The organism is Moraxella caprae DSM 19149, from assembly GCF_000426885.1.
GTDB lineage: Bacteria > Pseudomonadota > Gammaproteobacteria > Pseudomonadales > Moraxellaceae > Moraxella > Moraxella caprae.
This window is the reverse complement of record NZ_AUGF01000005.1, coordinates 57,672-104,299: the sequence shown is the minus strand read 5'-3', so window position 1 is coordinate 104,299 and position 46,628 is coordinate 57,672. Positions and strand designations below refer to the sequence as shown.

The window sequence follows — 46,628 nt, the reverse complement described above, 5'->3', positions numbered from 1 at the left end:
AATGGACTTTTCAATCTTAGCTAAGCGTTTAATGCCATACTTGGCTTGTTTAAAGCGATTGTTGGTACTGGTTTGGGGTTTAAGCAGTTTAACACGAGCAAGTTTTAAGACCTTGTAAATGGTAGGTCTTGATACTTTGTACTCGAGTGCCAGTGAAGTCAATGATTGCTTGTTTTTGTGATAAGCAGTCCAAATGGCTTCCCTATGGTGGGGAAGCAGTCTTGTGTTTTTGTGTATGTTCATTTGCAGTATTTTACCTTAATACTGTAAATAACGCGACTGTTTCTAACAAGTAAGTCGCTAATGCCCTTATTGCCAAAAGCTGAGCTTTGTAGATTGGTTCTGATGACGATGGTTTCATGTGCTAATTCTACAGTTGGCACGCCATCGTCGTCTTCTGGTGACGTGATTGTTTCATCAGCCATTGCTGTCTGACTTAAAATCAAGAAAATGGTTAAAGATAGGTTTTTGTAATTAAACATAATAAATCTCCTATATGATAGGATATATTATAACATAATAATAAATAATGTTGCAGTATGTATCTAAATATTTTTAGAAATTCTTAAGATTTAAATGTATACGAACATTGTGGTATAGGAGTTGTTTTTTTGATGCAAAATCTAAAATATGGTTAATTAAACTCAAGGATAGTAGTCCAAAAAGTATGCCAAACTAGGTTTTCCGTTCGCCCTGAGCCTGCCTGCGAGCAGGAAAACCGTTAGGCTTCCCAAGCTTACCACGAACGGTTTTGGTGGTTTTTGAAGTTAAATAGCTATATTTATCATTTGCAAATAGTGCCATAAAGTCTCAGCACGCCCTAATGATTTGGAGTTTGTCATGAGACCCATTTGTTTGAACTTGGTCTTAAACTTGCCAAAAAGTGGATTTTGTCATGATTTAATGAATTTGCTATGAACGAAAATTGCATCGCTCAATGGTGTGTTTTGTTGTAATTGGTAATTAAAAAGACCTATCATAAGATAGGTCTATAACAAAGGTTGGGCTTATTAGAACTCATAGGTTAGCGATAATGCGTAGTTACGACCGGGGGCATAAAACCGCTCTAAGCCTTGACCTTGTCTGTCCACCGAATTGCTTGCCCCTGCCTTGCCTTGGTCAAGTGAGTTAATGCCACGCAAGCTGTCCCAAGTGTGGTATTTTTTATCAAAGACGTTGTAAATCCCTGCACGCAAAGTAACATTATCTTTGATGTTGTAATAACCAAACACGTCAAACGTTACCGCAGATTTATTAAGCCATTTGTAGTTTTCAACTGTGGTGTCAGGTACTTCTGTCAAACACGTTGATGTGTCTTGACCGTACCAGTCTTTTTTGTATTCTAAACAATTGGATATGGCACGCACATATTGAGCATCTTTGGCTTTTTTGCCACCCATGTAGGTTGTGCGAGTAAACACGCCCCATTTGTCCGTTGGGCTTTCATAGTCAAGTCCTAAAACCGCTTTCATGGGTTGGATAGAGAGTAAACTGGCGTTTTGCAACCCTGATAATTTGCCACGGCTATAACCGACATTCAAAGACCCTTTAAATCCTGTGGGCAGGGGCGTTACTTTGTCTAGTGCCAACTCACCTTTAAATTCAATGCCAGAAATATGGGCTTTGTCTGCATTCACCATTTGTTGATAATAGGTTGGATAAGCTTTTCGACACGCATCACCACCCCAATAATCACAAAAAATTTCATCGTAGTTTTTGTTGGGTTCGTACTTGATTGTCTCTGTTTCAAACAAAAAGTCTTTGTAATTGCTGTGATAAATGCCCACGTCTAGCTTGCCATAATCGCCGTTGCCTTGCAAAAATAGCGTGTGATTTAGGCTTTTTTCGGCTTTTAGGGTGGGGTTTGCTGACCAGTTGCCAAAGCCACTTTGGAATGTAAAAAACATCTCGGACGATGTGGGATTGCGATAGCCTGTACTGGCAAGATAGCCCGCTCGCCATGTGTCATTTAGGCGTTTGTCCACACCAAACTGTCCTGTCCAGTTTTTAAAGGTTGCTCCATTCATATCTACATTCTCGCACAATACCCCAAAGCCGTACTTTTTGCCACAAGTAACATCAAGGGGTTGTGGTTTGATTTTTTCGTGGTCGTAGCGTAGCCCTGCATTGACCGACCAAGCATTACCAAAGCGGATATTATCCTGCAAGGTAAAGCCGTATTGACGGGTATTCATGGGGTGCTGAATGGTGTAAATCTCACGGTCAGTCATCACGCCTGCACTGTTATAAATGTCATCGATGTTGATGTTTTTAAAATCTCGTTCGGCAACAAACACTTTGGCACTCATGCGATGTTCGGTGTTTTTAATGCCAAAAGTCGGCGATTCTACCCCAATGCTTAGACGTTTGTATTTGTTGTTAAATAATCGGTCGTCCAGATTGACAAGGTGTGTGCGACTGTTATCGCGCCAGTTTTTATTGCCCTTATAATTGATAGAACGGTTATCGACTTTTTGATAATCAATGTCGGTGCGGATTTTGCTTAAAAAGTTGGTATTTAGTAGCCATTCATGATAAAGATTAGTGTTGGTAATGTCTTGCTTATCGGTAGCATCACGCCAGTACGATGTTAGCGAATATGAATGCTCGGTGGTATCCGATGAATTTTTCGCTCCATTGACTGATAAGCCGACTCTGTGGTCGTCATTGATTTGCCAGCCCAATTTTGCCAAATAGCTCTGATTTTTGTGCTTTTCGGGGTCGGGTGTCATGCGTGAAGCCCCATAGGTGGCGTACTCTTGACAAGCGGATTCGCTATAACAGCTGTACCAAGGCGTAACATCACCGCCACGACTTTCAGTCTCACGCCCACGTCTTTGGGAATATACAAGTGCCATGTCTATGATGCCGTTATCATAACCCATGCTAAGCGTGTGAAACCATTCGTTATTTTTGGTGGCGTATCCTGTGCGATATACTCCGCCAAAATCCCCACTTTGAATCAAATCGCTCGCTTGCAAGGTGCGATAGTTCACACCCCCACCCAAACTGCCCCCACCCATGTTAAAAGAGTCAGCACCTTTGACCATGTCAATACCACGAACCAGCTCAGAGTCCAACGTAACCCGAGAGCTGTTAAAGTTACCATAACGCTCATACAATGAGTTTTCTTCTGAATCAGGAATACTCACCCCATCAATGGCGACTGCCACTCGGTTGCCTTCCACCCCACGCATGGCAAAACCTTTTAAACGGCGACCGCTATCAGCAATGCCGACATCAGGGCTATAACGCACCAAATCTTTGGTGTTTTGGATAAGTTCTTGGTTTAGCTCTTGCCTAGTAATGATTTCTTTGCCGACCTGCTCTTGGGGTGTGCGACTAATGGTAATCGTCTCATGTCCAAGATGAACTTCGGGTTCTGGGCTGTCATCAGCATGAGCCTGTATGGCGTGGCACATCATGGTGGGGATGAGTAGGGCGAGCAATGATTTTTTGGGAAAGTTGTATTGACGCATAGAGCCATGCCTATAAAAATAAAACAAAAGTCCTGTGGGTATTATCAAGCTGTAAGAATACATACAAAATGACAACAAACAAGGCATTTTACCTTAAAAAATTATCTTTGTAAATAATAACAGTTATTATCTTTATATTTATTTGTAAAAATCTAGCAAATGCTTTTATTTGATGTTTGGGTGTTTATCGTTTAAAAAATAAGCGTATGATGATGGATAAAAGGGAAATACAGCTTGGCAGTTTACTTGAAATTTACCGACATAACCGCCATAATATAAAGATGGTTTTTAATGATATAAAAGTACGCTAAGAGTGGGCAATCTTATGGCAAAGCAATCCGACAAGCAGGCAGAGCAGGGCGTAATGACAGATGATGTGTCTGTCTCTGCCCAAACGCACTCGCAAGACAAACCCAAACGCACCCGCAAGAAAAAAGACCCAGCAGATGTCGCCCTTGATGTACAAGTAGGCGATGTGCCAGCGGTGAGCGACACCGCAGGTCAGCCAAAAAGCACAAAAGCAAAAGCTAAGGCAAACCAAAACAAGCCAAAACAAACCAGAGCCAGTCAAGCCAAAAACACCAAAGATACTGACAATCAAGCCAAAAGCCAAACCGATAATCAAACTGCCAAGCCAAAACGCACCTGCAAAAAAGCGGTCAAGGCAGACATCAGCGAAGAAGTTTATGCACAGCAGGGCGATGAGTCAGCCATAGATGAGCGGGGCAGACCACGTTTTGGTGCCAAAGAAGCCATTTTGGAATTTGTTGAAGTGGAGAGTGGCTCGCTCGTCCTGCGAGAAGTGGGGACGGATGAAGCATTGGTAAGTATTGCCTTTGCTGATAAGGTCAAGGACATGGTTGGAGCGGAGCATATCCAAAGTATCGGACAGCACATGATTTCGGCGGCGATAGCCACGGTCATGGAGCGCCAAATGCGACAATACCATGCCCATGTCTATGACGAAGCTCCCAAGCGATTTAGTTGATTGGTTGATTAAATAAAGTGGGGCGGTTGTCCCATTTTGTTTTTATTCCTTGCTTTTTTTCTTTATAATATCAGATTGTCCAAGAGATAATTTACCCAAATTAGGAACATCATGTCCAAGATTCATATCACGCACCCCAAACCCACCCAAAAACCCAAAAAAGCACTCATTTGGATTGACTTAGAAATGACAGGGCTTGACACTCAAAAAGATGAGATTATTGAGATTGCGACCATTGTTACCGATGATAATCTTAATATTCTTGCCGAAGGTCCTGTGTTTGCCATAAAAGTACCCGATACGGTGCTAAACGGCATGGACGAATGGTGTACTCGCCAGCACCGAGAATCAGGTCTTACCGACCGTGTCCGCCGTAGTACGGTAGCATTGGCAGATGCCGAGCAGGCGACCATTGAATTTTTGTCAAAGTGGGTGGATAAAGGGGTGTCACCCATGTGTGGCAACTCCATTTGTCAAGACAGACGCTTTTTGGCAAGACAAATGCCCACGCTTGAAGCGTTTTTTCATTATCGTAACTTAGATGTGTCTAGTGTCAAAGAGCTGTGCTATCGCTGGCGACCTGATGTCGCTCGTGGCTACCAAAAGGGCGGAACGCATTTGGCGTTAGATGATATTCGGGATTCTATTCGTGAGTTACGCCATTATCGTGAGCATTTTTTTAAATTACTAGATTAATTTGACGTTAGTCATTCTCTGATTTGAATAAATAAATGACGTTGTTAAAAATCATTCGGCTGATGATATTGGCAAGCGTGGTGTTGGTGCTTGGGTTTTTCTCCTATCAGACCCACACCGAGCCACAGGTTCGCTATAATAGTTTGATTCATCGGCTGACTTATCCAACCGATTTGCGAGTGCGGTATCGTATTGGCGATGTGGACGAGCGTTTTGGATTAAGCCATGATGAAGTCAAACGCCTTGCCCATGAAGCGGTGATGATATGGCATGACGGCACAGGTCGGCAGTGGTTCGTCTATGATGACAGTGCAAAAGTGAGTATCAACCTCATCTATGATGAGCGACAAATGGAAACCACAGCACGCCAACAAATCAAACAGGAGCTTGATACCCTACAACAAAATCACAGACGAGACTCGGACAATCTGGCACGCCAAAGACAGGCGTTGCATGATGAGTTTAACCGTTTGCAAACCGAGCTGACCGCTTGGCAAGAGCAATATAACCACACCATTCATCTTATTAATCACACCCACGACCCAAACGAACGCCAACGCTTGCTAGGCATAGAAAAGCAGTTGCGAGCCAATCAGCAAGCCCTAAATGCCAAAATTGACGCTTATCAGCTCTCCCAAGACGCCTTTAACCAAGCGGTAGATGACATCAATCACAAGGCAGGGCATATCAATCACGCCATTGACCATGCCAATGCTCGCCTAACACCCCGAGAGTTTCACAAGGGGCAGTTTGACGGGCATAAGATTGATGTCTATGAATTTGAAAATATCGATGATTTGCGGTTGGTGTTGGCTCATGAGCTGGGTCATGCCCTTAGTATCGGGCATAATGATGACCCTACTGCTCTTATGTACCCCTATGCCAGTGAGCAGGATTTGCATAATTTTGAGCTAAAACAGGCGGACATTGATTTGTTAAATGAGCGGACGTTGTATCGGTAGTTTATTGTTATAAAAGAACTTTTGTTTAATATAGGGTGTGCCTGCCTTTGGTATTTGCAATGAAAAATGAGAAAAATCGCACGTTTTTCAAGGAAAAAGTGAAGTTTGATAGTCGTTCTATCAAACAAGCTTTTATTATGAAAAACAAGATTTAGCCATTTTTCATTGCAAAAATTGGTTGAAATTGTCAAATTCTCATCTTATTTTATAAAAATGTTATCAATGGTAGGTGCGCCCTAATTCACTTTTGGCAAATTCACATCATGACTGTCATGATATGCTTGCATAGTGTGTATGATGTCGCCTACGATATGATTTGCTTGCTCACCCATGCCAAATAGATTGCTTGCATAACCAATCGTGCTTTTGTGCTTTTTGTAATAAAGACCGTCATCGCTAAATTCCGTTTGGGTGCGTTGTTTTAGCTCGGCATGATAAATCCTATCAAAACCGATGACCGTTTTTTCACGGTCGGTATAATGCTTGACAAAAGCAATATACTCTTTATCAATCTCAATCATCGTATTATGATGTCGCCACATAAAAATATGAGCGTACAACAAAAACAAGGCAAATCTGGCAAGCAATAAATAAATCACCGTAAAGGGCAGGGCGTTCCAAAACGACTGATTGCCCATAAAGATATTGAGCCACACATTGCCAAGGCTGATTGCCAGTACACCAAATATCAACAACGTTGGTAAATGCTGTGACAATACCATGCTGTCATCAAAATCATGATAAATCGGGTAATCTCTGGGGTGGTTTGGGTAAAACTCATACATGACCGAAAAGCCGTCTTTGGCGATGTCGGCGGTTTTACCGTCCATGTGGGTGGGGATTGGCATGGTTAGATTAGGCGGTCTATGCTAGGTAGTTCAAAAGGCGGGTGGGCGGACATGTCCACGATGACAATCTCATCATCAAAACGCTGATAATGCAAAATGTATTCACTGGTCATGTCGCCAAATTCGCCTGCATAATCAGGTATGCCGATATGGTAATGCCACAGGCGATAGGCTTGGGCATATTTGACTTTTTGTAGCCAATTGGGTCATCGGTGGGGACGTTGTCTGATGATTTGTTGCGTCCTTGCAAGTTGTTAAGTCCAAACTGTTTGACGTGTTCTACGAACAAACCGATTTTAATTTGGTCGGCTTTTGGATAATTTTTTAGCCATAATTTAAATTGTGGGGTAAAAATAACTTTCATGAATTTACCCATGCCAAAAATTCATCCATATCATCAAAATCAGGCACATCAATACGTCCGCTTTTAATAGATTGGTCTATGCGTGCCAAATCAAAATTAAAATCGCCATTGGCATAACTTGGATTGACCGCCTGCTCTAAGGTTTTGACGGCAAAGGCGTGTGATGATATGCCTTGTTGTTTGGCACGGTACTCTATCATCACTTGTAATTCTTGGGGGATTTCTACAATCATGACATCTCCATGATAATAATATATCGCCCATTATACCAATATTTTTCACCAATAAAAACCCACTGCATGACAGTGGGCGTTGGTGGGGTAGGACGTATCACGCAAATAACTGCTTAATATCATCTTTATCAAAACGGTATTCCCTACCACAAAAACCACAATCGAGCGTGAGTGTACCGCCATGAGTGTCCACGACTTCTAGGGCTTCATCATGTCCTAGTTGCAAAATCGCCCCTTCGCTTTTTTCGGGCGAGCAAGTACAAGCAAAGCCAAGCGGGGTGGGTTCGGGCAGTACCACATCTTCTTCGTGATACAGGCGATATAGGATTTCATCGGCAGGCAATTCGGTCAGCTCGTCCGCCTTGATGGTGCCAGTGAGTACGCTTAATCTGTCCCATAGGTCAGGGTCGTTCTCTTTGTCGGTGTCCGATTGAGGCAACAGTTGCACGAGCAGTCCGCCTGCTGTGGTCTCATCGGTGGCAAGTTTGATAATGGTGGGGATTTGGGCGGATTGTTTTTGGTAGTGGGCTAGGCACTCGCCTAAGTTGTCGCTCACACGCTCGACAATGCCTTGATAGCTCTCGCCAAAGTTGGGGTGAATGCTGATAAATAGCACGCCTGTTTTGATGACGGCAAAAGCATCATCACTGGTGCCAAGCGACTGCCAAAACGCCTGCTTATCATCGCTGTTGTCAAAACTTGCCAACGCACGCACCTCCCCCAGCTCTTGTCCTAATGAGTGGTCACACTCTGCCATGGCAAAACGCAGGGGTGAGCTGTCGTCTGATGATTGCAGTTGAATGGATAATTTGCCGTCAATTTTGAGCGTGCCGATGAGCAGGCTTGCCGACACCAACATCTCACCCAATAAGGCTTTGATGGCAGGGGGATAATCTTTTTGGCTAATCACGGTGGTAAAACTGTCGGACAGTCGCACCACATCGCCACGCACGGGCGAATGCTCAATAAAAAAGCGTTGGCGATAATCTTTATTTAACATAATGTTCTCTGTTTTGTTGAATTAAAAATAACACTTGCCATTAATGGGGGTGTGTTTTAAAATTTAAAGCGGTCTGAATGATGGGTTGTTGGTGGGGGTAGATTTTTGTTTTATGAAATTGATTTAAAATATTATCAATGGTAGGAATGCTCCAAGATGTTTTTTTAAAATGATAAATGGGAAAATAAATTTACCCAAACTCACTGATTGATCATAAAATTGTTCAGTTGAAAGATACACTCTACAAAATGAAAAAGTGCTACGGTTTTTGTTCGTGGTGAGCCTGTCGAACCATGACGGAAAATAGCTTAGGGCGAACAGTTTCCGTGGTAAAATTCAATTTTGTTAGCTGTATATTGTAAAATTTGCCCCCTACAAAACCACCCATAGGTATATTGAATTAACAATGCCAATCATAATTTATCACACCTTATTTTTTATTTTTTAAATTTTTAAATTAACCTTTTTATTTATGATAAACATTCACCAAATCCACGCCTTAGCCGATGATTGCCATTATGATTTTAGACAAGGGGTGCAAACCTTATCTGATGACCAAGAGTGTTTGGGCGTGGGGGCGGATTTGTCGGTGGCAACGCTGTTGCACGCTTACCGCTCTGGGGTGTTTCCGTGGTTTCATGACGAGCCGATAGCATGGTGGTCACCCAATCCCAGATGTGTGCTAACGCCCAGCGACTTTATCCCTAAAAAATCGCTCATTCGTAAGGCTCGCCAGTCCACATGGACGCTGACGACCAATCACGCCTTTGCCGATGTGATACAGGCGTGTAGTGAGCCACGAGCCTATGCCGATGAGACGTGGATAGGGCATGAGATGATACAGGCGTACACTGCACTGCACGAGCTTGGTGTGGCGGTGAGCGTGGAGATATGGCAAGGTGAGCCACAAGCTAGTGCGTTGATAGGCGGGCTGTATGGGCTAAATATCGGGGCGATGTTCTGTGGTGAGAGTATGTTTCATCGGGCAACGGACAGCTCAAAGGTGGCATTTTGGGGGCTCATGCAGTTATGCCAACGGCAGGGCGTGGCACTCGTGGATTGCCAACTGGAAAATTCGCATTTGATGAGTTTGGGGGCGAGCCTGATGGGTAGAGATGAGTTTTTGGGTCGGGCGGACACACTCATGCGTACGGACGTGGCAGGACTGGGCGGACGGCGATTTGTCATGGCGGTGCGTGAGCTGTGTTGATGGGTTGGTGTTTTTGTATTGCTATTTTTGTGTCCTGCTGTTTTATCAATTTTATACCACAAAATTTATTTGATAAATTTATTTTAATATGACAAAAATCATTCCGTCAATTAACTTTCACTTTCACTTTCACTTTTTAGCATTTTATCACCATGACCTTAATACAACTCTTTAAAATCGCCCCGACAACCTTACTGCTTATCATCAGCTTTGTGGCGGTGATGGGCGTACAAGTCATGAATGGGATAAACATTGATGAGCAGACAGGGCAGGAACTGATTCGCTATGGGGCGAATTTTTTGCCATTGACACTCATTGATGAGCCGTGGCGACTGGTGACGGCAGGGTTTTTGCATATTGGGGTGATTCATCTGCTATTTAACAGTTTTGCCATGTATTATTTTGGCATGGTCAGCGAGCAGATATTGGGATGGTGGCGGTTTTTGGTGGTGTTTTTGCTGTCGGTGGTGGCGGGCAATCTGTTAAACCTATACATGACCCTAAGACGGATAGAAGAAGAGGGCGTGCAAGGGGTGGGGCTGTCGGCAGGGGCGTCGGGCGGTATCATGGGGCTGGGCATGTTGCTTTTGACTTTATCAATGTTTGGCTCGGCAAAGAAGTGGCGACTAAACACCAAGAGCTTGGCACTCATTATGGGCATTAACTTTGTCATGACCTTTGCCATACCTGATATCGATGTGGCAGGACATCTTGGGGGTATGATGATGGGGGTGGTGCTAGGGCTGTGCCATGCGATGAGTCAGGAGTTAGGTCGCACCAGTCAGGGCGTGTTTGCCCTGTGTGCGGTGGTCAGTGCCATTGCCATGATGGGGGTGTGGCAGATGATGAATGGTGTGGTAATGGGGTGGTAAAACCGCCAAAATCACGCACTATTTATAAATGCACGTTATTTATACCATTTTAAAAAATCCGCCCGCTTACCCCTTTGTCAAATTTGCCTATTTGCCCATCAATATTTTTGGCGATATTTTCATAATACACCGCAAAATCATCACCTGCCATGACAGACGGCTCGCCCTTATCCATTTGGGTGCGAATATCGGTGGCAAGTGGCAGTTGCCCCAAAAGTGGCACTTGGTATCTCTCTGCCAGCTTTGCCCCACCGTCCGCCCCAAAAATGGCGTCCACATGACCGCAGTTAGTACAGGTATGCAACGCCATATTCTCAACTACGCCGATGACGGGAATATCAGTTTTAAAAAACATTTCCATGCCTTTTTGGGCGTCTAGTAGGGCGATGTGTTGGGGTGTGGTAACGATGACCGCCCCTGTTACGGGGATACGCTGGGCGAGCGTGAGCTGAATGTCGCCTGTGCCGGGGGGCATATCGATGATGAGATAGTCAAGCGTGGGCCAGTTGGTTTGACTGTACAGTTGCATTAACGCCCCTGTCGCCTTGACCCCACGCCACGCCACAGGGGTGTTATCGCTCTCAATCAAATTGCCAATGGAGAGCATGGCAATGCCGTGTGCGTCTATCGGTACGAATTGGTCGTTTTCAACGGCAGGCTTGACCCCTGCCATGCCCAGCATGTCAGGTACGGACGGACCATAAATGTCCGCATCTAGGATGCCGACTTTTTTGCCGAGTTTTTGTAGGGCAAGGGCGATATTGACCGTGGTGGTGGATTTGCCGACACCGCCTTTACCGCTGGCGACTACGATGATGTGGCGAATGCGGGGGTGGGGGGCGATGTCCGACTGTTTGGGGGCGGATTTGGTGGGGGTGTCGTCTGTGGCGTGGTTTGGGATTTGATTTGATGACTGGGGCGTGTGGGTTTGCACGGCACTGGCGGTTGTGGTGGGGGTGACTTTGTCGGATAAGACGACATTTAAATTCACTTCTGCCACGCCAATGAGATGTAATCTGGCACTCAGGTCGTGATACACACGTTCAAGCTCGGCTTGGTCGGCGTCCTTATGCACTCTTAGGGCGATGTCTAGCGTGTCATCATGTAGGGATTTATCATCAATAAAAATCGGCAGGGCTTGACCATACAGGCGAAAATCCTGCAACACCTTGTCAATGTCGCTCATATTAATGTGGATTTTCTTTTTAAAAGGGTTAAACATAATCGTCTCATTGCTCATATTTTCATTATTTTATCATGTTTTAAAATCCTTGCCTATCAGCCAAACAGTCCATCAGTGCGTGGTTTTGCCAAAATTCCCACATACGACACGCAAAACAGCCCAAAGGATAACACCCACGCCACTTGCGAGATGAGTACCCACGTCATATAATCACCGCCAAACATCGGCATGACCACACGGCATAGGGCAGAGATTATCATCAGGATAAACATCGCACTCACGGTTTTTGGGGGCTGATGAATGTTTCTCCCCGTATGTCCAAGCGACACCCGAGCCATCATGGCAACAGTCATTAGTCCCACGCCAAACAGGGCAAGCCCATGCAAGCCGAGCGAATGCACATTGACACTCGTATCAACAAAAGGCAATACGACAAAGAACGCCAAACTTGCGGTCATGCCCCCAAAGGCGATGATAAGCGACCACAGTAGGGGCTTTTGCCAAATGGCAGGGTGATACCAGTTTTTAAGACGGCAAATGTTGGCAATCACACAAACCAGAGCAAAGGCACTGGCAAGCATGGGCGATTTGACAAATAAATCAAACACGATAAAACCAAAAAATCCGACTAGGTTCATTCTGTCTAATAGTACCGAATTTTTTTGTTCTATATTTAAGCCGTTGGGTTTGCCGTTGTTATCCACGCTAATGCCCTTGACGATAAAAAACGGCAACACCCGTCTGGCAATGGTAAATACCACGCCGATGACGAGATATAACGCCCCATACAGGGCGATTTGTTGTGTGGTGGTGCTGTCCAAAAACACCCCTGTATAAAAGGCGATGTTGGCAAGCATGAGCAGGGTAAGTTTGGCAACGATACCGATTTGGCGTTTTTGGCGAGCGACCCACACCGCCTTGATGACCGAGTAGGCGGTCATGCCCCAAAATAACAAGTCAAACAGAAATGCCACACTAAGCATGGTAACACTAGGCGTGGCGTGTAATCCAAGCCAGAGCAGGCGAGAGACCGCCCACGCCCCAAATATCGCCCCCAAATGCCAACCGTAGGGCATGGGTTGGCTTGTCCAAGTCTTGACGGCGGTCAATAAAAATCCAGCAATCACCGCCAACGCATAACCAAAAATCATCTCATGGGCGTGCCAATAAAAGGGGTTAAACGTGCCTTTAAATGGGGCAAAACCCTGCAAAATCGCAAGCCACAGCAACATGGCAAGTATGGCAAAGACCGCCGACCCCACAAAAAATATGCGAAAACCTAAGTTTAAAATGGGGTGGGGCGATTTGGGGCGTGGGGCGGTGTTTTGGATATTCATCAGCATGGTAAAACATTCATTAAAAATAATGGTTATATGATACGCTTTTTTTGCCGACTTTGCAATTTAGCCAAAAGGCTTAACTTAGGCATGAAAAATGCAAATCTGAAAACATGAGAAATGCAAGCAAATCGCTAGGCTTTTTGATAAAATAAGCCATTTTTATTGTAACACAGCCACATCATGAACACACCCCTACTCACCGCCGATTTTGATTACCATTTGCCCGACGAACTCATCGCTCGTTATCCGCTTGCCGTACGGTCTAGCTCTCGCTTGCTACACGTGCAAGGCGACACGCTTGCCGACCTAAATTTTAGCGATTTGCCTGATTTATTAAACAAAGGCGATTTGCTTGTTTTGAACGACACCAAAGTCATGAAAGCCCGTCTATTTGGGGTCAAGGACACAGGCGGAGCGGTGGAAGTGTTGATAGAACGCATTACCGACCACGACAATCACATCGCCCATTGCCATGTACGCTCTAGCCGTGCGTTAAAGGTGGGGCAAACGGTGAGTCTGGCAGACGGGGGTATGACGGCGACCATGTGCGGACGGGCGGAGAATTTGTTTATCCTGCAATTTGATGCACCGATTTTGGCGGATTTGGAGCGTTATGGACAAATGCCGATTCCGCCTTATTTTGAACGCACGGCAGACGATACGGACGACACCCGCTATCAGACGGTGTTTCATGACCCTACCAAGCAGGCAAGTGTTGCCGCCCCGACCGCCAGTTTGCATTTTGATGATGAAACTTTGCAAAAGCTTGCCGATAAAGGGGTAGAAATTGCCTTTGTCACCTTGCACGTGGGGGCAGGTACGTTCGCCCCTGTCAAGGCGGACGATTTGACTGACCACATCATGCACGCCGAATACGCCCACCTGCCACAGGCGACTGCTGACAAAATCAACACCACAAAAGCACAAGGCGGACAAGTCATCGCCGTGGGGACGACCGTAACTCGCACGCTTGAAACTGCCCATTTGCACCGTGTGGACGGACAGCTTGCCGAGTTCGCTGGCGATACGCAGATTTTTATTTATCCGCCTTATGATTTTGGTGTGGTGGATAGGCTGATTACCAATTTTCATTTGCCAAAATCCACCCTGCTCATGCTCGTATCCGCCTTTGCAGGGGCGGATAACATCAAAAACGCTTATGCTCATGCCATTGATAAGAAATACCGCTTTTTTAGTTATGGCGATGCGATGATTTTAGATAAAGGTTAATTTTGACATTTTACAAATTTTCCAATGTAGGGGCGAGTTGCGATTTGCCCTATTTCTCATTCATAAATAAGGTTTTTTATGAGCGACAATAAAGACACCCAAAACGATGATGTTGAATTTAGTCAAGACGAACTTGAAGAACTCAAAAAACAAGGCATTGATGACGATGAGCTTGATGAGCTTGTCAAAACAGTCAATGATGAATTGTCCGATAATGCCAATGCCAAAGACGATGACAAAGAAAAAGAAACCGATAAATCAGAAAATAAAAAAATTGATATAAAAAATGATGAAGATAAAATTACAAACGCTGATAAAATCAAAACTAATTTAAAATCAAATGATGAAATCAAAAACATCACTTTAAATAACCAATCCAATAAAAAAGAAAATAACAAAATAGATGATTTAAAAGACAATAGCCAAAAAACCGATAAAGAATCCGACAAAAAAGAATTAGACAAAATCGAACAACAGCAAGCCGATATTGTTCGTACGCTTATCGCCAAAAAGCATGGCGAAAAAACCATCAATCACAAAAACGTGCGAATCAGCATAGAAGCAGGGGCATTACCGACCAAAATGTTCTTTATTATGAATGGCTTATCGGCGGTGATTGCAGGCTATGGACTGCTTGCCAACTCGCCTGCGGTGGTCATCGGGGCGATGCTTGTGGCGATGATGCTCTCGCCCATTACCAGTATGGCGTTGGCGGTGATTGATGCACGGCTATCCTTGCTCAAAACTTCGCTCCAAACCTTAATTGGTGGGATTTTGCTGATTTTTGTCATTGGCATGGTGCTGGGCTTTTTGTACCCTGACCATGTGATGACGGGCGAGATTTTGGCACGCACATCGCCCACGACCATGGATTTGGTGGTGGCATTGGCAGGCGGTACAGCAGGGGCATATGCCATGGTCTCGCCCAATCTATCGGTGGCGGTGGTAGGCGTGGCGGTGGCGACAGCCCTTGTTCCGCCTTTGACGGCAAGTGGGATTTTGCTGTCGGCAGGACATTTTTCGTTGGCAATGGGGGCGTTGTTGCTTGCCATTACCAACATGCTTGCCATTCAATTTACCAATGCGTTGGTATTGTGGCTGTTTGGTTTTCGCAGAACGCTCAATGATGATGAGGTGGGCAAATTGGGGCAACTTGGGCAGTTTTTAAAAAGAAATTTTGCCGTGTTAATGGCGTTGGTGGTGATTGGTGGGTATTTGTCATTTAATTTTAGCCATACTTTAAATGAACAAAATTTTGAACGCCAAAGCAATGCTTTAATTGAAAAAAGCATAGAGCACCAAGCCAATTATTTGGTATTATCAAGCATTAACAAAGAACAAAAAGTGCATGTCTTGCGAGCGGTCATTCAAGGTACCGAGCCACCAAGCCAAGCTCAAGTTTATGAATTAGAAAAAGCCATTCAAAAAATCGCTGATGATACCTTTAAAAATCGCACGATTAAATTACAAATTCGCTTTGTTCCTGAAACGGTTATTGAATCCACGCCAAGTAGTGAAAGCGAATTAAAACTAAGCCCCAATGATATTAAAAATTTGTAATGAATGCCAAATAATTAGGGCGTGCTTGCTATTGATGATATTTTTATAAAACATGATGAAATTTAACATCTTAACCCATTTTCATAAAAAACTGGAAAAATACGGCAAAATACCGTACAATAGCCGTATATTCATGACAGGAGAACATCATGACCGCCCAAACCCAACTCACACAAACCGCCCGTTTTGAAGCCCGTGTCCCCAAGCACGTTCACGACACCATTAAGCTTGCCAGTCAGATGACAGGGCGGACGATGAGTGATTTTGTGATGAGTATTGCTTATGAACACGCTCAAAACGCCCTTAAACGCCATGATGAAACCATGGAGATTTTGCGATTGTCAAAAGAAGACAGTAGGCAAGTTGCCCAAAATCTCATCAATCCGCCACCAATGAATGAAGCGATGAGACGAGCAAAAGCGGAATATGAAGCATTCGTTCAGGAAAGCAAATCATGACGTTGCCTTTTCAAATTGTACCATTTAGTCGTGAATATGACCGCACCAGTTTTTGTAGTTCATCGGTGCAATTAAATCAATATCTACAAAAACAAGTGTCGCAAGACATTAAACGTAAATTAGCTTCTTGTTATTTAATGGTTACGCCTGATAAGCAAATTGTTGGTTTTTATACTTTATCATCTTATGTAGTTGAGTTTTGCGAGCTTTCGGCAAAACATCAAAAGAATTTGCAGTTAGTTTGATGATTCAAGGGTCAAAAAATTGGAAAGCTTTTATTACTTGACGCCTTAAACCGTGCCAATCAATCACAAATTGCCAGTGCCATGCTTGGTAGAAGCCAAAGACGGCAACGCCATTGCCTTTTATCGGCATTTTGGCTTTTTAAGTTTTGGGAGTGTGTCAGACAAATTGTATTATCCTTTAACATAAAAACCCACACTTACCATTGTGGGTTTTGCCATTTCAAGTTAGTCTTTATTAACGCCTTTATCGAGTCCATTTGTCAGCCCGTTAATGTCCGCTCCATTTAGCCCAATCTCTTTTAGTAGATTGTCCACAAGCGGGGCTTGGCTACGATACCGCAGGGCAGAATTGACCATTTGGTCGGCAAGGCTGGCGTTTCCTGTGGTATCAACCGTCTCACCACTCATCCCAAAACCGCCCAAACCACCCACTTGCAAAATCTTAATGTCATCAATGTTCTCCATGGGTTTGACACTTTCACGGATAATCTCGGGCAAGTGTTTGAGCAGGGCAAGGCGAATTTGCATTTCAATCTGCTCACTTGACAGCACGTTGGACGCTTCATTGACCGCTTTTGTTCCGTCAGCATCCACCTGATATTGACGCTCTTTGGCTTCGGCAAGCAGAATTTGAGCCTCCGCCTCCCCTTTGGCTTGCAGGCGTAATTTCTCCGCTTCGGCTTCGGCACTGATACGCACCGCTTCGGCTTGGTCTAGGGACGCTTGTTTTTGAGCTTCGGCGGCAACCGTAATGGCAATCGCATCTTTTTGGGCAAGCTCGGTCGCTGAGATAAGCTCCACCGCCTTGGCTCGCTCGGCTCGCTCGGTCTCACGCACGGTAATCACGCTTTCTTCTTCTTTGACTGCTGCTGCTCGTGCCTTGTCGGCTTGGGCTTTGGCTTCACTCTCGGCACGGGATTTTTCGGCAACGGCAATGGCACGGTCTTGCTCGGCAAGCTCAATCGCCTTTTTACGTTCTACTTCGGCTTGCTCAATGCGTTGTTCTTTTTGGATTTTTTCGTTTTCAATGTCTCGCTCGGCTAGGATTTTTTTCAAATCCACTTCACGCTTGGCGGCAATTTGAGCTTCTTCGGCTTCACGCTGTTTGCTCGCCTCTTGACTGGCAGTCTCAGCCGTCTGCTCGGCACGGCGAACGGCAATCTCACGCTCTTGCTCGGCTTTACGAATCTCAATCTCACGCTCTTGTTCTAGCTTGGCGTATTCTTCTTCACGTAAGATTTGTAGGCGAGTACGTTCAGCTTCTAAGTTTTTGGTTTTAATCGCCAAATCGGTGTCTTGCTCAATGTCGTTTCGCTTTTTACGGCGAATCTCAATGGTCTCGGTCAAGCGTGTCAAACCCTCCGCATCAAAGGCGTTTTGGGGATTAAAATACTCAAATCCCGTCTGGTCAAGCCCTGTCAAGGACACTGTTTCAAGCTCCAAGCCGTTTTTAAATAAATCTTCTGACACGACCTGCTGAACTTTTTGCACAAAATCCACCCGCTTTTCATGTAGCTCTTCCATTGCCATTTCAGCGGCAACGGCACGCAGACTATCCACAAATTTACCCTCCACCAAGTCCTTTAAATCCTGTGGCGACATGGTTTTCATACCCAGCGTTTGGGCAGCTGTGGCAATGGATTCGGCGGTTGGTTTGACACGCACATAAAACTCGGCGGTTACGTCCACACGCATTCTATCCTTTGTGATGAGTGCTTGCTCACTGGCACGGCGTACTTCAAGGCGAAGGGTGTTCATATTGACAGGAATCACCTCGTGCAAGACGGGCAGGACAATCGCACCGCCGTTTACAATCACTTTTTCGCCACCAAAACCCGTTCGTACAAAGGACACTTCCTTGCTGGCACGGCGATACAGGCGGGTCAAAATTAAGCCTAAGATGACTAGGGCAACCAAAATCACCCCTGCGGTGATAAGAATTGAGATTAGGTTCATAGGGGTTCCTTATGTGGTTAATTCTTTCAACATTAACTGTCTTAATAATTGATTAGCACGAGTTTGATAACCCTTGCCGTCTTTTTTAAGCCACGCCACAATGTCGCTGTCAAGCCTTAATGTGATTTGTTGCTTAATGGGCTTGTACAAACGCAAATTGGCAATTTGACCGTCAGTTAATGGCGCAATATCATCGTAGTTAATGCTATCATCGCTCATTGATTGCAGTTGTGCCAATTCATCTTTATCAATGGGTGTGTGTTTGATGTCGTCTAAGGTTTTTCTAACAATAGCCATAGCGTTCTATTTCTCCTCTGCTAAGTTTGCGTGCTGAGATAATGCGAATGATTTCTGTACCGTCTGTATCAGTATGGGTGTGTACAACGAGTAAAATCACCACGCCATCTACACTACCCACACCAAGCCACCGCACTTCATCGGAACTTGTGTCTTCTGTAACAATCAAAAATGGGTCAAGAAAAATACGGCTTGCACTCTCAAAGCTGACACCGTGCTTTTGCTTGTTTGTCCGATTTTTGTTGTCGTCCCATTCAAAAATCATTGATTTTACTCCTATTTTTGTAATTACAAAATTATAATTACAAAATTGTAATTACATTCTAACAAGCCACACAACAACTGTCAATCCACCAAAACCTCATTCATATTTTTAATTGCCACAAAATACATTTCTTTTTGTAAGACCAGTAACACCGTTTCGCCCTGTATTAAATCTTCATCATCGGCATACGCCATGACATAATGCGTTTGCCCGTGCGTGTCTTTAACTTTAATTTGGGCGAGGGTGTTTTTTGTTGCCTTGCCTATGACAACTGTGCCAATTCGCCCCACAAGCTCGCTTTGATTAATGGCAGTGGTTTCATCTTTGGGTAGGATTTTATATAGCCCTTTGGCAAATAGGCGAACAATGGGCAAACTTAAAAACCATACCACAATCACGGCAATGATTTTTGGCAAATAAAATCCCAACAGACTATATACCACCGACTGAAAAATAAATCCTGTCAATCCAAATATCGCCAAAAACACCACCATAAGCATAAGTAGCGGTATTTTACCCACATATAGCCAGCTTAAAAAACGGATAAATACGCCCGTATCCACATTGGGGCTGTCAATACCAATCTCGGCATGGGCTTCGGTCAAGCTGTCAGGCAAAAATCCATCCACCCAATCATTTGCCCCACCAATCATCAATGCCACAATTTCTAGGATAAATAACAAAAACATCAGCGTAATTGCCACACCGAATATAAAGTTTTGAGGTGCAAAAATTAAATCAAGCATGATTATCCTTATAAAATTTATTGGCAATTTTAATGGAATGATTAAATAAAAAATAGTTAAATAAAAACAGGTTTTGATTTAAATAAACATTGATTTTAAAATTTGGGCGTAGGGGAGAATTATATTCGCCCAATGATTAAATTTACCATAAGGCAAATATAAATTTACCCCAACAAATATTCATTTAAAAAAACAAACCCTATTTCATTTTTAATTGTGCGAGCCGTTCAGCAATGCGGTTATTTCTGGCAAGCTCTTCAAGCTCTTTTAGACTTTGGGCGTTGCCATTGCCATTTGTATTATGTGCCATGCCTGTTTGACGGCTCATGGTGCGGTCAAAAGCATTGGATGCTTTGTCGGCTCGTTGGGCGATTTTATCAAGACTGCTTGCACCAACCGTCTGCCCATTTGCATCGCTTGTCGCCACGGTCTGCTGATATTGCTCAATGGCTAGGCTTATCTCACGGCGTTTGGCTTGCAAGGCGATGATAAAGCCTTCTAGCTCTTTTTCTTTGTCGGTGCAGTCGGCAATGGTGTTTTCAAGCACAGGAATGCGTGCCTCAATGTCCATTTGCTCGGCAATACCCACCTGTGCCAAATCATCTCGCCCCACATTGACGGCGGTCAAAATACTTTCATTTAAACTTTCGTGGCGGGTGTTTTCGTCATTTAATTTTTTGCTGGCTAGGTGCTTTTGGGCAACGACTTTGCCAAGCTCGCCACGCACTTCATCAATCGCCTTGTCAAGCTCACGCAAGTTTTCGTTAAAGGCAAGCATGGGGGCTAGGTCTTCGGCTTTGTCTAGCATGGCATGAAATCCGCCACTGACTAGGCGACCGACACGGTAGGATAGGGTTTCGCTCATGGTTTTTCCTTATTGGTTGGGTTGAGTGTTTTGATTGTGCTGATAAATCAAATTTGCCAACTGTAACGTATTATCCAGCTCGTCCAGCACGCTGTCATCATAGCCCGCCCCTTTGCCCGTAATGGCAAGCTGTAACACGCTGTCCATCAGGCGAACCACTCGCCACATCGCCTGTTTTTCAAAATTGACAAGGGCGGATTTGTCGCACGTTTTGGGGTAATCCGCCATCATGGTTGCCACCAAATCAGGCAAAATCTCAAAAATTCTCGCCACAATGTGCGAATGTACACCTAGCTCCTTTTCAAGTGCCAAAATTTCATGGCGAGCGGTGTAAAGCTGTTGTTCGGCAAGCGATAGACTGGTTTCATAATCTTGCCCTTGGGTATGCAAGGTGCGTGCTTGGCTCAGCAGTTCACGGATTTTGTCGGACGGTGTATTCGTCCCTTGTATCTGTAAACTGGCAATAAAATCAGCGTCTTCTTGGCTAATGCGGACACTTATCGGCACTCGGCTATTACTTGGCGTATTTGGCATACAGACACCTGTATTATTTTGTATTCATTTGCATGCGAATATAATCTGTCGTGGACGGTTTGTCAAGTGGTTTTGAGAAAAATTGTTATCTGGTAGATTTTTGGCGATAAAAAAGCAACCCAAACAGTTGCTTTTTATAAACACCTATCACTCTTCATCAAGTAAGTCTTTTTCTCGTGCCACCGTCAAAAGGTTGTTTGAGCGGTTACCTGTACGGCAAAAGATATGCAATGGGCGTTCGGTTTCATTAAAAAAATCAGCAAAGGCTTGGACGTGGTTCATGTCCATCATACCACCTGCAAAGGCGATTTGCTTGTAGGCGATACCGTGAGCTTGGCACGCCTGTTCAATCTCAGCAGATGTCGGCTGTCCTTCTTCCTCAAAGTCTGGGCGGTTGTTTACCACAGTTTTTACGCCCATGCGAGCAAGCTCTGCCACGTCAGCAGGGGTGATTTGACCTGATAAGGTAATGCGAAATTCGGGGGCGATGTCGCTCATAACTTTTCCTATTAATAAAAATAAAAGGCATATTACCTGTTTTTGGAGTGTTTGGCAAATGGATTTTTGGGATAATTTTGTTATAATGATACCTATTTTTTGGGGTAAAACATGACCTGCACCGACCACCACAACCAAATCACTCACACCCTACACGCCACTTGCCACGCCCACGCCATTAAGCCGTTACACGCCATAGAGAGCGGTAGTCGGGCGTGGGGTTTTGCCAGTTTTGATAGTGATTTTGATGTACGGCTCATTTATCATCATACGCCCGATTGGTATTTGCAGATTTATGATGACAAAGACACTTTTGAATTTATCAATAATGAGTTATTTGATGTGCCATTTGATATTGGCGGTTGGGATATTAAAAAGACTTTGATACATATTCATAAATCCAATGCCGTGATTTTTGAATGGTTAAATTCGCCCATTATTTATCACAGCGATGATGAATTTATCAAAGATATTAAACATATTCAATCAGACTTTTTTAATCCCCAAGCAGTTTATCATCATTATCAAGGCATGGCAAAAAAGGCAAATGGCGAGCTAGACATATCACGCCCCATAAAACTTAAAAAATGGTGCTATCTGATTCGTGCGTTACTTGCAAGCCTATGGATAAAAGAACATCAAACCATGCCTCCTGTATGCATGAATGAAATGTTTGGCTTATTAAATCCTGATGATATTGATGAATTAAATCATATTATCCGTTTAAAACAATCGCATGATGAAAAATATTTGTATCAACTGCCCCTATCCATGCAAATATTCACCCAACATCTTTGGCAAATAACTCAGAATTTAAATTTTGATAAAAAACAAAAAGGCGATGCTGGTGTATTAAATGAGTTGTTTAGAAAAATTGTTTTTAAATAAATTTATCAAGTCTATATTTTAAAAATTGACAGATTGAAATACATTTGTAGAGGGCAAATTGCAATTTGCCCTTCTATATTAAAAATCACATAAAACCAACGAGAATCCCCATGATAACCATTGATTACCTAAAAGCCAACAACCTGATTTTATTAGAATGTATCTCAGGCAGTCGTGCCTATGGATTAGACACACCGTCATCGGATATTGACATTAAAGGCGTGTTTTATTTGCCCAAGCCCTATTGTTATGGTCTGCATGATGATTATGTGCCACAGGTGAGTAACCAAACCAATGACGTGGTTTATTATGAGCTAGGACGGTTTGTGGATTTATTATTACAAAATAATCCTAACATCATGGAACTGCTTGCCACGCCAAGCGATAAGATATTATACAAACACCCCATTATGGATAAATTTAATCCTGATTGGTTTATTTCAAAATTATGCCAAAAAACCTTTGCAGGATTTGCCCTTAGCCAAATTAAAAAATCTCGTGGCTTAAATAAAAAAATTGTCAATCCGATGAGTAAAGAAAAAAAGAGCCTATTGGAATTTTGTGTGGTATTTGACAATCAAAAAAGCGTGGATTTGACAGACTGGCTAAATAAAAATAATCTTACCCAATCGCAAATCGGCTTATCCAAAATGTCCCACGCCAGCCATATGTATGCGATGTTTGTTGGCGATTATCGGGGGATTATTCATGATGATAGCCAAGAGGTCTTATTAAGCTCTATCCCCAAAGATGTATCGCCCATTGCTTATTTGTCATTTAATCAAATGGGATATAGCAAATATTGCCAAGATTATAAAGAGTATTGGGAATGGGTAGAAAAACGCAATCATGAACGTTATGAATCCACCGCCAATCACGGCAAAGGCTATGACGCCAAAAATATCATGCACACCTTTCGGCTGTTATATACCGCCTTAGATATTGCCAAATTTGGCAGGGTAATTGTCAAGCGTGATAATCGTGATGAGCTTTTGGCAATTAAATCAGGGCAATTTGATTATGATGATTTATTACAAAAGGCAGATGAGTTAATAAAAGACGTGGAATTAGCATTTGACCAAAGCGATGTACCAGAAATCCCCGAGCATTATTTGGCAATAAAAACCTTAATTGAAATACGAGAGCAATTATATGGCTGATTTGCTAAAATTGGTAAATGTGCTATAATACGCCACTTTTTTATTTGATGATAATATGAAATTCACGCTACATAAAACCGACACAAAAACCCGAGCCCGTCGTGGCACGGTACACCTAGCTCATGGCGATGTCGCCACGCCTGCCTTTATGCCTGTGGGGACGTATGGCACGGTCAAGGGCATGCTCCCACGAGACATTCACACCATTGGGGCGGACATTATTTTGGGCAACACCTTTCATCTATGGCTACGTCCGACCACAAGCGTGATTGACGAGTTTGGCGGATTGCATGAGTTTATCGGTTGGGATAAGCCGATTTTGACCGATTCGGGCGGTTTTCAGGTATTCAGCTTAGGGGCGATGAGAAAAATCACCGAAGAAGGCGTGCATTTTCGTTCGCCTGTGGACGGCTCAAAGGTGTTTTTGTCGCCTGAGATTTCCATGCAAATCCAACACTCCCTAAACTCCGACATCGTCATGCAGTTTGACGAATGCACGCCTTATCCTGCCACGCACACCGACGCCCAAAAGTCGCTTGAATTATCACTCCGTTGGGGGCAACGCTGTCTTGATGAACATCACAAACTGGGCAACAAAAACGCTCTGTTCGGTATCGTGCAAGGCAGTATGTACGAAGATTTGCGGATGCAGTCCTTGACCGCTTTGACCGACATGCCCTTTGACGGCTATGCCATTGGCGGGTTGTCGGTGGGTGAGCCAAAGGACGAGATGATAAAGGTATTAAATTATCTGCCAAACCGTATGCCGTCTGATAAGCCACGCTATCTGATGGGCGTGGGGACACCGTCTGACATCGTGGAGGCGGTAAGACGGGGCGTGGATATGTTTGACTGTGTTATGCCGACCCGTAACGCTCGTAATGGACACCTGTTTACCAGTACAGGGGCGGTTAAGATAAAAAATGCCGTTCATCGCCATGACAAAAACCCATTAGATAGCGAGTGCGACTGCTACACTTGCCAGAATTTTAGCCGTGCCTATTTGCACCATTTGCACAAATGTGGCGAAATGCTCTCAGCCCAGCTAAACACCATTCATAATTTGCGTTATTATCAAAATCTCATGAAAGGCATTCGTGAAAGCCTAGAAAATGAGACGTTTGATGAATTTGTGGTGACATTTTATGCCAAGCAGGGCTTGGATGTGCCTGAGCTTGGTTTGGTGTAAACCGCCTATAAAATGGGGTTTTGCTTTATTTTTAAACTTATACAAGTAATTGATTTACCAAGCGTAAATTGCTATTTGTCCCCACAACCCAAAAAAATAATTATTGAACAATCAATAAATTATCATTTAAGTTGAGATTGGGGTAAGATATGATATACCAATGATGGGTGTTAGCTCAAACCCAACTTAACAAAGCCCCTGCAACAGCAAGGGCTTAATTTGGCAAATAACTGATTTAGGCGTCATAACCCTCGGTTGGTGTTAGATTAATCCCTGCCTGTGCTGCCAGTCCATCAGGGCTAAACACCCCTTCATAGACAAAGGATGTTGGGCCTGTCATCATCACCGAGTAGCCCTCTTGATAACGCACGGCAAGGCTACCGCCATAGAGCTGAACTCGCACATCAACGCCTTCATCAATCCAACCTTCACGCACGCCCACAGCGACCGCCGCACACGCACCTGTGCCACACGCCTGCGTCTCGCCCACACCACGCTCATAGACACGCAAGCGGACATGACGTTGATTAACAATTTGGACAAAACCGACATTGACCCGCTCAGGGAATGCGTCATGACTCTCAATGAGCTTGCCCAGACGTGCCACATCAGCAGTCAGCACATCATCCACCAAAATGACCGCATGGGGATTGCCCATGTTGGCAAGGTAGAGCTGAACAGGCTCGCCATCGACATTTAGGCGGTAGGAATTACCCACTTTGGTGATGGCTTGGGGAGTAAAAGGAATCTCAGCAGGCTCAAATTTGGGCTTACCCATGTCCACCTGCACCCAACCATAACGGTCGGTGGTTAGTGTGATGACCCCGCTTGCCGTCTCCACACGCAAACGCTGTTTAAAGGAGAGTTTACGAGCCTGTATAAAGGACGCAAAACATCTTGCCCCATTGCCACACTGTGCCACTTCCTGTCCATCGGCATTAAAAATACGATATTTAAAATCCACATCAGGGCGAGACGGTGGCTCAACGATAAGCAGTTGGTCAAAGCCCACACCCAGATGGCGGTCGGCAAGCAGTCGCACCAGCTCGCTTGTCAGGTTCATCCGCTGTGTTACTAGGTCAATCACCATAAAGTCATTGCCCAAACCATGCATTTTGGTAAATTCGATTAACATTGTCGTTTTCCTTTTGTTTTGGCTAAGTTATAAAGTCACACCGTCTATCTTAACATGATACGCCCAAATTGTTAATATTAAAACCAAAAATAAACGCCATAAAATCAGTCAACCCAACAAACCACCCATCAAATTACACACATTTCTCTGATTTTGGTGTAAAATTAGGGGAATTTTTGACACACAGACCTGCAATGACTGATTTAAAAAACCCTGCCAATTTTAGCTTTCCCCACGCTCATCTTAGCGATGATGAACAGCACGCCCTGCTTGATTTGCCGACCCAATGGGTGCGGACCGATGATGAGCTGTATGAGCTCATTGATGAAATTGATAGTATTGATACTGTAGCGTTAGATACTGAGTTTATCAAGCGTGATACTTATTATCCGATATTGGCATTGGTGCAGGTCAATACCGGCAAAGGGATATACCTTGTGGACGCCCCACGTCTTGATTTGACCGAGTTTTGGCAAGCTCTGTGCGAAGTGCCGAGCATGGTGTGGTATGCGTGCGGAGAAGATTTGGGGATATTTTATTTGCTTGCCAATAATCCGCCCTTAACCAATGTCTTTGATGTACAAATTGGCGTGGCGTACCTGACTGGCAAATTGCAAGTGGGTTATAGCCAAGCGGTCAGTGAGATTCTGGGCGTGGTGCTAGATAAAGGCGAGAGTCAGTCCAACTGGCTTGCCAGACCACTCACGCCCGAGCAAGAACTGTACGCGGTCAATGACGTGCGTTATCTGCTCGCCCTACATCAGGCGGTTGTGCAGGCACTTAGTGATAAGCAGGTGCTGGACTATGTCAATGAAGACAGCACGCTCTACGCCAAAGAGCTGTACGACACTCAGCACCTAAGCGATGATAAGCTCTATCTTGACCATGTCGCCCCGACCTATACCAGACAGCAACTGGCAGTACTGCGGGGCTTGACCATGTGGCGAGAGTCACTGGCTCGGGCAGTGAACGAACCACGCAGTTTCATCATTGGCAAACAGCCGCTACGTGAGATTATTGAGAGCCTACCGACCAGCATGAAAGATTTGGCATACACCACGCTAAACCGCTCTGCCCTACGCCGTTATGGTGCTGAGATAATCCGTGTCATCAAAGAAGCCAAAGCCCTGCCCCAAGCGGACATGCCTGTCAAAATCCCTGTTTATACCAGCAAAGCCAAGCCTTTTCGCCATGCCCTAGACGAAGCCACCGACGTCCAAGCTCGCCTGCTAAACATTCCTAGCAATCTATTGCTAAAAGGGCGTTGGATTAATGAGCTTATGTATCACGTCTATCAAGGTCTGCCCATCGATGACACGCACGCTCTATCGAAGGGCTTGCAAGGCTATCGGCGGGCGTGGGTTGTCGGCACGGTACTGCCCCTACTTTATGAGCATGAACAGTCCATTCGTGATGGGTTTGATTGCGGTGCTAAGATGTAGTATGGTTAAGGGGGTAAATGCAAACGGCAAAATTACAACCGCTTTGGCTTGTGTGAGTGTCATGTCCAGTACCGTCATAAACTCAGGCAGATTCATGCCACGACTGGTCATGCTAACATAACGGTCGCCCGCCACGAACTCGCCATGATAATAGACATCACCCTTTTTATCGATAAGTTGCTCAAACCTTAGGGGCGTGCCGTTCATGTCTTCACGGTACAGCTCTTTGATGAGTATTAAGGGCTTGTCGGGATGAATGTGGGTTTCGGTGATTTCAAGGCGTGCTTTGGTGTTAGGGTGTTCAAATAGGCGGTACACCCCATCAAAACCCGTCTCGCCAAGCACCCCTTCATACGCTCGCCCTGTCAGCACAAAGCCTAACGGCAAAGTATCTTTGATTTTTACCATTTCAAAGGCAAGGGGATGTTTTCGCCCAAAGCGATAAGACATTTTGGCATGCGTGGCGGATTTGAACTCATGGGTCAATACACCACCCGATGTACTGCCTGTGTGTTCTAAGTTCTTGATTTGGCGTGAGATGTCTTGTTTTTGGGCGACATCAAGCGTGGCATCAGCCAAGGCGACATAACTCACCGCTTGCGTTGTTTCTTTGTTGTTTTGAATATCAGGGTTATCCACACTTGCTGTGGCAGGGGTAACAACCATGCTTGCCACGTCTGCTGACGATTCGGTATTAACAGAGTCTTTGGCGGACTTTTGGTTTCGAGATAGATTGCCTGACAGACTGCCCGATAAGGCAATACCGCCCACCGTCAGACTAAGGGCAATGACACCGATGAGCAAGGTTTTTTTATTGATGGGAAAACGGGTTAGGGTCATAGGGCGTTTTGAACCTTTATAACACAATTTACATTTTAGGGTGTTTATAGAAAGAAAATAATGTTTTTGCATGAAAAATGGCTAAATCTTGTGGCTTGAAGTCAAAAATTTGTCTGATAGAAAACTCACAGCCTGCATTTTTCCTTGAAAGACGGGCGATTCCCCTGCTTTTTTAAACAGGCATTTTTCATTGCGAATACAAAAGGTAGGTACGCCCTAAGCAAAAGCACATCATCCGTCTATTTTATAAAAAATCTGACGGCTGATGATAGATGTTTTTTGTAAATGCCAAGCCCCATCTGTACGCTGATGTTGCCATGATTTGTTTGGTTTGTCCGTATCATAGCTGACCACCATCGTCCCTGTCGGCACACAACAGCACGCCAGCACTTCATCATCATCTAGGTGTGCCAGTGGGGTTTGTTTGGCTTTGGGGGCGTCTGTTGCTCCTTTGACACGCATTTTGCACGCCCCACAAAAGCCCTGACGACACATATAACGCACGTCTTTATGTTCGGTGCGTAACATACCATCAAGCAAGCTCTCACCTTCATGCAGATAAAACCGCATTTCGTCTGTAAAAATCCACGGCATGATTGATACTTTTGTGATTAGAGTTCAAAATCGTCCAAATCCACCCCGTCCAAATCACTGTCAATCTGACCGACCAGATAAGTGGTGATTTCGGTTTCTTGGGGGGCGACTTGCACGTTGTCCGATGATAGCCACGCATTTATCCAAGGAATGGGGTTGGATTTGGTGTTAAAAATGGCAGGCAGACCAATCGCCAACATGCGGGTGTTGGTGATATATTCAACATACTGGCACAGGATATCACGGTTTAGTCCGATGATTGAGCCGTCTTTGAACAGATAGCTTGCCCAGTCTTTTTCTTGTTCGGCGGCGACACGGAAAATCTCAATCGCTTCATCTTGGCATTCTTTGGCAATCTCGACCATCTCGGGGTCATCTTGACCGTGTCGCATGAGATTGATGATGTGCTGTGTGCCGTTTAGGTGTAAGGCTTCATCACGGGCAATCATCTTGATGATTTTGGCGTTACCTTCCATAACCTTATTTTCGGCAAAGGCAAATGAGCAAGCAAACGACACATAAAAACGAATGGCTTCTAGAACATTGACCGCCACGATACATAGGTACAGCTTCTTTTTAAGCTCACGCAAATCGCCCCTGCCTGTCAGGTTATACAGCTGACTGGCTTCATACAAATCATCATAATACACGGCGATGTCTTTGGCACGGGCAAGGATATGCTCGTTATCCATAATGTCATCAAAAATCACGCTCGGGTCATTGACGATGTTGCGAATGATATGCGTATAACTACGGCTATGAATGGTCTCACTAAATGACCACGTCTCAATCCATGTCTCAAGCTCTGGCAAGGACACAATGGGCAATAGCACCGCATTAGGGCTACGTCCTTGAATGCTGTCAAGCAAGGTTTGGTATTTTAGGTTAGACAAAAAAATGTGCTGAGCAGGGGCGGATAATTCACTAAAATCAATCCTATCACGGCTGACGTCTATCTCTTCGGGTCGCCAAAAAAACGACAACTGCTTTTCAATGAGTTGTTCAAACACAGGATGACGCTGTTGGTCATAGCGAGAGACGTTCACCGCTTGCCCAAAAAACATGGGTTCTTTTAGGGGGTCGTTTTTGGTTTGGGGAAAGATAGAATACTGCATGATGCTCTCTGATGATTGATTTTTATAAATAAAGGGAAAGCTGGGTCTTGTTATCTAAATATGGTGTTATTTTAAAATAAAATCACTATATCATGTGTTTGATGGCGCGCCATTTTAGCATAATTTTTGTGTCTTAGCAGGAATTTTTTGGCAAAATGGGGAAAATTTTGGATAAGGAATTGATTTTTGTGAGATTTTAGCCAAAATAATGGTGGGATTGGTAAAGCCTGAAAAACCAATCTATTTTTCATGCAAAAGTGGTTGATTTATTTGTAAAATATTTTTAAATGGCAAATGGTGTTATAAAGGTCGGGAGAATATCATGGGCAAACAACTGTTTAAAAAATACCCACAATCAAAACCCAAAAATTGTGTTACAATAGCGATACATATAAATCATTCATTTTAAATCAATTTTTGTTCACACAGGGGGATTCTCATGATTTATGCAGTATCGGTGGTGTGGTATGCACTGATTTTTATTCTTGGCATGGCGTTCATCAAAAAAATGCCAGACCGTGCCGAGCGATGGGTGGGTATTTTGGTGTTTATCGGTTTTTGTACACAGATTTTGATTAATTATGTTGGGCTTGGGCATTTGGGGGTGTTTGAGTTGTTGGCTCATCTTGACCATGACCGCAGTGCCTTTAATTTGATGGTGCTGTGTCTTATCAGTATTTTTTGCTACTCAGCATTGTTTGTGATGCTAATCAAGGCTTATGATTATTATCAAGAGTGATGATTTGTCTTGACGTGAGATTGATAATTATTTTGGATTAAAAGCCTTAATTTTTGTAAGCTCTTATCACGAGCGTAAAATGGATTGGCAGGGGAATTTTCCATGATTTATTTAGTGTCGTTTATTGTCTATCTTATCGTATTTGCCATTGGTGTTTATTTTATTGTCATTCATTCCACAAAGGCAACCGCCATCACGCACGGGGTTTGTGCGGTGGGATTTGTCATACAGTTACTTATAAACTACCTGTTTTGGGGCAATGTGTCGGCATTTGGTTTTTTGTCAAACATCATCAATAACGAGCGAACTTTGACCAATCTGCTGATATTGTTCGTGACCAGCGTGGTGTGTTATGGACTGCTTTTTGTGGTGTTTGCTAAGTTAAACGACTATTATCATGAATGATGGGCTAGGGGCGTGATAGAAAAGCCGTCATTTGGCGGTTTTTTCATGTGTTTAAAAAAGCCAAGAATTTTGCTATAATGTTTTGTCCCATATCATAAGAGAATAACATGTCGATTAAGTCAGACCGCTGGATTCGCCAAATGGCGACCGAACATGAGATGATTGCCCCGTTTGAGCCTAACCAAGTCCGCCATAATAGCGATGGCGAGAAAATCGTAAGCTACGGCACGTCAAGCTATGGCTATGATGTCCGCTGTGCTAATGAATTTAAGGTGTTTACCAACGTACATTCTGCCATCGTTGACCCTAAGAACTTTGATGAGAAAAGTTTTATTGATATTGTTGGCGATGAGTGTATCATTCCGCCCAACTCATTTGCCCTAGCTCGCACGGTGGAGTATTTTAAAATCCCCCGTGATGTGCTGACCGTTTGTCTGGGCAAATCCACCTATGCTCGCTGTGGCATTATCGTCAATGTCACGCCCTTAGAACCTGAGTGGGAAGGGCATGTTACCTTAGAATTTAGTAACACCACCAATCTACCTGCCCGTATCTATGCTGGTGAGGGCGTGGCTCAAATGCTGTTTTTCCAGTCTGATGAAGTCTGCGAAACTTCCTATAAAGATAGGGGTGGTAAATATCAAGGGCAAACGGGCGTCACCTTGCCAAAAACTTAACTTGTCATTTAGCATTTATTATTTAAAGAAGAGAATATTATGTCTGATTTACGTATTGAAAAACGTCATAACTTTGACCTTGCCACCGCTCGCACCAAAGCCAAAGCATGGCTAGAAGAGGCAAAACAAGAGTTTGATTTTGAGGCGACCTACCAAGAGGGAGCGGACAGCGACACCGTAAACATCACTAAGGCAGGCGTGGACGGACGTGCGTTCTTGGACAGTGATAAGGTCATCTTTGAGGCGGATTTGAACTTTTTGGCAAAGCCGTTTAAGGGTGTGATTAGTAGTGGTATCCAAGAGGGTTTGGATAAGTATTTTGCTTAATCCATGTCTGCCATGACCATGTCTTATTCACTTATCATTAGCACGCTAAGTCTTAGCGTGCTTTGTGCGTTACCTGCATTTGCCAATACACAGCCTGCTACTCCTGCCAACTTACAGACATCAGCCAGCCTGCCATCTGCCATCAGTGATAAGCTTAGCAAAAGCGGATTATCAAGCGATGACATCAGTATTTGGGTAATGGCAAACGATGGGTCGGCACCGCTCATCAGTCATCTGGCGGATAAACCACGCACCCCAGCATCCACCCAAAAGCTCATTACCACCGCCATCGCTTTGGATATGATGGGGGCGGATTATCGTTGGCAGACACGGCTATACACCGATGGCGTGGTGGTTGGCGATACTTTATATGGGAATCTTATCATCAAAGGCAGTGGCGACCCATCGCTGACTCATGACCGTCTTAGTGCCATGTTTTCACAGCTGACGGCTCGAGGCGTGCGTCACATTAAGGGCGACATCATTGTGGATAATACTGGCTTTGTCAATGTTGCCCAAGATGTTAATGCTTTTGACGGGCAGGGATTGCGAGCCTACAATGCCCAGCCCAATGCCTTTTTGATAAATTTTGGTACGCTTGAAGTGAGTATGATACCATCGGGAAATTGGCAATTTGGGCAGTCGCCAGAGATAGTGCAGTTTAGTCCGACAGATGGTGCGGTTGCGGTACAAGTACTGCCAAAATTGGCAGATTTTCACGCACCAACCATGATACAAGGCGATATCCAGTCATGTCGCACCAAGCCAAAATTTGGCTTATCTGCCGATACTTTGACCATTACAGGGCAAGTGGGTGTGGGCTGTGGGAAGGCGAGTGAGTGGCTGACCTTTGCTGACAGCGAAGCGTTTATTACCAAAGCGGTCAAAGGTGCATGGCAAGCCCTTGATAAGGACTTTGTTGGGCAGGTTAGGTTGCGACAGCCTTATGATGGGGTAGGGCGAACGTTATCGCCTTTGCTGTCCTTTGCCTCCAAACCTTTATCTGAGCAGATTTATCAGATTAACCAATACTCCAATAACGTCATGACCGAGCAAGTGGCGTTATCTTTGCCCCTGATGATGGGTCAAAAAACCAGTGATTACCCCAAAAGTTTTGCCCTGATAAATACATGGTGGCAACAACATCTTACCACGCCTGCCCCCATCATGAGCCGAGCGTCAGGACTGTGCCGAGATTGTGTGGTTGCCCCTAGGGCGTTGGGCGAGCTTCTGGCATTTAGTCAGACCAAGCCGACATTTGAGACATTTAAAGCGTCTTTGCCGATTGTGGGGCGGACAGGCACGATGACAACCTTTGCCAAACGCCGTCCCCATAGCCCTGCGATAGAACGTGCTTTTATTAAGACTGGCAGACTAAACAACGTGGCAAGCATTGCAGGTTATGTCATGGGGCAATCAGGCAAGATGTATGTGGTGGTCGCTATCATTAATGCCGATGGAGTAGGTAATAGCACCCACGCCCATGATGTGCTAGATGAAGTGATAGAGTGGACGGCAGGACAGCCTTGAAGTGCCATGTCTAAGCGTTACAATAGACTAAAAACCCCTGCCGCTTTTGCCACATCATAATCAGGTTGGCTAATTTTATTTTGTTGGTATAGCCAGTCTGCCACTTCATGCCAAGCGTATAGCAAAGATCCTGACAATACTCCTGCCACAGGTTTAGGAAAGTTACCCATGCCACGGGTACCATTGGCATAATGACTTAATGTCATGCGTGACACACCAAGGCGTTTTGCCATTTCACTTAGGCTTGACACCCCTTTTTCTTGTAAAATCAAGTCGTAAAACCCTGCTTTATGTAAATCATCAAAGGCACTGGCGATGGCTGCTTTGGCACTGTCGCTGGCTCGGTCAAACTCCAAATAAACAAGTTCATCCAAACGGCAGACTAGGGCATCATCACAACCTGCTTCAAATAGTCTGTCTTCTAATGTGCTATCTTGGCTGTTTGCGTCCCTAATGATGATATTAAAGTGGTAGGTGTTCATTGTTTTCTCCTTGGCATTCATTGACTTTGCGGATGATTTGTTTGGCATGATTTTGTGGGTTTTTGGGTGTACTCCAAATGCTCATTTGGTGTTCGCCATGCCCGAAGTTGCATCGCAATCGGTAATAAGCATGAGATGATTTGCCACTGGCGATGACATGCCAACCGTGTTCTAATGCATATGCAATGGCATCGCTGATTTCTTTATTGGGATGGTGTTTCATGATATTTGTCTTAATTGTATTATAAATAAAGTGTTGTCAAATGTAAACACTTGGGTAAAAATAAAAAAATAAAGCAGTCCCAAAAACTGCTTTATTTTTATACATTTAACAAACCGTTAACAGCGACGATTGATACTATCGGCAAAGACATAAGAGAACTCTTTGTTTTTGCCTTCAAAACGCCAGTGCCACGACTCTTCAGAAACGCCACTGTATCTAGAATAGTCGGGGGTGAAAGTTTGGTAAAAACCGTACTCATGAGCATGCTGTTGTAACCAGCGATATCCTGCTGTTTTGGCAAAGCTGTGGTCAATCGGTGAGAAATCCACCGCAAGCCCTGTATGATGTTCGGAGTAACCAGGGTGTGAGGATGTATGATAGATTTGCTTGGCACTTTGTCCTTGTTTTTTCTTATTGGCAACGATTTGGGCTTGACGGCTTGACGTGCGTAAGATAGAGCCAGGGGTTAGCGTAACCCCGTCAGCACGAGCCGCCTTAATCATCTCTTGTAAGGCAGGTTTGGCGGCACGATGAATCTTAAATTTCGGGTCACTGCCATAGCCACTAGGCACAAGGTCGCTAGGGTCGGCATCGGCATATCTAAAATGCTTGATACCCACTTTTAGGGCTTCGGGGGCGCATATCGAGCCTATGGCATTGGTATCATATTGGGGTGTTGGCGTGTTAAAATTGCCTTGCTCTACTTGATAGGCAGGACCTTGGTTCATCGCTTGTGGTGACTGGTGCTGATGATGGGTCGGTTGGTTTTGGTTATACCCTGTATAAGACCGCCCACTTTGGTCGGCAATGGCGGTGGGGTTGGTGGGCTGGCTGATGACGTGGACGGTGTTTTTGCTTGGGCTTGCGATATACCCCGAGCCTGATTGGTTGTTTGTAAACATCGCAATCGCACCAACCGTGCCAATCCCCAAAAGCCCTGCACCAATCAATAAATCTCTTGTGCGTTTTTTCATAAAATTACCTAAATCAGTCATTATTAGATTACCATTACTAAGTGGATTGTTGTGGATTTTTAAAAATACCTAGGTGAAGAAATTTATTAACTAAATTACAAAACGAGCAATGCAAAAAATGCATCGCTCGTCTTTTAAACATCATGGATTAACTGCAAATATAATCTGAGCGAGCCCAGCCGACACTGCGACCGAATTTAACTTTGTACCACACCCAACCATTAGAGTTGCGTTCGCCAATGATGCTAACATCACTGCCGTTAGGCATGCGGGCTAGAACTTTATAATTCTGACCAGGGCCTGAGCGGAGCAGTACATTACCATTGGTTTGGTGAGTGCAAGCATATCCGTATGAGCCACCGCCGTTATAGGCAGGACCTACTTTGGCAGAAACGTTGGTATAAAAACCGATGGCACTGGTCGCAATCAAAGCGATAAATAATGATTTTAACTTCATCATCAATACTCCATAAGCAGATAAATATTGGGCGATACAGGTATTGTAAAATACATTTGTATTCTATGAAATATTACCATGATTTCTTGTTTAAAACAACAAGATTATTGTAACAAATAAGCAACAATTAATCGCCAAAAAAACAACCGTTTATTCAACTGCTTATGATGGCTGATTAAAGCTGATTAAAGTTATTGGTCAGCTTTTTTGCAGACATTTTCCAAGGCTTTTTCTATTAACTGCTCGCTGACGCCTTGTTCTTTGAGTTCGTTAATAAAGGCGACATCATCACTAAGAGAGTATTCGGAATTATCACGGTCAAGCCCTTGACGGATATAAAAGCGAATGAGTGGTTGAATGCACTCAAAGCCATGCTCGCCCTTGACTTTTTCCAAATGTTCCACAATCTCGCCCGTCAAACGCAGATGAATGGGGCGTAAGGTGTGGTTGTGATTAAGATACATAAAACACCGTCTTTTTAAAATGATTAAAATGGGGGCTTATGTTACCAGTATTTGGGTGAAATTTCAATGAATATTCCTGATTGGCATTCATTTAACATTATTTAAAATCATTTAAAAATTAGTGATTGTCTGCATTTGATTCGTGCGATGGTTTTGGTAACATGGCAAAAGTTTTGATAAAAATGATAAAAACAAGCCAACATTGATAAAATTACGGCATGATTATCAATGTTTGACACGCCCTAGCCACATAAATGCAACATTACCCCCAAATTTTTGCAAAACTAGGCTAGATTGCAACATAAAAACATGGCACAATGACCCCACTTTCTAAGAGTGCCTTAAATTGTATTGATGACTTTTTAAGAGCTTTTAATGACTGATTAATGATTTTTTAGGATAATCAATTTTAATTAGTTTTTGAATCAGTTTTTAAAAAGTCATAAAAAGTGGCACAAGGCATTAAAACCAACCATTTTATGATTTGGAGTTATTATGAATACAAAAATCGCCCTAAGCACATTGGCATTGACTCTACTTCCCATGACGGCGTTGACTGCTCATGCCAATGACACGGCAGTGACCAATTTAAATAACCTGCTTAAAAACACCAAATCAATGACTGCCGATTTCTCACAAACGACCAAAGCGAGTGGTAAAAGCCAAAGTTTTAGCGGTAGCATGGCACTAGAGCGTGGCAACAAATTCCGCTGGGACACCAAATCACCATCAGAACAGCTCATCGTGGCAAATGGCAGTACCATGTGGGTGTATGATAAGGACTTGCAACAAGTTACCAAGCAGTCGGTAAATAACCAAGTCGGGGATGCACCTGCCTTGTTATTGTCAGGCGACCCCAATCAAATCACACGCAATTTTACCGTCAGTCAGCCAAGCAAAGGCAAAAACTACTATGTCCTAAAACCCAAATCAAGCTCGGCTAATTTTAGAGATTTGTCCATCAGTTTTAATGGCGGTAAGCCTGTGATGATGGTGCTAAATGACAGTATCGGACAGACCACGTCGATTCGTTTTAGTAACATTAATATTAATAAAAGCATTCCTGCCAGTCAGTTTAGCTTTACCCCGCCTAAGGGTGTGGACGTGATTAACCAGTAAGGTTAAAATACCAAACCGCCATCGTAATGCAATGGCGGTTTTTGTAAAAATATCAGATAAAGTAAAATCCCCAAAAATCAGCGTTTTTGGGGATTTGGTTGTATGATATTTAATCAGCTCACGTCCATGCACCAGTATTTTGTGGTGAGATATTCATCCAAGCCATATTTTGAGCCTTCACGCCCAAACCCTGACTGCTTAACCCCGCCAAACGGAGCGACTTCGGTAGAGAGTAGCCCTGTATTTTGGGCGACCATGCCGTATTCTAAGGCTTCACTTACTCGCCATGCTCGTGCGTGGCTTCGGGTGTAAAAATAGGACGCCAAACCATAGGGGGTGTTATTGGCGTGGCGAATGACTTCTTGTTCATCATCAAACACAAAAATCGGAGCAATCGGAGCAAAAATCTCTTCGTGGGCGATGTCCATTTCGTCTGTGATGTCCGTGATGACCGTTGGTAAAAAACAGCGTGCGTGTGTGGGGTGAGATTTACCCCCTGTGATGAGTGTTGCTCCTTTATCTAGGGCATCTTGGAGTAGTTTTTGGGTTTTTTGCACGGCGGTGTCATTGATAAGACAGCCGATGTCCGTGTCATCTGACAGTCCGTCGCCAACATGTAAGTTACTAACTTCTTTGGTAAATTTGGCGATGAACTCATCTTTTATCGTTTGATGAACATAAATGCGGTTGGCACACACGCACGTCTGCCCTGCGTTGCGATATTTGGACGCTATCGCCCCCTTGACCGCCTTATCAATGTCGGCATCGTCAAACACGATAAAAGGAGCGTTACCGCCAAGCTCCAAGGAGAGCTTTTTGACCGTGCTGGCACATTGCTCCATGAGCAGTTTGCCGACCCGAGTAGAGCCTGTAAAGGAGAGTTTTTTGATGCGCTCATCGGATGTAAGTACACCCCCGATAACGTCTGCTTGCCCTGTTACGATTTGCAAAACACCCTTAGGAATGCCTGCTTGAATGGCAAGCTCGCCCAAGGCAAGGGCGGAAAAGGGCGTTTGGCTATCTGGCTTGACAATCATCACGCACCCTGAAGCTAGGGCGGGGGCGACTTTACGGGTAATCATTGCTGACGGAAAGTTCCACGGCGTAATACTGGCACACACGCCCACAGGCTGTTTTAGTACCACATAGCGTAGGTTGGCGTTCGGGCTGGGTATCACGTCCCCATATGCTCGTTTGGCTTCATCGGCAAAAAAGCGGATAAAACTGTTGGCATAGCCAATCTCCCCACGAGACTCTTTTAAGGGCTTGCCCTGCTCTGTGGTCATGATGATGGCTAGGTCTTCACGATGTTCATCAATCAAATCCGCCCAACGGTGCAAAATAACCGCTCGTTCATTGGCGGTTAGGCTCGCCCATGATTTTTGGGCATCATCGGCAAAACCGATGGCTTCTGCCACTTCATCGGCGGACAAATCAGGAATGGTGCCGATTTTTTCATCATTAAAGGGGTTAAACACGTCTATGGTGTTGGCGGATTTGGCGGATTGCCATGTGTTATTGATGAGTGCGTGTTCGTGGAATAGCGTAGGGTTGGATAATTTCATAAAAATTCCTATTGGTTGGTGGTTATGCTGTGTATGGTGGTTATGCAATCATATTTATAAATCTAATTTCTCAAACACTGCCCTATAAAACTGTGCCTTTTTATCAAGGGCCAATGGATACGCCCGTGATGATGACGGCAGACGGTGTAGAGTAACAATTTTATTATCAAATGTTAAATTTACCGATTGCCCAACTTTGGGTATTTTAATATCAAAATCGGACAATAAAATCTCACTCGCCTTTTCGCCTGTGGTGATGATATGATTGCACTCGGGTAAGGTAGCTAACAAGCCTTTGATGTCTGATTTTTGGATAATGGTTAAAAATTTATCGGATGCATTGTTATTTTCACGAATGACGATTTTGGCGGTGTCATAAATGGCAATGCCTTGTTTGTTTAAAAAGTCTTTTAAAAGCGTCTCTTTAAATCGTTTACCGTCAATAAAATAATCTTTATCATCAAAAAACACCAAGCCCATAATCCGCCACATGTCATTATTTAAATTGGGATAATAAAAATTCATCGCCCAGCGATTAGGCGGTGGCGGAAAACTGCCAAGCATCAGCACTTTGGCACAGGAAGGGGTAAATGGGGCTAGAGGGTGGGCTTCTTGCATAATATTCTATAATAAAACAAACCCTTCCGCCTGACTTGCTTTTTTATCAAAAGTATAAACAGGTAAATTATCCAAACTGCGACTTTTGCACGCTATCAACAAATCAGATAAATCAAAAGTATTATTTTGGGCGTATAGTAGGGTTTGTTGTAAATGATTGGCTTGTTCAAAAGTTAAAAAAGAAAAATTTAATAAAGTTAATGGCGAATGGATAATTTCATTTCTAGGAATTTTATAACTAAATGCCAATACCCAATTTACTTCCAAAACTACCAATAAAGAGATAAAACCTTGTTCATTATCGGTATGTAATTTTTGAAATAATGCCACCACTTTTTGATATTGCATGGTATCATCTGGTCAAATAACGCACCAAAATATTGGTATCAAGGCTAATCATAACTCCGCCTTATTCATTTGTGAAAAATGGTGGTTTATACCGTCATTCATCTCATCAATGGTTAGCGGTTGTTTGACATAAGGGGCAAGCAGTCCGCCTGTATTTTCAATCATGGCAAGAACGTCATCTTCTTTGGTGGTTTTTTGATTGTTTTTTAAAACTTACCAAGCGATGAGAATGGGTTAAGTCATCAATCAACCACTTAGGAAACACCACGCTACCGTCTACATTGAGTGGCAACATGATAGACAAACTGCTGTCGGTGGGGCTATTGATGATGATTTGGGTCATGGCATGCTCCTTAGGTTGTCCGTTAAGTGTACCACAAAAAGGCGTGTTTTACAGTTTGTTAAACTCATCTTTTAATGCCAGCACGGTATCACGTACTCTCATCGCTTCTTCAAATTTTAGCTCGCCTGAGAGTTTTTTCATTTGTTTTTCTAGGCGGTTAATCTCTTTTATCATCAGCTCAGGACGGCGTAAGATTTCCACGTCAATATCATTTAGGGCAAATGGTACGTCAATTTTTGGGGCGTCCACGCTCTCAATCTCGCCCGTGTCAATCTTATCGGTGATGGCACGGCTTGCCGATTTTGGTGTAATGCCATGCTCGGCATTAAAGGCGATTTGTTTGGCTCGTCTGCGTTCGGTCTCATCTATCGCCTTTTGCATGGACGGGGTAATGCTGTCAGCGTATAGGATAGCCTTGCCATTGACATGGCGTGCCGCTCGCCCAATGGTCTGAATGAGCGACCGCTCCGAACGTAAAAAGCCCTCTTTGTCCGCATCAAAAATCGCCACAAGCGACACCTCGGGCATATCCAAGCCTTCACGAAGTAGGTTAATGCCTACCAGTACATCATGCACCCCTGTTCTGAGTTCGTGAATGATTTTCATGCGTTCTACCGTGTCAATGTCGCTGTGCAGATATGCCACACGCACGCCATATTCTTTTAAATAACTGGTCAAATCCTCCGCCATGCGTTTGGTGAGCGTGGTAATCAACACTCGCTCGTTTAAGGGCTTACGCAGGTTTATCTCGCCCAGCACGTCATCGACTTGGGTGAGTACGGGGCGGATTTCTAGTATGGGGTCAATAAGTCCTGTGGGACGAACGACTTGCTCGACCACTTGCTCGCTATGTTCCAACTCATAGAGGGCGGGGGTTGCTGATACAAAGATGCGAGTTGGCACAACCGCCTCCCACTCCTCAAACATCATGGGGCGATTATCCATGGCGGACGGTAAGCGAAAGCCATAATTAACCAAGTTTTCTTTGCGACTTCTATCGCCCTTATACATCGCTCCAATTTGGGGGATGGTAACGTGGCTTTCATCCAAAAATACCAACGCATCAGACGGCAGGTAGTCAAACAGCGTGGGTGGTGCCTCGCCTGCCTGTCGCCCTGACAGATGACGAGAGTAGTTCTCAATGCCGTTACAGTAGCCTAACTGCTGTATCATCTCTAAGTCATATTGGGTGCGTTCTTTGATACGTTGGGCTTCTAGTAGCTTATCATGTGAGCGAAAATACTCTAATCGCTCGGCAAGCTCTTCTTTAATCGTCCCCATTGCCACTTCTAATTTTTCTCGGGGGGTAACATAGTGCGACTTAGGATAGATGGTAATGCGTGGCACGGATTTGATATTTTTGCCCGTCAAAGGGTCAAACCATGTGATTTTTTCAACTTCATCATCAAACATGCTAATCCGCACCGCCAACTGTTCACTCTCAGCAGGGTAGATGTCCAAGGTCTCACCATGCAAGCGATAGGTACCACGCCCAAAGTCCAGCTCGTTGCGTTCGTACTGTAACTCAACCAAGCGTTTGATGAGAGCGGTTCTGTCCACGACATCGCCCACGACCACGTGCAGGAGCATTTTTAGGTAGCTCTCAGGGTCGCCCAAGCCATAGATGGCGGACACGCTCGCCACAATGATGGTATCACGGCGTTCGAGCAAGGCACGAGTGGCGGACAGTCGCATTTGGTCGATGTGGTCGTTGATGGCGGAGTCCTTTTCGATAAAAGTATCGCTTGCCACGACATACGCCTCAGGCTGATAATAGTCATAATAGCTAACAAAGTACTCTACCGCATTATGGGGGAAAAATTCCTTAAATTCGCCATAAAGCTGTGCTGCCAGTGTCTTGTTGTGAGCCATGATGATGGCAGGTCGCCCCAGACTCTCAATGACCTTTGCCATGGTATAAGTCTTGCCTGAGCCTGTCACACCAAGCAAAAGTTGGTCTTTTTTGCCTGCCTTGACCCCGTCCACTAGGGACTGTATGGCGGTCGGTTGGTCGCCACTGGGGGCAAAGGGCGTAACCATTTTAAAGACTTTATCGTCATCGCCTAGCTGTTTGGTGAGCTGACTTTCGGTGATTTTGGTACGAGTGGTTTTGGGCTTTGGCATGGTGTTGTTTTTATAAAAGAAATCCTTATCATAATGGGGGTCATGATAAGGATTTGCAAGTGATGGCAGGCACGCCCTATTTATTCAAAATCTTTTTAACATCATCCTGCATTTTTTTAAGATGTTTGTTTTCGTAGGTTTCTAAGGTTTTTTTGTTGCTCTCGCCTGCACTTTTCATATAGGACTCAAAGACGGCATCTTGTTTTTTTAAGGCACTTTGCCCGTCTTTGCTGCCATAAAAAGCAATCATGGCGTCCACTTCGGCTTGGCTAAACGATTTGGCGGCGTTAAGGTAGGATTTTTTAAGTCCGTCTTTGGTCGCTTTGGTGTCTAGGCTTTTAATAAGCCCTTCGGCATAGTCGTCAAAGGCTTTTAGGGCTTTTTTGCGTTGGTCATCGGTGAGTGTGTTGTCCTGTGCCATGCCCTGAGCGATTGCCATGCGTTCCATTTCAAGGGGGGCAACGACCGCTTGGTAAAATGTGGATTCGTAAGGCATGATTTTGGCAAGTTCTTCTAGTGACTGATTGCTCGGTGTGGCAAAGGCACTGGCACAAAATAGGGTGCTAAGCAGTAGTAGGGATTTGATTTTCATAACAGCTCCAAAGGTTAAAAGTGCTATAATCTAACAGATTTTTATCAAGATGAAAAGTTTTAAATTGTTATCATTTGCAACGATGACTTAACCGCATGATGAATGATTTAAATAAAAGTCGGTACATCACGCACCGACTTTTGTATTACCAGACCAAGCCACGCACCGAGTTTTGGGTGATAAAGCCATCAGGCACACGTCCGTTATCCGCTTGCCAACGAGCAAAGGCACGAGAGGTGTTCGCTCCTGCCACGCCGTCTGCTTTGCCGGCAGAGTAACCTTTGGCGTTTAGGGTTTCTTGTAAGCGAATGACTTCTGAGCGAGACAGGGGCTGTTCGTGGCGTGGCCAGTTGCCACTAATGCCAGCACCGCCAGCGATACGTTTTGCAAGGGTTGCCACGGCTAGGGCGTAGCTAGATGAGTTGTTATAGACTTTGATAACATCAAAGTTGGGCGTGAGTAGCAGGGCAGGACCATTCACGCCCGCAGGTAGCCATAGCTCGGCTTGGGCATGACCGCCAAAGTACTCGCCATTGGCAGAGACCATGCCTAAGGATTTCCATGATTCTAGGGATTGTTTTTGTCCTAAGAGTTGGTAGTTAAAGCCAGTCGGCAGGCGAACTTCATAAAAAGCGTCCACGCCTGACACCCAACCGCTCGCCCCTAGATAATGGGCGGTGGAGGTGAGGGCGTCCGAGATTGTCCATGGGCTTTTTTGTCCATCGCCATTACCGTCCACGCCATATTTTATCCAAGTAGAGGGGATGAATTGGGTATGACCCATGCCCCCCGCCCATGACCCACGCAGTTGTGAGCGACTGACATCGCCACGCTCTATCATCTGTAACATGGCAAGCAGTTCGTCTTCGGCAAACTCACGACGGCGACCATCAAAGGCAAGGCTGGATAGAGCATCAACTAAGTCGGTTGAACCAGTGCCTGTCCCATATGAGGACTCAATACCCCAAATGGCGACCATTACTTCTTTGGGGACACCATACTGGCTTTCGGCTCGTGAGAGTAGGGAGGGGTATTCACGCAGTTTGGCTCTGCCGTCAGAGACACGCCCTGAGGTAACGGCTGACTCAACGTATGACCACGGCATTTTGGCAAATTCGGCTTGGCGACCGTCTAGGCTGATGACCTGTGAGTTAAGACTGGCACTGCCTAGCAGTCCATGCACCGCATGAGAGGCATGACCGCTGGCGATGGTGCGAGTGATAAAGTCGCTTTTCCAGTCGCCAAAACTGCCATAGTAGCGATTTTCTACCGATGGGGCAGGCGTGGAGGTGGTTACTGGGGCTGTGGGTGTTTGGGGTTTGACAATGACCACCCGAGATGGGGTAGGTGTGGTCGTTGGTGTCTCAACCACGATGGGTCGCTGTGGTGTTTGAGGAGCTGAAGCACAGGATAGCAGAGTGATAATGGCAGCAGCCACAGCGGACAGGCGAAAAGCAGGGTGGTCTAGCAGGGTTTTTACAGGATGAGTCATGAGTATTTATTGGTAAAAATTTGTTGTCATTGTACACAGTTATGAGAGTTTTGGCAATGATATTTACATACTTGGCAAAGCAAGGATGAATAAAGCAAAAGACGGAATAAAACATCTATATCCGTCTTTTATTTACCCTGCTAAATCTTGTTAAATGAGTTTATTGGTGTCATCAACACTGGCTAAATCCCACGCCCACATGACCGACCACTGCCACAGGAATGCGGTTATCGGCATGAATGGCAAGCCCGCCACGAGCGGTTTCTTTGTATTTGTCCATCATGTCAAGTCCGGTCTCTTTCATGGTCAAAATGGCTTTGTCTAGTGAGACGTGGTGCGAGCCATCGCCACGCAGGGCAAGGCGAGCGGCGTTAATCGCCTTGACGGATGCCATCGCATTGCGTTCAATACAAGGTACTTGCACCAGTCCTGCAATGGGGTCACAGGTCAGCCCTAAGTTATGTTCCAACCCAATCTCGGCAGCGTTTAGACATTGGGCGACTGTACCGCCCATGACGTGAGCCAGTCCTGCTGCTGCCATCGCACAGGCAGAGCCAACTTCGCCTTGACAGCCAACTTCCGCCCCTGAGATGGACGCATTTTGTTTGATTAATGCCCCAATCGCCCCCGCCACGAGCAAAAACTCACGCACGCCTTGATAGCTAAATGATGGAATAAAGCCTTGATAATAGTGTAATACCGCAGGGATAATACCCGCCGCTCCGTTAGTGGGAGCGGTAACGACCCGCCCGCCCGAGGCGTTTTGTTCATTGACCGCCAGAGCATACAGGTTCACCCAGTCCATTGCAAGCAGTCCGCCATCGGCTTTGCTGTATTCTTTACTAAGCTGGTCATATAAGGCTTTGGCACGACGTTTGACGTTAAGACCGCCGGGCAGGATACCGTCTTTTTGGTAGCCGGCATTGACACACGCCTGCATGGTCGCCCAGATGTCATTAAGATAATCTTTAACTTCTTCTTCGTCTCGGACAGCAGTTTCGTTATGAAGCATAAGCTCGCTGATACTAAACCCATGCGTGTGGCACAGCCGTTCGATGTCTGCTCCTAGCTCAAAGGGATAAGGGTAGGGCGATTTTTTGGGGGCATCTAGTTGCTCTTGTGCGGTTTGGGCTTTAAATTCGTCATTATCCACAACAAATCCGCCCCCGATAGAAAAGTAAGTCTCGCTGATACGAGTGCCATCGGCTAAGGTGGCGATGAGTGTCATGCCGTTGGGGTGTTGGGGCAGGGTAACATCGCTATACCACAAGATGTCGGTGGTTTCATCAAAATCAATAACATGGCGATCGCCCAAGTTCATCTTTTGGTGCGTGCGTATGTCTGATAAATACTCGTCCGTGCGTTCGGTGTCTATCGTGCGTGGGGCGTGTCCGAGTAGCCCAAGCAAGGTGGCGGTATCGGTGGCGTGTCCTTTGCCTGTGGCGGACAGCGAGCCATATAGCTCTATGGTAATGCCTGTAATTGGACTAAAATCGCCATGCAATTGCTCCCCTAACAGTGCCAAAAACCGCCCACTGGCAACCATCGGGCCGACCGTGTGCGAGCTTGAAGGGCCAACACCGATTTTAAACATGTCAAAAATACTAATCATAAAAATTCCTTTAAAGTTATTTTACCGTGTATAAGAATGGGTTGTTAAATGGGATAGTCTGACGGGCAGAGTGTGCAAACAATCCTATTTTAAAAAAATGCACAGATAGCCATATCAGAAGTTGCTATTTTAGCATGATTGATGGGGTTTTGGTACAAAAGTATCCGACCAAATGTGGGTTTGGTCGGATGTAAAATAATGGCGTATTTTAAAATCAAAAACCCTAACAAGCTACATTGACCCCTTGCGAATTGATACATAGTTTGTCGCCATTATTTAGATTGCCAATCCATGCCTTGCCATTTTTAAACATCAGTGGTTCGGGCAGTTCGGGATTTTTGGGGC

Annotated in this window: 54 protein-coding genes (1 of these 54 only partly in view); 20 read left to right on the top strand and 34 right to left on the bottom strand. The window is 44.7% G+C overall.

Annotated elements, in window-relative coordinates:
* From K941_RS0101945 to K941_RS0101935, 3 genes are all read right to left on the bottom strand, one after another.
* The coding region (locus tag K941_RS0101945; protein ID WP_029102285.1) for a hypothetical protein at nt 1-243 on the bottom strand (243 nt) is incomplete at its 3' end.
* Nucleotides 240-482, bottom strand: a complete 243-nt coding sequence (locus K941_RS0101940; protein WP_029102284.1) for a hypothetical protein — start codon at nt 480-482, stop codon at nt 240-242. The genes K941_RS0101940 and K941_RS0101945, both read right to left, overlap by 4 nt.
* 528 nt (nt 483-1,010) lie before the next feature.
* Nucleotides 1,011-3,479, bottom strand: coding sequence for a TonB-dependent hemoglobin/transferrin/lactoferrin family receptor (locus K941_RS0101935; RefSeq protein ID WP_029102283.1), 2,469 nt, complete (start codon nt 3,477-3,479; stop codon nt 1,011-1,013).
* A gap of 325 nt (nt 3,480-3,804) precedes the next feature.
* Here K941_RS0101935 and K941_RS17675 point away from each other — a divergent pair, with 325 nt between their 5' ends.
* From K941_RS17675 to K941_RS0101920, 3 genes are all read left to right on the top strand, one after another.
* Nucleotides 3,805-4,467 (top strand): hypothetical protein, encoded by a 663-nt coding sequence (locus tag K941_RS17675; RefSeq protein ID WP_228130348.1) that lies wholly within the window; start codon nt 3,805-3,807, stop codon nt 4,465-4,467.
* Between the two features lie 111 nt (nt 4,468-4,578).
* On the top strand, nt 4,579-5,163 hold the full coding sequence (gene orn, locus K941_RS0101925; protein ID WP_036387225.1) for an oligoribonuclease: 585 nt from the start codon (nt 4,579-4,581) through the stop codon (nt 5,161-5,163).
* A gap of 35 nt (nt 5,164-5,198) precedes the next feature.
* Nucleotides 5,199-6,125 (top strand): matrixin family metalloprotease, encoded by a 927-nt coding sequence (locus K941_RS0101920; protein ID WP_051225797.1) that lies wholly within the window; start codon nt 5,199-5,201, stop codon nt 6,123-6,125.
* A 236-nt stretch (nt 6,126-6,361) separates the two neighbouring features.
* Here K941_RS0101920 and K941_RS0101910 read toward each other — a convergent pair whose 3' ends face one another.
* The 4 genes from K941_RS0101910 to hslO all read right to left on the bottom strand — a co-directional run bounded on the left by K941_RS0101910 (nt 6,362) and on the right by hslO (nt 8,570).
* Complete coding sequence (locus tag K941_RS0101910) at nt 6,362-6,973, bottom strand: hypothetical protein (protein WP_029102279.1); 612 nt, start codon at nt 6,971-6,973, stop codon at nt 6,362-6,364.
* 109 nt (nt 6,974-7,082) lie between these two features.
* Nucleotides 7,083-7,337 carry a hypothetical protein gene (locus K941_RS14405; protein WP_208854344.1) on the bottom strand — a complete coding sequence of 85 codons (255 nt, stop codon included), beginning with the start codon at nt 7,335-7,337 and terminating at the stop codon, nt 7,083-7,085.
* On the bottom strand, nt 7,334-7,570 hold the full coding sequence (locus K941_RS0101900; RefSeq protein WP_029102278.1) for a hypothetical protein: 237 nt from the start codon (nt 7,568-7,570) through the stop codon (nt 7,334-7,336). The genes K941_RS14405 and K941_RS0101900 overlap by 4 nt, the downstream gene beginning before the upstream one ends.
* A gap of 97 nt (nt 7,571-7,667) precedes the next feature.
* Nucleotides 7,668-8,570: an Hsp33 family molecular chaperone HslO gene (gene hslO, locus K941_RS0101895; protein ID WP_029102277.1), complete on the bottom strand. Its 903-nt coding sequence runs from the start codon at nt 8,568-8,570 to the stop codon at nt 7,668-7,670.
* A 472-nt stretch (nt 8,571-9,042) separates the two neighbouring features.
* Between hslO and aat the strand changes: the two genes are divergently transcribed.
* Both aat and K941_RS0101885 read left to right on the top strand, forming a co-directional pair.
* Nucleotides 9,043-9,780, top strand: coding sequence for a leucyl/phenylalanyl-tRNA--protein transferase (gene aat / locus K941_RS14400; RefSeq protein WP_051225796.1), 738 nt, complete (start codon nt 9,043-9,045; stop codon nt 9,778-9,780).
* A gap of 152 nt (nt 9,781-9,932) precedes the next feature.
* The gene (locus K941_RS0101885; protein WP_029102276.1) at nt 9,933-10,652 is read left to right on the top strand and encodes a rhomboid family intramembrane serine protease; all 720 of its coding nucleotides are present in this window, start codon (nt 9,933-9,935) and stop codon (nt 10,650-10,652) included.
* A 49-nt stretch (nt 10,653-10,701) separates the two neighbouring features.
* Here K941_RS0101885 and K941_RS0101880 read toward each other — a convergent pair whose 3' ends face one another.
* Nucleotides 10,702-11,892: an Mrp/NBP35 family ATP-binding protein gene (locus tag K941_RS0101880; protein ID WP_409365825.1), complete on the bottom strand. Its 1,191-nt coding sequence runs from the start codon at nt 11,890-11,892 to the stop codon at nt 10,702-10,704.
* Nucleotides 11,893-11,930: 38 nt separating this feature from the next.
* Nucleotides 11,931-13,178, bottom strand: a complete 1,248-nt coding sequence (locus K941_RS0101875; RefSeq protein WP_029102274.1) for an NnrS family protein — start codon at nt 13,176-13,178, stop codon at nt 11,931-11,933.
* Between the two features lie 177 nt (nt 13,179-13,355).
* Between K941_RS0101875 and queA the strand changes: the two genes are divergently transcribed.
* The 5 genes from queA to K941_RS17940 all read left to right on the top strand — a co-directional run bounded on the left by queA (nt 13,356) and on the right by K941_RS17940 (nt 16,855).
* Nucleotides 13,356-14,405, top strand: coding sequence for a tRNA preQ1(34) S-adenosylmethionine ribosyltransferase-isomerase QueA (queA, locus tag K941_RS0101870; protein WP_036387222.1), 1,050 nt, complete (start codon nt 13,356-13,358; stop codon nt 14,403-14,405).
* Nucleotides 14,406-14,483: 78 nt separating this feature from the next.
* Entirely contained in the window at nt 14,484-15,965 is a 1,482-nt protein-coding gene (locus tag K941_RS0101865) for a TIGR00341 family protein (RefSeq protein ID WP_051225795.1), read from the top strand.
* A gap of 149 nt (nt 15,966-16,114) precedes the next feature.
* Entirely contained in the window at nt 16,115-16,423 is a 309-nt protein-coding gene (locus tag K941_RS0101860) for a type II toxin-antitoxin system TacA family antitoxin (protein WP_036387220.1), read from the top strand.
* Entirely contained in the window at nt 16,420-16,668 is a 249-nt protein-coding gene (locus K941_RS16300; RefSeq protein ID WP_051225794.1) for a hypothetical protein, read from the top strand. Before K941_RS0101860 ends, K941_RS16300 begins: the two co-directional genes overlap by 4 nt.
* Nucleotides 16,669-16,720: 52 nt before the next feature.
* Nucleotides 16,721-16,855 carry a hypothetical protein gene (locus K941_RS17940; RefSeq protein WP_265596806.1) on the top strand — a complete coding sequence of 45 codons (135 nt, stop codon included), beginning with the start codon at nt 16,721-16,723 and terminating at the stop codon, nt 16,853-16,855.
* A 38-nt stretch (nt 16,856-16,893) separates the two neighbouring features.
* Here the strand turns inward: K941_RS17940 and K941_RS0101850 are convergent, their stop codons facing one another.
* The 7 genes from K941_RS0101850 to K941_RS0101815 form a co-directional block, all read right to left on the bottom strand.
* Nucleotides 16,894-18,624 (bottom strand): flotillin domain-containing protein, encoded by a 1,731-nt coding sequence (locus tag K941_RS0101850; RefSeq protein ID WP_029102270.1) that lies wholly within the window; start codon nt 18,622-18,624, stop codon nt 16,894-16,896.
* A 9-nt stretch (nt 18,625-18,633) separates the two neighbouring features.
* Nucleotides 18,634-18,921, bottom strand: a complete 288-nt coding sequence (locus tag K941_RS0101845; protein WP_036387219.1) for a BrnA antitoxin family protein — start codon at nt 18,919-18,921, stop codon at nt 18,634-18,636.
* Nucleotides 18,908-19,186, bottom strand: a complete 279-nt coding sequence (locus K941_RS0101840) for a BrnT family toxin (RefSeq protein WP_029102268.1) — start codon at nt 19,184-19,186, stop codon at nt 18,908-18,910. The genes K941_RS0101845 and K941_RS0101840 overlap by 14 nt, the downstream gene beginning before the upstream one ends.
* Before the next feature lie 80 nt (nt 19,187-19,266).
* Entirely contained in the window at nt 19,267-19,932 is a 666-nt protein-coding gene (locus K941_RS0101835) for a YqiJ family protein (protein ID WP_029102267.1), read from the bottom strand.
* Nucleotides 19,933-20,131: 199 nt separating this feature from the next.
* A complete protein-coding gene (locus tag K941_RS0101825) occupies nt 20,132-20,797 on the bottom strand; it encodes a PspA/IM30 family protein (protein WP_029102266.1) in 666 nt (221 codons plus the stop codon).
* Between the two features lie 9 nt (nt 20,798-20,806).
* The gene (locus K941_RS0101820; protein WP_029102265.1) at nt 20,807-21,331 is read right to left on the bottom strand and encodes a hypothetical protein; all 525 of its coding nucleotides are present in this window, start codon (nt 21,329-21,331) and stop codon (nt 20,807-20,809) included.
* A 147-nt stretch (nt 21,332-21,478) separates the two neighbouring features.
* Complete coding sequence (locus tag K941_RS0101815; RefSeq protein WP_029102264.1) at nt 21,479-21,829, bottom strand: protein tyrosine phosphatase family protein; 351 nt, start codon at nt 21,827-21,829, stop codon at nt 21,479-21,481.
* A 111-nt stretch (nt 21,830-21,940) separates the two neighbouring features.
* Between K941_RS0101815 and K941_RS14390 the strand changes: the two genes are divergently transcribed.
* The 3 genes from K941_RS14390 to tgt all read left to right on the top strand — a co-directional run bounded on the left by K941_RS14390 (nt 21,941) and on the right by tgt (nt 25,066).
* A complete protein-coding gene (locus K941_RS14390; RefSeq protein ID WP_084137644.1) occupies nt 21,941-22,717 on the top strand; it encodes a nucleotidyltransferase domain-containing protein in 777 nt (258 codons plus the stop codon).
* Nucleotides 22,718-22,827: 110 nt separating this feature from the next.
* Nucleotides 22,828-23,877 carry a DNA polymerase beta superfamily protein gene (locus K941_RS0101805; RefSeq protein ID WP_029102263.1) on the top strand — a complete coding sequence of 350 codons (1,050 nt, stop codon included), beginning with the start codon at nt 22,828-22,830 and terminating at the stop codon, nt 23,875-23,877.
* Between the two features lie 55 nt (nt 23,878-23,932).
* On the top strand, nt 23,933-25,066 hold the full coding sequence (tgt, locus tag K941_RS0101800; RefSeq protein WP_029102262.1) for a tRNA guanosine(34) transglycosylase Tgt: 1,134 nt from the start codon (nt 23,933-23,935) through the stop codon (nt 25,064-25,066).
* 235 nt (nt 25,067-25,301) lie between these two features.
* Here the strand turns inward: tgt and dapF are convergent, their stop codons facing one another.
* Nucleotides 25,302-26,201 carry a diaminopimelate epimerase gene (gene dapF, locus K941_RS0101795; protein WP_029102261.1) on the bottom strand — a complete coding sequence of 300 codons (900 nt, stop codon included), beginning with the start codon at nt 26,199-26,201 and terminating at the stop codon, nt 25,302-25,304.
* 194 nt (nt 26,202-26,395) lie between these two features.
* On the opposite strand from dapF, the gene K941_RS14385 reads away from it, so the two are divergent.
* Nucleotides 26,396-27,643, top strand: a complete 1,248-nt coding sequence (locus K941_RS14385) for a ribonuclease D (RefSeq protein ID WP_115341112.1) — start codon at nt 26,396-26,398, stop codon at nt 27,641-27,643.
* Here K941_RS14385 and K941_RS0101785 read toward each other — a convergent pair.
* The 3 genes from K941_RS0101785 to nrdB form a co-directional block, all read right to left on the bottom strand.
* The gene (locus tag K941_RS0101785) at nt 27,584-28,483 is read right to left on the bottom strand and encodes a hypothetical protein (RefSeq protein ID WP_147287572.1); all 900 of its coding nucleotides are present in this window, start codon (nt 28,481-28,483) and stop codon (nt 27,584-27,586) included. The two genes, K941_RS14385 and K941_RS0101785, sit on opposite strands and share 60 nt — an antisense overlap.
* 231 nt (nt 28,484-28,714) lie before the next feature.
* Nucleotides 28,715-29,077, bottom strand: coding sequence for a 2Fe-2S iron-sulfur cluster-binding protein (locus K941_RS14380; protein ID WP_078273461.1), 363 nt, complete (start codon nt 29,075-29,077; stop codon nt 28,715-28,717).
* A gap of 17 nt (nt 29,078-29,094) precedes the next feature.
* The gene (gene nrdB, locus K941_RS0101775; RefSeq protein WP_029102259.1) at nt 29,095-30,192 is read right to left on the bottom strand and encodes a class Ia ribonucleoside-diphosphate reductase subunit beta; all 1,098 of its coding nucleotides are present in this window, start codon (nt 30,190-30,192) and stop codon (nt 29,095-29,097) included.
* A 439-nt stretch (nt 30,193-30,631) separates the two neighbouring features.
* Between nrdB and K941_RS0101770 the strand changes: the two genes are divergently transcribed.
* The 5 genes from K941_RS0101770 to dacB all read left to right on the top strand — a co-directional run bounded on the left by K941_RS0101770 (nt 30,632) and on the right by dacB (nt 33,870).
* Nucleotides 30,632-30,931 (top strand): hypothetical protein, encoded by a 300-nt coding sequence (locus tag K941_RS0101770; RefSeq protein WP_029102258.1) that lies wholly within the window; start codon nt 30,632-30,634, stop codon nt 30,929-30,931.
* A 102-nt stretch (nt 30,932-31,033) separates the two neighbouring features.
* Complete coding sequence (locus K941_RS0101765) at nt 31,034-31,336, top strand: hypothetical protein (protein WP_029102257.1); 303 nt, start codon at nt 31,034-31,036, stop codon at nt 31,334-31,336.
* 107 nt (nt 31,337-31,443) lie between these two features.
* A complete protein-coding gene (dcd, locus tag K941_RS0101760) occupies nt 31,444-32,013 on the top strand; it encodes a dCTP deaminase (RefSeq protein ID WP_029102256.1) in 570 nt (189 codons plus the stop codon).
* A 39-nt stretch (nt 32,014-32,052) separates the two neighbouring features.
* Nucleotides 32,053-32,340: a polyhydroxyalkanoic acid system family protein gene (locus K941_RS0101755; protein WP_029102255.1), complete on the top strand. Its 288-nt coding sequence runs from the start codon at nt 32,053-32,055 to the stop codon at nt 32,338-32,340.
* 3 nt (nt 32,341-32,343) lie between these two features.
* Nucleotides 32,344-33,870, top strand: coding sequence for a D-alanyl-D-alanine carboxypeptidase/D-alanyl-D-alanine endopeptidase (dacB, locus tag K941_RS0101750; RefSeq protein ID WP_029102254.1), 1,527 nt, complete (start codon nt 32,344-32,346; stop codon nt 33,868-33,870).
* A gap of 17 nt (nt 33,871-33,887) precedes the next feature.
* On the opposite strand, the gene K941_RS0101745 is transcribed toward dacB, so the two are convergent.
* The 5 genes from K941_RS0101745 to K941_RS0101725 all read right to left on the bottom strand — a co-directional run bounded on the left by K941_RS0101745 (nt 33,888) and on the right by K941_RS0101725 (nt 36,470).
* Entirely contained in the window at nt 33,888-34,352 is a 465-nt protein-coding gene (locus tag K941_RS0101745) for a helix-turn-helix transcriptional regulator (RefSeq protein WP_029102253.1), read from the bottom strand.
* A complete protein-coding gene (locus tag K941_RS0101740) occupies nt 34,333-34,575 on the bottom strand; it encodes a hypothetical protein (RefSeq protein WP_029102252.1) in 243 nt (80 codons plus the stop codon). The genes K941_RS0101745 and K941_RS0101740 overlap by 20 nt, the downstream gene beginning before the upstream one ends.
* A gap of 116 nt (nt 34,576-34,691) precedes the next feature.
* Entirely contained in the window at nt 34,692-35,549 is an 858-nt protein-coding gene (locus K941_RS16295; RefSeq protein WP_051225793.1) for a M15 family metallopeptidase, read from the bottom strand.
* Between the two features lie 148 nt (nt 35,550-35,697).
* Complete coding sequence (locus K941_RS0101730) at nt 35,698-36,009, bottom strand: SH3 domain-containing protein (protein WP_051225792.1); 312 nt, start codon at nt 36,007-36,009, stop codon at nt 35,698-35,700.
* A 188-nt stretch (nt 36,010-36,197) separates the two neighbouring features.
* Nucleotides 36,198-36,470, bottom strand: a complete 273-nt coding sequence (locus tag K941_RS0101725) for a hypothetical protein (protein ID WP_029102250.1) — start codon at nt 36,468-36,470, stop codon at nt 36,198-36,200.
* A 495-nt stretch (nt 36,471-36,965) separates the two neighbouring features.
* Here K941_RS0101725 and lolA point away from each other — a divergent pair, with 495 nt between their 5' ends.
* Nucleotides 36,966-37,589: an outer membrane lipoprotein chaperone LolA gene (gene lolA / locus K941_RS0101720; protein ID WP_036387217.1), complete on the top strand. Its 624-nt coding sequence runs from the start codon at nt 36,966-36,968 to the stop codon at nt 37,587-37,589.
* A gap of 113 nt (nt 37,590-37,702) precedes the next feature.
* Here lolA and K941_RS0101715 read toward each other — a convergent pair whose 3' ends face one another.
* From K941_RS0101715 to K941_RS14365, 9 genes are all read right to left on the bottom strand, one after another.
* Nucleotides 37,703-39,154 (bottom strand): NAD-dependent succinate-semialdehyde dehydrogenase, encoded by a 1,452-nt coding sequence (locus K941_RS0101715; protein WP_036387215.1) that lies wholly within the window; start codon nt 39,152-39,154, stop codon nt 37,703-37,705.
* Nucleotides 39,155-39,208: 54 nt separating this feature from the next.
* Nucleotides 39,209-39,772 carry a uracil-DNA glycosylase family protein gene (locus K941_RS0101710; RefSeq protein WP_036387213.1) on the bottom strand — a complete coding sequence of 188 codons (564 nt, stop codon included), beginning with the start codon at nt 39,770-39,772 and terminating at the stop codon, nt 39,209-39,211.
* A gap of 6 nt (nt 39,773-39,778) precedes the next feature.
* Nucleotides 39,779-40,120 (bottom strand): PIN domain-containing protein, encoded by a 342-nt coding sequence (locus K941_RS14370; protein WP_051225791.1) that lies wholly within the window; start codon nt 40,118-40,120, stop codon nt 39,779-39,781.
* Between the two features lie 175 nt (nt 40,121-40,295).
* Nucleotides 40,296-40,463, bottom strand: coding sequence for a hypothetical protein (locus K941_RS17005; RefSeq protein WP_156892288.1), 168 nt, complete (start codon nt 40,461-40,463; stop codon nt 40,296-40,298).
* 48 nt (nt 40,464-40,511) lie between these two features.
* The gene (gene uvrB, locus K941_RS0101690) at nt 40,512-42,587 is read right to left on the bottom strand and encodes an excinuclease ABC subunit UvrB (protein WP_029102246.1); all 2,076 of its coding nucleotides are present in this window, start codon (nt 42,585-42,587) and stop codon (nt 40,512-40,514) included.
* 76 nt (nt 42,588-42,663) lie between these two features.
* Nucleotides 42,664-43,179: a DUF2059 domain-containing protein gene (locus tag K941_RS0101685; RefSeq protein WP_029102245.1), complete on the bottom strand. Its 516-nt coding sequence runs from the start codon at nt 43,177-43,179 to the stop codon at nt 42,664-42,666.
* Nucleotides 43,180-43,324: 145 nt separating this feature from the next.
* Nucleotides 43,325-44,671, bottom strand: coding sequence for a lytic murein transglycosylase (locus K941_RS0101680; RefSeq protein WP_084137642.1), 1,347 nt, complete (start codon nt 44,669-44,671; stop codon nt 43,325-43,327).
* Between the two features lie 172 nt (nt 44,672-44,843).
* The gene (locus K941_RS0101675; protein ID WP_029102243.1) at nt 44,844-46,283 is read right to left on the bottom strand and encodes an L-serine ammonia-lyase; all 1,440 of its coding nucleotides are present in this window, start codon (nt 46,281-46,283) and stop codon (nt 44,844-44,846) included.
* Nucleotides 46,284-46,506: 223 nt separating this feature from the next.
* A protein-coding gene (locus K941_RS14365) for a WG repeat-containing protein (protein ID WP_051225790.1) crosses the window boundary here: on the bottom strand, nt 46,507-46,628 show its 3' portion. Its footprint extends 802 nt past the window's final position; 122 of the gene's 924 nt are visible here — the last part of the coding sequence; its start codon lies off the right edge, out of view; the stop codon is at nt 46,507-46,509.

What these genes read in the sequence shown, in the direction of transcription:
- K941_RS0101755 (WP_029102255.1), top strand. Translation starts at nt 32,053, where the DNA reads ATGTCTGATTTACGTATTGAAAAACGTCATAACTTTGACCTTGCCACC.
- K941_RS0101805 (WP_029102263.1), top strand. Translation starts at nt 22,828, where the DNA reads ATGATAACCATTGATTACCTAAAAGCCAACAACCTGATTTTATTAGAA.
- K941_RS0101820 (WP_029102265.1), bottom strand. Translation starts at nt 21,331, where the DNA reads ATGCCAAATACGCCAAGTAATAGCCGAGTGCCGATAAGTGTCCGCATT.
- K941_RS0101880 (WP_409365825.1), bottom strand. Translation starts at nt 11,892, where the DNA reads ATGAGCAATGAGACGATTATGTTTAACCCTTTTAAAAAGAAAATCCAC.
- K941_RS0101825 (WP_029102266.1), bottom strand. Translation starts at nt 20,797, where the DNA reads ATGAGCGAAACCCTATCCTACCGTGTCGGTCGCCTAGTCAGTGGCGGA.
- K941_RS0101920 (WP_051225797.1), top strand. Translation starts at nt 5,199, where the DNA reads ATGACGTTGTTAAAAATCATTCGGCTGATGATATTGGCAAGCGTGGTG.
- K941_RS14390 (WP_084137644.1), top strand. Translation starts at nt 21,941, where the DNA reads ATGACCTGCACCGACCACCACAACCAAATCACTCACACCCTACACGCC.
- K941_RS14380 (WP_078273461.1), bottom strand. Translation starts at nt 29,077, where the DNA reads ATGCCGTGGATTTTTACAGACGAAATGCGGTTTTATCTGCATGAAGGT.
- K941_RS0101865 (WP_051225795.1), top strand. Translation starts at nt 14,484, where the DNA reads ATGAGCGACAATAAAGACACCCAAAACGATGATGTTGAATTTAGTCAA.
- K941_RS0101835 (WP_029102267.1), bottom strand. Translation starts at nt 19,932, where the DNA reads ATGCTTGATTTAATTTTTGCACCTCAAAACTTTATATTCGGTGTGGCA.
- dacB (WP_029102254.1), top strand. Translation starts at nt 32,344, where the DNA reads ATGTCTGCCATGACCATGTCTTATTCACTTATCATTAGCACGCTAAGT.
- K941_RS17005 (WP_156892288.1), bottom strand. Translation starts at nt 40,463, where the DNA reads ATGACCCAAATCATCATCAATAGCCCCACCGACAGCAGTTTGTCTATC.
- tgt (WP_029102262.1), top strand. Translation starts at nt 23,933, where the DNA reads ATGAAATTCACGCTACATAAAACCGACACAAAAACCCGAGCCCGTCGT.
- K941_RS0101885 (WP_029102276.1), top strand. Translation starts at nt 9,933, where the DNA reads ATGACCTTAATACAACTCTTTAAAATCGCCCCGACAACCTTACTGCTT.
- K941_RS0101680 (WP_084137642.1), bottom strand. Translation starts at nt 44,671, where the DNA reads ATGACTCATCCTGTAAAAACCCTGCTAGACCACCCTGCTTTTCGCCTG.
- dcd (WP_029102256.1), top strand. Translation starts at nt 31,444, where the DNA reads ATGTCGATTAAGTCAGACCGCTGGATTCGCCAAATGGCGACCGAACAT.
- K941_RS17675 (WP_228130348.1), top strand. Translation starts at nt 3,805, where the DNA reads ATGGCAAAGCAATCCGACAAGCAGGCAGAGCAGGGCGTAATGACAGAT.
- K941_RS0101715 (WP_036387215.1), bottom strand. Translation starts at nt 39,154, where the DNA reads ATGAAATTATCCAACCCTACGCTATTCCACGAACACGCACTCATCAAT.
- orn (WP_036387225.1), top strand. Translation starts at nt 4,579, where the DNA reads ATGTCCAAGATTCATATCACGCACCCCAAACCCACCCAAAAACCCAAA.
- K941_RS0101725 (WP_029102250.1), bottom strand. Translation starts at nt 36,470, where the DNA reads ATGTATCTTAATCACAACCACACCTTACGCCCCATTCATCTGCGTTTG.
- K941_RS0101850 (WP_029102270.1), bottom strand. Translation starts at nt 18,624, where the DNA reads ATGAACCTAATCTCAATTCTTATCACCGCAGGGGTGATTTTGGTTGCC.
- nrdB (WP_029102259.1), bottom strand. Translation starts at nt 30,192, where the DNA reads ATGCAGTATTCTATCTTTCCCCAAACCAAAAACGACCCCCTAAAAGAA.
- K941_RS0101900 (WP_029102278.1), bottom strand. Translation starts at nt 7,570, where the DNA reads ATGATTGTAGAAATCCCCCAAGAATTACAAGTGATGATAGAGTACCGT.
- K941_RS0101730 (WP_051225792.1), bottom strand. Translation starts at nt 36,009, where the DNA reads ATGATGAAGTTAAAATCATTATTTATCGCTTTGATTGCGACCAGTGCC.
- K941_RS0101765 (WP_029102257.1), top strand. Translation starts at nt 31,034, where the DNA reads ATGATTTATTTAGTGTCGTTTATTGTCTATCTTATCGTATTTGCCATT.
- K941_RS0101815 (WP_029102264.1), bottom strand. Translation starts at nt 21,829, where the DNA reads ATGAGCGACATCGCCCCCGAATTTCGCATTACCTTATCAGGTCAAATC.
- K941_RS0101675 (WP_029102243.1), bottom strand. Translation starts at nt 46,283, where the DNA reads ATGATTAGTATTTTTGACATGTTTAAAATCGGTGTTGGCCCTTCAAGC.
- K941_RS16300 (WP_051225794.1), top strand. Translation starts at nt 16,420, where the DNA reads ATGACGTTGCCTTTTCAAATTGTACCATTTAGTCGTGAATATGACCGC.
- K941_RS16295 (WP_051225793.1), bottom strand. Translation starts at nt 35,549, where the DNA reads ATGAAAAAACGCACAAGAGATTTATTGATTGGTGCAGGGCTTTTGGGG.
- K941_RS0101840 (WP_029102268.1), bottom strand. Translation starts at nt 19,186, where the DNA reads ATGATTTTTGAATGGGACGACAACAAAAATCGGACAAACAAGCAAAAG.
- K941_RS0101910 (WP_029102279.1), bottom strand. Translation starts at nt 6,973, where the DNA reads ATGCCAATCCCCACCCACATGGACGGTAAAACCGCCGACATCGCCAAA.
- K941_RS0101710 (WP_036387213.1), bottom strand. Translation starts at nt 39,772, where the DNA reads ATGCAAGAAGCCCACCCTCTAGCCCCATTTACCCCTTCCTGTGCCAAA.
- K941_RS0101770 (WP_029102258.1), top strand. Translation starts at nt 30,632, where the DNA reads ATGATTTATGCAGTATCGGTGGTGTGGTATGCACTGATTTTTATTCTT.
- K941_RS0101740 (WP_029102252.1), bottom strand. Translation starts at nt 34,575, where the DNA reads ATGAAACACCATCCCAATAAAGAAATCAGCGATGCCATTGCATATGCA.
- K941_RS0101940 (WP_029102284.1), bottom strand. Translation starts at nt 482, where the DNA reads ATGTTTAATTACAAAAACCTATCTTTAACCATTTTCTTGATTTTAAGT.
- K941_RS0101685 (WP_029102245.1), bottom strand. Translation starts at nt 43,179, where the DNA reads ATGAAAATCAAATCCCTACTACTGCTTAGCACCCTATTTTGTGCCAGT.
- K941_RS14370 (WP_051225791.1), bottom strand. Translation starts at nt 40,120, where the DNA reads ATGCAATATCAAAAAGTGGTGGCATTATTTCAAAAATTACATACCGAT.
- K941_RS0101860 (WP_036387220.1), top strand. Translation starts at nt 16,115, where the DNA reads ATGACCGCCCAAACCCAACTCACACAAACCGCCCGTTTTGAAGCCCGT.
- K941_RS14405 (WP_208854344.1), bottom strand. Translation starts at nt 7,337, where the DNA reads ATGAAAGTTATTTTTACCCCACAATTTAAATTATGGCTAAAAAATTAT.
- K941_RS0101745 (WP_029102253.1), bottom strand. Translation starts at nt 34,352, where the DNA reads ATGAACACCTACCACTTTAATATCATCATTAGGGACGCAAACAGCCAA.
- K941_RS14385 (WP_115341112.1), top strand. Translation starts at nt 26,396, where the DNA reads ATGACTGATTTAAAAAACCCTGCCAATTTTAGCTTTCCCCACGCTCAT.
- K941_RS0101875 (WP_029102274.1), bottom strand. Translation starts at nt 13,178, where the DNA reads ATGCTGATGAATATCCAAAACACCGCCCCACGCCCCAAATCGCCCCAC.
- aat (WP_051225796.1), top strand. Translation starts at nt 9,043, where the DNA reads ATGATAAACATTCACCAAATCCACGCCTTAGCCGATGATTGCCATTAT.
- lolA (WP_036387217.1), top strand. Translation starts at nt 36,966, where the DNA reads ATGAATACAAAAATCGCCCTAAGCACATTGGCATTGACTCTACTTCCC.
- hslO (WP_029102277.1), bottom strand. Translation starts at nt 8,570, where the DNA reads ATGTTAAATAAAGATTATCGCCAACGCTTTTTTATTGAGCATTCGCCC.
- K941_RS0101935 (WP_029102283.1), bottom strand. Translation starts at nt 3,479, where the DNA reads ATGCGTCAATACAACTTTCCCAAAAAATCATTGCTCGCCCTACTCATC.
- K941_RS0101845 (WP_036387219.1), bottom strand. Translation starts at nt 18,921, where the DNA reads ATGGCTATTGTTAGAAAAACCTTAGACGACATCAAACACACACCCATT.
- K941_RS0101785 (WP_147287572.1), bottom strand. Translation starts at nt 28,483, where the DNA reads ATGACCCTAACCCGTTTTCCCATCAATAAAAAAACCTTGCTCATCGGT.
- queA (WP_036387222.1), top strand. Translation starts at nt 13,356, where the DNA reads ATGAACACACCCCTACTCACCGCCGATTTTGATTACCATTTGCCCGAC.
- dapF (WP_029102261.1), bottom strand. Translation starts at nt 26,201, where the DNA reads ATGTTAATCGAATTTACCAAAATGCATGGTTTGGGCAATGACTTTATG.
- uvrB (WP_029102246.1), bottom strand. Translation starts at nt 42,587, where the DNA reads ATGCCAAAGCCCAAAACCACTCGTACCAAAATCACCGAAAGTCAGCTC.